The 57,671-nt window shown below is 72.1% G+C and carries 46 protein-coding genes, 1 tRNA gene, 1 pseudogene and 1 riboswitch (2 of these 49 only partly in view); of the genes and pseudogenes, 19 read left to right on the top strand and 29 right to left on the bottom strand.

Features of this window, described 5'->3' with window-relative positions; genetic code table 11:
• The 14 genes from N8I86_RS22875 to N8I86_RS22810 form a co-directional block, all read right to left on the bottom strand.
• On the bottom strand, positions 1 to 893 hold the 5' portion of the coding sequence (locus N8I86_RS22875; protein ID WP_123436979.1) for an NAD(P)/FAD-dependent oxidoreductase. Its footprint begins 490 nt before the window's first position; 893 of the gene's 1,383 nt are visible here — the first part of the coding sequence; the start codon lies at positions 891 to 893; its stop codon lies beyond the left edge, outside the window.
• A gap of 445 nt (positions 894 to 1,338) precedes the next feature.
• On the bottom strand, positions 1,339 to 2,280 hold the full coding sequence (locus N8I86_RS22870; RefSeq protein ID WP_073888621.1) for a Ppx/GppA phosphatase family protein: 942 nt from the start codon (positions 2,278 to 2,280) through the stop codon (positions 1,339 to 1,341).
• On the bottom strand, positions 2,277 to 2,876 hold the full coding sequence (locus N8I86_RS22865) for a DUF501 domain-containing protein (RefSeq protein ID WP_073888620.1): 600 nt from the start codon (positions 2,874 to 2,876) through the stop codon (positions 2,277 to 2,279). Before N8I86_RS22865 ends, N8I86_RS22870 begins: the two co-directional genes overlap by 4 nt.
• 45 nt (positions 2,877 to 2,921) lie before the next feature.
• On the bottom strand, positions 2,922 to 3,398 hold the full coding sequence (locus N8I86_RS22860) for an FtsB family cell division protein (RefSeq protein ID WP_073888619.1): 477 nt from the start codon (positions 3,396 to 3,398) through the stop codon (positions 2,922 to 2,924).
• A 103-nt stretch (positions 3,399 to 3,501) separates the two neighbouring features.
• Positions 3,502 to 4,809, bottom strand: coding sequence for a phosphopyruvate hydratase (gene eno / locus N8I86_RS22855; protein WP_073888618.1), 1,308 nt, complete (start codon positions 4,807 to 4,809; stop codon positions 3,502 to 3,504).
• Between the two features lie 364 nt (positions 4,810 to 5,173).
• The gene (locus tag N8I86_RS22850; RefSeq protein ID WP_263278589.1) at positions 5,174 to 5,863 is read right to left on the bottom strand and encodes a transglycosylase family protein; all 690 of its coding nucleotides are present in this window, start codon (positions 5,861 to 5,863) and stop codon (positions 5,174 to 5,176) included.
• Between the two features lie 4 nt (positions 5,864 to 5,867).
• Positions 5,868 to 6,040, bottom strand: a riboswitch (cyclic di-AMP (ydaO/yuaA leader).
• Positions 6,041 to 6,223: 183 nt separating this feature from the next.
• Positions 6,224 to 7,285, bottom strand: coding sequence for a LysM peptidoglycan-binding domain-containing protein (locus tag N8I86_RS22845; protein ID WP_263278588.1), 1,062 nt, complete (start codon positions 7,283 to 7,285; stop codon positions 6,224 to 6,226).
• Between the two features lie 113 nt (positions 7,286 to 7,398).
• The gene (locus N8I86_RS22840) at positions 7,399 to 8,772 is read right to left on the bottom strand and encodes a cytochrome P450 family protein (RefSeq protein WP_263278587.1); all 1,374 of its coding nucleotides are present in this window, start codon (positions 8,770 to 8,772) and stop codon (positions 7,399 to 7,401) included.
• A 217-nt stretch (positions 8,773 to 8,989) separates the two neighbouring features.
• The gene (locus N8I86_RS22835; RefSeq protein ID WP_263278586.1) at positions 8,990 to 10,024 is read right to left on the bottom strand and encodes a nucleoside triphosphate pyrophosphohydrolase; all 1,035 of its coding nucleotides are present in this window, start codon (positions 10,022 to 10,024) and stop codon (positions 8,990 to 8,992) included.
• Positions 10,025 to 10,124: 100 nt separating this feature from the next.
• Complete coding sequence (locus N8I86_RS22830) at positions 10,125 to 10,775, bottom strand: SurA N-terminal domain-containing protein (RefSeq protein WP_123436983.1); 651 nt, start codon at positions 10,773 to 10,775, stop codon at positions 10,125 to 10,127.
• 144 nt (positions 10,776 to 10,919) lie between these two features.
• Positions 10,920 to 11,747, bottom strand: a complete 828-nt coding sequence (locus N8I86_RS22825; RefSeq protein ID WP_263278585.1) for a glycoside hydrolase domain-containing protein — start codon at positions 11,745 to 11,747, stop codon at positions 10,920 to 10,922.
• Between the two features lie 142 nt (positions 11,748 to 11,889).
• Complete coding sequence (locus N8I86_RS22820) at positions 11,890 to 13,416, bottom strand: serine/threonine-protein kinase (RefSeq protein WP_263280141.1); 1,527 nt, start codon at positions 13,414 to 13,416, stop codon at positions 11,890 to 11,892.
• A gap of 5 nt (positions 13,417 to 13,421) precedes the next feature.
• Complete coding sequence (locus N8I86_RS22815) at positions 13,422 to 14,099, bottom strand: hypothetical protein (protein ID WP_263278584.1); 678 nt, start codon at positions 14,097 to 14,099, stop codon at positions 13,422 to 13,424.
• Positions 14,100 to 14,364: 265 nt separating this feature from the next.
• Entirely contained in the window at positions 14,365 to 16,845 is a 2,481-nt protein-coding gene (locus N8I86_RS22810) for an N-6 DNA methylase (protein ID WP_263278583.1), read from the bottom strand.
• 187 nt (positions 16,846 to 17,032) lie between these two features.
• Between N8I86_RS22810 and N8I86_RS22805 the strand changes: the two genes are divergently transcribed.
• On the top strand, positions 17,033 to 17,722 hold the full coding sequence (locus N8I86_RS22805) for a hypothetical protein (RefSeq protein WP_073888609.1): 690 nt from the start codon (positions 17,033 to 17,035) through the stop codon (positions 17,720 to 17,722).
• A 458-nt stretch (positions 17,723 to 18,180) separates the two neighbouring features.
• Positions 18,181 to 18,936 carry a hypothetical protein gene (locus tag N8I86_RS22800; RefSeq protein WP_263278582.1) on the top strand — a complete coding sequence of 252 codons (756 nt, stop codon included), beginning with the start codon at positions 18,181 to 18,183 and terminating at the stop codon, positions 18,934 to 18,936.
• A gap of 85 nt (positions 18,937 to 19,021) precedes the next feature.
• Here the strand turns inward: N8I86_RS22800 and N8I86_RS22795 are convergent, their stop codons facing one another.
• Together N8I86_RS22795 and N8I86_RS22790 are read right to left on the bottom strand one after the other, a co-directional pair.
• Positions 19,022 to 19,738: an HNH endonuclease family protein gene (locus N8I86_RS22795; RefSeq protein WP_073888607.1), complete on the bottom strand. Its 717-nt coding sequence runs from the start codon at positions 19,736 to 19,738 to the stop codon at positions 19,022 to 19,024.
• 184 nt (positions 19,739 to 19,922) lie between these two features.
• A complete protein-coding gene (locus N8I86_RS22790; RefSeq protein WP_263278581.1) occupies positions 19,923 to 20,867 on the bottom strand; it encodes an SCO6745 family protein in 945 nt (314 codons plus the stop codon).
• Positions 20,868 to 20,981: 114 nt separating this feature from the next.
• On the opposite strand from N8I86_RS22790, the gene N8I86_RS22785 reads away from it, so the two are divergent.
• Entirely contained in the window at positions 20,982 to 21,590 is a 609-nt protein-coding gene (locus N8I86_RS22785; protein WP_263278580.1) for a TetR/AcrR family transcriptional regulator, read from the top strand.
• A gap of 175 nt (positions 21,591 to 21,765) precedes the next feature.
• Here N8I86_RS22785 and mfd read toward each other — a convergent pair whose 3' ends face one another.
• The 3 genes from mfd to N8I86_RS22770 all read right to left on the bottom strand — a co-directional run bounded on the left by mfd (position 21,766) and on the right by N8I86_RS22770 (position 28,945).
• A complete protein-coding gene (gene mfd / locus N8I86_RS22780) occupies positions 21,766 to 25,308 on the bottom strand; it encodes a transcription-repair coupling factor (RefSeq protein ID WP_073888601.1) in 3,543 nt (1,180 codons plus the stop codon).
• 269 nt (positions 25,309 to 25,577) lie between these two features.
• A complete protein-coding gene (locus tag N8I86_RS22775; RefSeq protein WP_263278579.1) occupies positions 25,578 to 28,160 on the bottom strand; it encodes an ABC transporter permease in 2,583 nt (860 codons plus the stop codon).
• Complete coding sequence (locus N8I86_RS22770) at positions 28,157 to 28,945, bottom strand: ABC transporter ATP-binding protein (protein WP_263278578.1); 789 nt, start codon at positions 28,943 to 28,945, stop codon at positions 28,157 to 28,159. Before N8I86_RS22770 ends, N8I86_RS22775 begins: the two co-directional genes overlap by 4 nt.
• Positions 28,946 to 29,390: 445 nt before the next feature.
• Here N8I86_RS22770 and N8I86_RS22765 point away from each other — a divergent pair, with 445 nt between their 5' ends.
• From N8I86_RS22765 to N8I86_RS22755, 3 genes are all read left to right on the top strand, one after another.
• The gene (locus N8I86_RS22765) at positions 29,391 to 30,887 is read left to right on the top strand and encodes an MFS transporter (RefSeq protein WP_263278577.1); all 1,497 of its coding nucleotides are present in this window, start codon (positions 29,391 to 29,393) and stop codon (positions 30,885 to 30,887) included.
• A 270-nt stretch (positions 30,888 to 31,157) separates the two neighbouring features.
• Positions 31,158 to 31,559, top strand: coding sequence for a DUF485 domain-containing protein (locus tag N8I86_RS22760; RefSeq protein ID WP_073888593.1), 402 nt, complete (start codon positions 31,158 to 31,160; stop codon positions 31,557 to 31,559).
• A complete protein-coding gene (locus tag N8I86_RS22755; protein WP_073888592.1) occupies positions 31,556 to 33,196 on the top strand; it encodes a sodium/solute symporter in 1,641 nt (546 codons plus the stop codon). The genes N8I86_RS22760 and N8I86_RS22755 overlap by 4 nt, the downstream gene beginning before the upstream one ends.
• 24 nt (positions 33,197 to 33,220) lie before the next feature.
• Here the strand turns inward: N8I86_RS22755 and N8I86_RS22750 are convergent, their stop codons facing one another.
• The 5 genes and pseudogenes from N8I86_RS22750 to N8I86_RS22730 form a co-directional block, all read right to left on the bottom strand.
• A complete protein-coding gene (locus tag N8I86_RS22750) occupies positions 33,221 to 34,108 on the bottom strand; it encodes a cellulose-binding protein (RefSeq protein ID WP_263278576.1) in 888 nt (295 codons plus the stop codon).
• Between the two features lie 128 nt (positions 34,109 to 34,236).
• A complete protein-coding gene (locus N8I86_RS22745) occupies positions 34,237 to 34,794 on the bottom strand; it encodes a dihydrofolate reductase family protein (RefSeq protein ID WP_073888588.1) in 558 nt (185 codons plus the stop codon).
• A gap of 274 nt (positions 34,795 to 35,068) precedes the next feature.
• Positions 35,069 to 35,974, bottom strand: coding sequence for an RNA polymerase subunit sigma-70 (locus N8I86_RS22740; protein WP_263278575.1), 906 nt, complete (start codon positions 35,972 to 35,974; stop codon positions 35,069 to 35,071).
• Positions 35,975 to 36,040: 66 nt separating this feature from the next.
• A pseudogene (locus N8I86_RS22735) lies at positions 36,041 to 38,844 on the bottom strand (SUKH-4 family immunity protein).
• A 10-nt stretch (positions 38,845 to 38,854) separates the two neighbouring features.
• Positions 38,855 to 39,865, bottom strand: coding sequence for an SMI1/KNR4 family protein (locus tag N8I86_RS22730; RefSeq protein WP_123436997.1), 1,011 nt, complete (start codon positions 39,863 to 39,865; stop codon positions 38,855 to 38,857).
• A 262-nt stretch (positions 39,866 to 40,127) separates the two neighbouring features.
• On the opposite strand from N8I86_RS22730, the gene N8I86_RS22725 reads away from it, so the two are divergent.
• Positions 40,128 to 40,646: a YwqJ-related putative deaminase gene (locus N8I86_RS22725; RefSeq protein ID WP_073888580.1), complete on the top strand. Its 519-nt coding sequence runs from the start codon at positions 40,128 to 40,130 to the stop codon at positions 40,644 to 40,646.
• A gap of 61 nt (positions 40,647 to 40,707) precedes the next feature.
• Entirely contained in the window at positions 40,708 to 41,199 is a 492-nt protein-coding gene (locus N8I86_RS22720; protein ID WP_073888578.1) for an SUKH-3 domain-containing protein, read from the top strand.
• A 36-nt stretch (positions 41,200 to 41,235) separates the two neighbouring features.
• Here the strand turns inward: N8I86_RS22720 and N8I86_RS22715 are convergent, their stop codons facing one another.
• Positions 41,236 to 42,546, bottom strand: coding sequence for a sensor histidine kinase (locus N8I86_RS22715; protein ID WP_073888576.1), 1,311 nt, complete (start codon positions 42,544 to 42,546; stop codon positions 41,236 to 41,238).
• A gap of 166 nt (positions 42,547 to 42,712) precedes the next feature.
• On the opposite strand from N8I86_RS22715, the gene N8I86_RS22710 reads away from it, so the two are divergent.
• The 7 genes from N8I86_RS22710 (at position 42,713) to N8I86_RS22680 (ending at position 48,491) form a co-directional block, all read left to right on the top strand.
• Positions 42,713 to 43,585: a helix-turn-helix domain-containing protein gene (locus tag N8I86_RS22710; protein ID WP_263278574.1), complete on the top strand. Its 873-nt coding sequence runs from the start codon at positions 42,713 to 42,715 to the stop codon at positions 43,583 to 43,585.
• 11 nt (positions 43,586 to 43,596) lie between these two features.
• Positions 43,597 to 43,667 (top strand) — tRNA-Gln (locus N8I86_RS22705).
• 133 nt (positions 43,668 to 43,800) lie between these two features.
• Positions 43,801 to 45,249, top strand: a complete 1,449-nt coding sequence (gene glmU / locus N8I86_RS22700; RefSeq protein ID WP_263278573.1) for a bifunctional UDP-N-acetylglucosamine diphosphorylase/glucosamine-1-phosphate N-acetyltransferase GlmU — start codon at positions 43,801 to 43,803, stop codon at positions 45,247 to 45,249.
• A gap of 148 nt (positions 45,250 to 45,397) precedes the next feature.
• Positions 45,398 to 46,378 (top strand): ribose-phosphate diphosphokinase, encoded by a 981-nt coding sequence (locus N8I86_RS22695; protein WP_073888572.1) that lies wholly within the window; start codon positions 45,398 to 45,400, stop codon positions 46,376 to 46,378.
• 220 nt (positions 46,379 to 46,598) lie between these two features.
• Positions 46,599 to 47,198, top strand: a complete 600-nt coding sequence (locus N8I86_RS22690) for a 50S ribosomal protein L25/general stress protein Ctc (protein WP_073888570.1) — start codon at positions 46,599 to 46,601, stop codon at positions 47,196 to 47,198.
• An 84-nt stretch (positions 47,199 to 47,282) separates the two neighbouring features.
• On the top strand, positions 47,283 to 47,885 hold the full coding sequence (gene pth / locus N8I86_RS22685; RefSeq protein WP_263278572.1) for an aminoacyl-tRNA hydrolase: 603 nt from the start codon (positions 47,283 to 47,285) through the stop codon (positions 47,883 to 47,885).
• A 93-nt stretch (positions 47,886 to 47,978) separates the two neighbouring features.
• Positions 47,979 to 48,491, top strand: a complete 513-nt coding sequence (locus tag N8I86_RS22680) for a hypothetical protein (protein ID WP_107423585.1) — start codon at positions 47,979 to 47,981, stop codon at positions 48,489 to 48,491.
• A 65-nt stretch (positions 48,492 to 48,556) separates the two neighbouring features.
• Here N8I86_RS22680 and ppc read toward each other — a convergent pair whose 3' ends face one another.
• Positions 48,557 to 51,289 (bottom strand): phosphoenolpyruvate carboxylase, encoded by a 2,733-nt coding sequence (ppc, locus tag N8I86_RS22675; protein WP_073888566.1) that lies wholly within the window; start codon positions 51,287 to 51,289, stop codon positions 48,557 to 48,559.
• Positions 51,290 to 51,600: 311 nt separating this feature from the next.
• On the opposite strand from ppc, the gene N8I86_RS22670 reads away from it, so the two are divergent.
• Together N8I86_RS22670 and N8I86_RS22665 are read left to right on the top strand one after the other, a co-directional pair.
• Complete coding sequence (locus N8I86_RS22670; RefSeq protein WP_073888564.1) at positions 51,601 to 52,608, top strand: acyl-CoA desaturase; 1,008 nt, start codon at positions 51,601 to 51,603, stop codon at positions 52,606 to 52,608.
• Complete coding sequence (locus tag N8I86_RS22665) at positions 52,605 to 53,282, top strand: TetR/AcrR family transcriptional regulator (RefSeq protein WP_073888562.1); 678 nt, start codon at positions 52,605 to 52,607, stop codon at positions 53,280 to 53,282. The genes N8I86_RS22670 and N8I86_RS22665 overlap by 4 nt, the downstream gene beginning before the upstream one ends.
• Before the next feature lie 1,124 nt (positions 53,283 to 54,406).
• Here the strand turns inward: N8I86_RS22665 and N8I86_RS22660 are convergent.
• Positions 54,407 to 54,766 carry a VOC family protein gene (locus tag N8I86_RS22660; RefSeq protein WP_073888560.1) on the bottom strand — a complete coding sequence of 120 codons (360 nt, stop codon included), beginning with the start codon at positions 54,764 to 54,766 and terminating at the stop codon, positions 54,407 to 54,409.
• 2 nt (positions 54,767 to 54,768) lie between these two features.
• On the bottom strand, positions 54,769 to 55,599 hold the full coding sequence (locus N8I86_RS22655) for a trans-aconitate 2-methyltransferase (RefSeq protein ID WP_123439606.1): 831 nt from the start codon (positions 55,597 to 55,599) through the stop codon (positions 54,769 to 54,771).
• A 98-nt stretch (positions 55,600 to 55,697) separates the two neighbouring features.
• On the opposite strand from N8I86_RS22655, the gene tamR reads away from it, so the two are divergent.
• Positions 55,698 to 56,195: a MarR family transcriptional regulator TamR gene (gene tamR / locus N8I86_RS22650; RefSeq protein ID WP_073888558.1), complete on the top strand. Its 498-nt coding sequence runs from the start codon at positions 55,698 to 55,700 to the stop codon at positions 56,193 to 56,195.
• Here tamR and N8I86_RS22645 read toward each other — a convergent pair.
• Positions 56,154 to 56,921, bottom strand: a complete 768-nt coding sequence (locus tag N8I86_RS22645) for a LuxR C-terminal-related transcriptional regulator (RefSeq protein WP_123437002.1) — start codon at positions 56,919 to 56,921, stop codon at positions 56,154 to 56,156. The genes tamR and N8I86_RS22645 overlap by 42 nt on opposite strands.
• A 309-nt stretch (positions 56,922 to 57,230) precedes the next feature.
• Here N8I86_RS22645 and N8I86_RS22640 point away from each other — a divergent pair, with 309 nt between their 5' ends.
• A protein-coding gene (locus tag N8I86_RS22640; protein WP_198960297.1) for a GNAT family N-acetyltransferase crosses the window boundary here: on the top strand, positions 57,231 to 57,671 show its 5' portion. It continues 15 nt past the right edge of the window; the window shows 441 of its 456 coding nt (coding positions 1-441); its start codon is at positions 57,231 to 57,233; the stop codon falls past the right edge of the window.

Raw genomic sequence — 57,671 nt, 5'->3', positions numbered from 1 at the left:
CCCTTGACCTGGAGGGTCGGCTCGCAGTCCACGTGACCGCGGGGGCCGAGGGGCAGACCGAAGCGGGCGAGGGCCGGGTTCGGCTTGACGCCGGCCGTCCAGACGATCGTGTTGGAGTCGACCTCGAGGCCGTTCTTCAGCACGACGTGGCCGTCGACGCAGGAGTCCATGGAGGTGGAGAGGTAGATCTCCACGCCCCGGCTCTCCAGGTGCTCCTTGCCGTACTGGCCGAGCTTCGGGCCGACCTCGGGAAGGATCTTGTCCGCCGCGTCGACGAGGACGAAGCGCATGTCCTCGCGGGAGACGTTCTTGTAGTACTTGGCCGCGTCCCGGGCCATGTCCTCGACCTCGCCGATGGTCTCCGCACCCGCGAAACCACCGCCGATGAAGACGAAGGTGAGCGCCTTGCGGCGGATCTCCTCGTCGTTCGTGGAGTCGGCCTTGTCCAGCTGCTCCAGCACGTGGTTGCGCAGGCCGATGGACTCCTCGATGCCCTTCATGCCGATGCCCTGCTCGGCGAGGCCGGGGATCGGGAAGGTGCGGGAGACCGCGCCCATCGCGATGACGAGGTAGTCGAAGGGCAGCTCGTACGCCTCGCCCACGAGCGGGGCGATCGTGGCGACCTTGCGGTCCTGGTCGATGGTGGTGACCCGACCGGTGAGGACCTCCGCCTTCGGCAGCACGCGTCGCAGCGGGACGACGACGTGGCGAGGGGAGATGCTGCCGGCGGCGGCTTCGGGGAGGAAGGGCTGGTAGGTCATGTACGACCGGGGGTCGACGACCGTGACGGTCGCCTCGCCGTAGCGCATCTTCTTGAGAATGCGCCGAGCTGCGTACAGGCCTACGTACCCACCGCCTACTACGAGGATCCTGGGACGCTCCGTGGTGCTCATGCCATCGAGTATCCACCCGCCTCGACAGGGGTGCTCGTGCGCCCCTTCACAAGGTTCGACAGGTGCTGTGCTAAACTCCGCGGCCCGCGTGACGCAGGTCATGTCGTCCAGGGGGAACCACTGGGCGTTCTGACCCGTTGTCAAGGCCGCGTGAGCTGCCTCTCTTCGTCCGGCGGGGCGTCGTGAGCACTTCGCAACACCCCCGGAGCACCCCCCTTGCGGGGCCCCTCGTACCTATCTACTGAACATGTTCAAACGGGCCGGGAACCCCCGGAAGGGCCGATCGGCCCCCTTTCACGGCCCCGCAGGACAGAATCTCTTGTGAAGAACTTCACGAACTTTCCCGACCGGCCGTCACCGAGGGGCCCGCAAGGGGCCCCTCAGCCCCGCTCAGACGTTATCCGACCTGCTCAGCCGATGGCTACCGGTCAGTAACCAAAGAGAGCTACGCCACCGACCACGCGATGCCGTCGAGGATGTCGTGCTCGCTGACGACGACCTCCTCGGCGCCGATCCGTTCCATGATCGCCAGCAGCACCAGGGCCCCGGCCCCGATGACGTCGACCCGGCCGGGGTGCATCGACGGGATCGCGGCGCGTTCGGCGTGCGTGGAGCGCAGCAGCCGTCCGGTGATCTCGCGTACCCGGTCGTGGGAGATCCGGGAGTGGTGGATGCGCGCGGAGTCGTACTCCGGCAGGTCCTGGGCGATCGCGGACACGGTGGTGACCGAGCCCGCGAGGCCCACCAGGGTGTGCGCCTCGCGCAGCGGGACCGTCCGCTCGGCGAGGTCGAGAGCGGCCTCGATGTCGGCCCGCATGGCGGCGATCCGCTCCTCGGTGGGCGGGTCGCTCACCTTGCCGTCGTGCACCAGGTGACGTTCCGTCATCCGCACGCAGCCGACGTCCACGGAGCGCGCGGCCGCCACGTGGTCCCCGCCGACGACGAACTCGGTGGAGCCGCCGCCGATGTCCACGACGAGGAAGGGCCTGGTGAGGTCGTCACGCCCCGTCAGCTCCCTGGTGGCGCCGGTGAAGGAGAACTCGGCCTCCTGGTCCCCGGTGATGACCTCGGGCTCGACACCGAGGATGTCCACGACACCGCGGACGAACTCGTCCCGGTTCTCCGCGTCGCGGGAGGCCGAGGTGGCGACGAAGCGGAGCTTCTCGGCGCCGTGCTCCTTGATGATCTCCGCGTACTCCCGGCAGGCGGCGAAGGTCCGCTCCAGCGCCTCGGGGGCGAGCCGGCCGGTGCGGTCCACTCCCTGGCCGAGCCGGACGATCGTCATGCGCCGGTCCAGGTCGACGAGTTCGCCGGTGGCCGGGTCCGCGTCGGCGACCAGGAGGCGGATGGAGTTCGTACCGCAGTCGATGGCGGCGACCCGGGTCACTTGCCGTCCTCCTCGACGGGCCGGGCGGCGAAGAAGCCGTCCTCGGTGGCGTCCACCTGCCACTCCTCCCCGCACGGGGGCCCGGACGGCGTCACGCACGGCCCCTTGCTCCACCACTCCGGCAGCAGGGCGATCGCCTCGTCGCCGAGCGGGTTCACGCCCGGCCCCGCGGCCAGCGAGTGCGCCACGAGGACGTGCAGGCACTTCACCCGGTCCGGCATGCCGCCCGCACTGGGGAAGCCCGCGAGGACCTCGATCTCGTCGCGGCGCCGGATGTAGTCCTCGTGCGCGGCCCGGTAGGCGGCGGCCAGCTCGGGGTCGGTGCCCAGCCGCTCGGTCATCTCCTTCATGACGCCGTTCGCCTCCAGCGTGCCGATCGCCGAGGCGGCGCGCGGGCACGTCAGGTAGTACGTCGTCGGGAAGGGCGTGCCGTCGGGCAGGCGCGGCGCCGTCTCCACGACGTCCGGCTGGCCGCAGGGGCAGCGGTGCGCGATGGCCCGCAGGCCCCGCGGCGGTCGGCCGAGCTGCTGCTTGAAGGCCTCGACGTCCGCGTCGGTGGGCTCGGTGTGCGGAGTGGGCGGCGGAGGCGTTTCCATGACTGCTTTCAGGGTGGCTTTCTGTCGGTGACCGGACGGGGCCGGCTACTGGTCGGAGGCGTCGGACTTGTCGACGCCGTCCCAGACGTTCGCGTACCAGGGCCGGTGCGCGGCCCGGAGATCGGTGCGGGACTGCTGGGCGGATCCCGGGTCCACCACCACGTACCCGGTCTCGCCGGGCCTCACGTAGTGCAGCCGGTGCCGGATCTGCTGCTCGGCGTAGGCGTCGTCCTGCCAGCGCGCCTTGAGGTCCCGCAGCTGCTCGACGCGCCGGCGTGCCTGCTCCTGGCGGTGCTGGAGATCGGAGATCTCGGCGCGCTGGGAGACGTACTGCCGCATCGGGTAGGCGAGCGCGACGATCATCGTGCACAGCACCAGCGCGAGCAGGGCCGCGCGGCCGGTGAGCCGGGAGCGGCGCGCCTGGCGCTTGGTCTGGGAGCGGTAGACGCGGGCCGCCGTCTGCTCGCCGAGCAGCCGCAGCCTGGTCGCGGTGGAGAAACGGTCCCGGTCCTTCACGGCCATCTGGTCCTCCGCCTCCCCTTTCACGTGCGTACGTCCCCGGACACGGTACGGGACCGGGGACGGGGACGTACGTACGACTGGCTAAGACTTAGCCCGGTGGAGGTCAGCCCTTGGAGACCTCGTGCTGGCCGCGGAAGCGCGGGAAGGCGCTGCGGCCGGCGTACACCGCGGCGTCGTCGAGGATCTCCTCGATGCGCAGCAGCTGGTTGTACTTGGCGACGCGCTCGGAGCGGGCCGGGGCGCCGGTCTTGATCTGGCCGCAGTTGGTGGCGACGGCGAGGTCGGCGATGGTGACGTCCTCGGTCTCGCCGGAGCGGTGGGACATCATGCACTTGAAGCCGTTGCGCTGGGCCAGCTCGACGGCGTCCAGGGTCTCGGTGAGCGAGCCGATCTGGTTCACCTTGACCAGCAGGGCGTTGGCCGCGCCGTCCTCGATGCCGCGGGCGAGGCGCTCGGGGTTGGTGACGAACAGGTCGTCGCCGACCAGCTGGACCTTGTCGCCGAGACGGTCGGTGATGACCTTCCAGCCGGACCAGTCGTCCTCGAACAGCGGGTCCTCGATGGAGACGAGCGGGTAGGCCGCGACGAGCTCCTCGTAGTACTCCGTCATCTCGGCGGCGGAGCGCTCCTTGCCCTCGAAGAGGTACTTGCCGTCCTTGTAGAACTCGGAGGCGGCCACGTCGAGCGCGAGGGCGATCTGCTCGCCGGGGACGTAACCGGCTTCCTTGATCGCTTCGAGGATGAGGTCCAGGGCGGCGCGGTTGGAGTCCAGGTTCGGGGCGAAGCCGCCCTCGTCGCCGAGGCCGGTGGACAGGCCCTTGCTCTTCAGGACCTTCTTCAGCGTGTGGTAGACCTCGGTGCCCCAGCGCAGCGCCTCGGAGAAGGACTCCGCGCCGATCGGGGCGATCATGAACTCCTGGATGTCCACGTTGGAGTCGGCGTGCGAGCCGCCGTTCAGGATGTTCATCATCGGCACCGGCAGCAGGTGCGCGTTCGGGCCGCCCAGGTAGCGGAAGAGGGGGAGGTCCGAGGCCTCGGAGGCGGCGTGCGCGACGGCCAGGGAGACGCCGAGGATGGCGTTGGCGCCGAGCGAGCCCTTGTTGTCGGTGGCGTCCAGGTCGAACATGGCCTGGTCGATCAGGCGCTGCTCGGTGGCGTCGTAGCCGACGAGCTCCGGGCCGATCTGCTCGATGACGGCGAGGACGGCCTTCTCGACACCCTTGCCCTGGTAGCGGTTCGGGTCACCGTCGCGCAGCTCGATGGCCTCGAAGGCGCCCGTGGAGGCGCCGGACGGGACGGCGGCACGACCGGTGCTGCCGTCGTCGAGGCCGACCTCGACCTCGACCGTGGGGTTGCCTCGGGAGTCCAGGATTTCCCGGGCTACGACGACGTCGATGGACGGCACGAGCATCTCCTTCTTGGATGTGACGCTGGAAGTGCGGGGCTGGGTGCCTCACGGCTCCGGGCCTTGCGCCTAGAGCCTATCCGTCCACGGGCCGTCGGCCACCGACCGACCGTCCCGTGGACAGGGCGGGACACGCAGACGGTACCCATTGTTCACCGTCGGAACAAAGGGGGGCCGCGATGAAGAACAGGGAAAGGGCCGGAAGCGGGCCGGGAGACGAAAAACCCCGCCCCGGCGCGTACGGGGGAAAACGCGCCGGGGCGGGGAGCCCGTGGGGACGGGGGTGACCCTCACGAGGTCTGCGGGGTGGGCACCTCCAGGGTGCCCACCGGGAATGTGAGGGCGCTGTGGTCCGGCTGGCGGCCGGGTGTCACTTCAGGTGCAGCTGCTGACCGGGGAAGATCATGTCGGCGTCCTCGACGATGTCCTTGTTCAGCTCGAAGAGCTTCTTCCAGCCGCCCTGGACGTGGTGCTTCGTGGCGATGGTGCTGAGGGTGTCGCCCTTGACGACCTTGTACTCGCCGTCGCCCTTCTTCACCTTCTTGCCGGTCGGGGTGGTGACGGTCTTGCTCGCGGCCGGACGCTCGGCGGACCGGGAGGCGGCCTGCGTGTCGGTGGAGCGGGTGGTGGTGGCCGGCTTCGACGAGGAGCCACCCGTCGGGGTGGAGCCGGTCGAGCCGTTGTAGGGGGTGCTCGACAGACCCGTGCCGCAGACCGGCCAGGCGCCCTTGCCCTGAGCGGCGAGCACCTTCTCGGCGACGGCTATCTGCTGCGCCTTGCTGGCCTGGTTGGCCTGCGGGGCGTAGGCGGTGCCGCCGTACGCGGCCCAGGTGGAGGCGGAGAACTGCAGACCGCCGAAGTAGCCGTTGCCGGTGTTGATGGACCAGTTGCCGCCGGACTCGCACTGGGCGACCGCGTCCCACTGGGAGGCGGTGGCGGCGGAGGCGTTGCCGGCCGCCATCAGCGGAGCGGCGACGGCGGCACCGGTGACACCGGCGAGCGCGACGGCGCGGACGGCCTTGGACGGACGGCGGTGCTTGCCCTTGCTGGAAAACAGCATGGATCGATCCCCTCACCGACGCCTGCGAGGTGAGCTGTCGGGTTCGGGCCGGTTGAGTTGCCCGGCCGCACTCCCGCTTGCGCGGAGTGCGGCTTCACCCCAAGCCGGTGCCGGCTCAACTGCCGGCAACGGCACTTACCTTGGGTCCCCCGCTCCTGCCTACGGCGCATGACGCGACGACTGTTCCCGGGCAACCGCTGGCAGGATTCGGCGTTGCGACTGCCGGGGCTCGTGGTGACGAGCGGCCTTGACCGTAGACACGCGATCCGCGGAATTTCAAAGACGATCAGGGCTTCTGAGACTCATCCCACACTTTCACCAAACCGGACATTAGCGCCGCAAGTGGGGCGCCAACTCGCGCTATCCGGCGTCCGTTTCGCTACCGATTTCCAGGGTCTGACCGGCCGTGATGCGGTTCGGGTCGGACCCGATCTCCTTCTTGTTGTCGGCATAGAGGGCGCGCCACCCGCCCTCGACCGCAAGGGACTCGGCGATGGAGGCGAGCGAGTCGCCCTGGCGGACGGTGTAGTCGTCCGCCTCGCGGGAGGCGTGACGGCCGGTCGCGGCGGAGTCCTGACCGTTTGTCACGTTTTCGTCCGCGCTCTTGCCGCGGTGACGTCCGCCACTGCTGAGCGCGCCGGTGTCGACCAGGCTCCAGGATCCGGCGCTCTGCTGGGAATTGTCCGAGTTGCCGGTGTCCGGAACGGCCGTGGGCGAGCCGCCGTCCCCCTGTGCGCTTCCGGCGTCACCGGTCTCGGGAGAGGTGGACTTGTCCGGCTTGGGGGTGTTGGTGCCGGTCGATCCGTCCTCGTTGTCGTCCCCCTTGCCGCCACCCTCGCCCGGGTGGGAGGTGGACTTCCCGTGCGTGCCATCGGAGGAGTCCGCGTCGCCCTTGGAGCCGGTGGAACCGGAGGCGGAAGAGTCGCCGGACGACGACGAATCCGGCAGACCGGACGATGAGGAGTTGTCACCCGATCCGGACGAGTCGTCCGAACCCTGGGCGTTCCCGGACTCGTCGACGCCCGTGTCGACGTCCAGCGAGCCGGAGTTGTAGGTCAGCCCGGAGAGCAGGGCGCAGGTGGCCCAGGGGGTGGTGCCCCGGTCGGCGAGGATCTTCTCGGCGACGGAGATCTGCTGCGAGCGGCTGGCCTCGTCGGCGCTGTAGGCGTACTGCCCGCCGCCGTACTTGTCCCAGTCCTCCTGGGATATCTGGAGTCCGCCGTAGTAACCGTTGCCGGTGTCGGCGCTCCACGAACCGCCGCTCTCGCACTCGGCCACCTTGTCCCACGTGGTGCCGTCGGCCGCGTTGGCGCTCGCCGCGCCGAGCAGCGGGATGGCGATGGCGGAGCCGGTCACTCCGGCCGCGACGAGGAGAGCTGGAGCCTGACGGGGGCGACGATGGCGGCCGTTCCCGGAGAGCATGCGGAAGCCTTTCGTGCGACAGCAGGGCCGGCGCGGCGGATGGTGCTCGTCGCCACGCTGAGGGAGGAACGTATCGGCAGACGATCACTTGTCACAAGTTCATGCCGCGCAGATCACGTGAAGATCACAGAGTTGAACGCCTGTCGTGTTGAAGGTTCTACGAACTCTGGGCCGGCCCCTCGCCGGTCCCCCGGCCGCCGGGGCGGCCGGGGGACCGGGGTGAACTCCACGGGCAGGGTGCGCAGCCCGCGCATGATGAGTCCGCCCCGCCAGCGCAGTTCGGCCGGGTCGGCGGCGAGCCGCAGATCGGGCAGGCGGGTGAGGAGGGTGGCGAGCGCGGTCTGGCCCTCCAGACGGGCGAGCGGCGCGCCGAGGCAGTAGTGGATGCCGTGGCCGTAGCCGAGGTGCTGGTTGTCGCGGCGGGCGAGGTCCAGCACGTCCGGGTCGGTGAACCGCGCGGGGTCCCGGTCGGCCGCCGCGAGCACGACCAGCACCGGGTCGCCCGGCGCGATGTCCTGCCCGCCGACGGTGAGCGGCTCGGTGGCGAACCGCCAGGTGGCCAGCTCCACCGGCCCGTCGAAACGCAGCAGTTCCTCCACCCCGGTCTCCAGGAGGTCCCGCTCCCCCCTCGCCAGGGACTCCTGCAGCCGCCGGCGCTGCGCGGGATGGGTGAGCAGGGCGTAGGTGCCGTTGCCGATGAGGTTGACGGTGGTCTCGAAGCCGGCGAACAGAAGGATGAAGGCCATGGCGGCGGCCTCGTTCTCGGTGAGGTGCTCACCGTGGTCGGAGGCGCGGATGAGACCCGAGATGAGGTCCTCGCCGGGCCCCGGCTCGGCGGGCAGGGCCGCACGCTTCCGGTGGATCAGCTCGGCCAGGTAGCCACGCATCTTCTTCACCGACCGCGCGACCCCGCCCCGCGGTCCACCGCCGTGCCGGATCATCATCCCGGCCCAGTCCCGGAAGTCGTCCTGGTCCTCGCGCGGGACGCCCAGGAGGTCGCAGATGGCGTAGATGGGCAGCGGGAAGGCGAACTCGTGGATGAGGTCGGCGGAGCCCCGCTCGGCGAACCCGTCGATGAGGTGGTCGGTGAGCTCCTGCACGCGGTGCGCGAACTCGGCGACCCGGCGCGGGGTGAACGCCTTGCTCACGAGCCGGCGCAGCCGGGTGTGGTCCGGCGGGTCGATGTTCAGCAGGTGCGTCATCAGCTCGGCCTTGCGCTCACCGGGGATGCCGGTCTTCCCCTTGGCGTGCGCGGGCTCGTCGTGGTGCGCCGGGTTCTTGCTCAGCCGCTGGTCGGCCAGGGCCTGCTTGGCGTCGGCGTAGCGGGTGACCAGCCAGGCCTCGACACCGCTGGGCAACCGGGTGCGGTGCACCGGCGCGTGCTCGCGCAGCCAGGCGTAGGCGGGGTACGGGTCGGTGGCGAACTCCCAGGTGAAGAGCTCGGGCACGGAACCGGGGGCGGTCGAGGGGCGGGGCTGGTCGGTCACCCCTCGACGGTATCCGGACGGGCCCGCCGCCCCTTGCGCGGTGTCGTGCCCTGTGCCGCCGGGGTTCTTGCCTCCCGTGCCGCCGGGTTCCGTGCCTGCCCGCGCCGCCGGGTTCCGTACCTCCTCGCGCCGCCGGATTCCGTACCTCCCCGCGCCGTCGGATTCCGTGCCTGCCCGCGCCGCCGGGTTCCGTACCTCCTCGCGCCGCCCGGGCCCGCTACCCCTCCTGCGGGGCCGGGCCGTCCGTCCGGTCCGTGCCCTCCGCCGCGCGTATCGCGTCCCGGTAGACCCGTGCCGCCGCGCGCAGCGCCGCCTCCGGGTCGACGCCGGACGCCTCGGCGCGGACCGCCATGGCGAGCAGTTCGTAACCGACGCCCTCCCCCTGCGGCAGCGGGACGTCCAGGTCCGCCGTGCGGGCGCGGGAGGCGAGCTTGGCGGCGAGGGCGAGGCCGGGCTGGCCGAGGGGGACGCCCTCGGTGACCGAGGTGCGCTGCTTCTCCTCGGCCTTGGTGCGCAGCCAGTGCTCCTTGACGTCCTCCGGCGTCTCGGCCTTCTCCTCGCCGAAGACGTGCGGGTGACGGTGGATGAGCTTGGCGACGATGCCGGCGGCCACGTCGTCGACGGAGAAGGGCGCCTCCGGGTCCTCCTCGGCGATGCGGGAGTGGAAGACCACCTGGAGCAGCACGTCCCCCAGCTCCTCGCGCAGCTCCTCCCGGTCACCGGCCTCGATCGCCTCGACCAGTTCGTACGCCTCCTCGATGCCGTACTTGGCCAGGCCCAGGTGGGTCTGCCGGGAGGACCAGGGGCACTCGACGCGGATGCGGTCCATGACCTGCACCAGGTCCAAGAGGCGGGCGCCGGGCAGGTCGTAGGAGGCGGGGAGCAGCTCCAGCTCCGGCATGGAGACGCGCCCGGAACCGGCCAGCCGGGCCAGACCGTCGGTGAGCGCGGGCTCGCCCTCGCCGGTGGCCACGACGACCACCGTCCGCCCGCCGGCGCAGGCGTCGACCAGCTCCTCCGCGGTGGGGGACGCCTCCCGCACCGCCGTCCCGGCCTCCCGCAGATACGGCAGCTGCGGGTGCGTGCCGTCCGCGCACAGCACGAGGTCGGCGGTGCGCAGGGCCTGCCAGGCGGGCCAGGACAGCAGGCCGGGGGCGACGCGGTGGCTCGTGGTGAGCAGGACGATGCGGCCGCGGGCGGGCTCGTGGTCCGTGGGGCCGGGGACGGAGGGTTCGGGGCGGGATGCGTTCACGATCCGAACGTAACCCACCGCGGCCCGGGACGGATTCCGTTGCCCACAGGGCCGAGGGGATCATGTGATCGTACGACCGACGGCCCGCCGACACGGCGCGTCACGCGGTCAGCGGCTGCCCACCCGCCGTGGAGACCTCCCGCACCCACGGCGTCTTGGCGTCCACGCGGCTGCTCTTCTGCACGTCCCAGGAGCCGTAGCGCGGGTTGAGGTCCACGTGCAGTTCCCCGGACGCCTTGGACAGGGCCTTCCAGAAGGCCGGCTGCGTGGTGTCGGTGCCGAGCCGGGACGCGAGCTTCTGCGCCTCCAGCTGGAGCCGCAGGTTGTCGTCGAGGCGCGCGGGGGCGATGCCGTACTTCTGCAGCCACGCCGACTCCAGCCCCTTGGCTCCGCCCGCCTGCTGCTCCAGGCCGGCGCGCATCCGCTGGATCTCCTTGCGGGTGACCGAGATGCCCTCGTCCTGCGCGGCGCGGTGCAGCACCCGGTCGAGCACCATGTTGTGCAGGGTGTCCCGGGTGAGGCTGCTGGTGGAGGCGACCACCTGCTCGTACTGGGCCTGGTCCGGAACGGCGGCGCGCTGTGCGCTGCGGACCTCGTTGACCCGGTTCTCCAGCTGGGAGACGGTGATCCGCTGCCCTCCGACGACGGCCGCCGCGCCCGGGTGCGCGTCGTTGCCGCACGCCGTGAGCAGGGGGGCCGCGGCGGCGATCGCGGCGGTGAGGACGAGCGCGGTGCGACGGCGGCGGTGCAAGGAAACCTCCCGAGGAGATTGTGCGACGGTGCACAAAGTCTTGCGGTGATCGATGGTAGGCAGTGGGCGGGCTGCGGCCAACCCATTCGACCAACGATTCGCGCGCGCTTCGGGCACCGCCGCGCCCCGCGGAAGGCGTCCGGGTCAGCCGGTGACGGCCACCGGCGCGTCCCAGGCGTCACGGTCGACGGTGAGCGTGACCCCGCCGTGCGTCTCCTTGCTGTTGACCATGTACTGGTGGCCGCGGCTGTGACCGGTGAACAGGGTGGCGCCCCACGGCCAGTCGGTGGTGGTCGTGTTCTTCTTGTCCCACAGCGCGTACCAGAGGTTGCCCGGCAGGTCCGTCCTGTCCTTGGCGGTGGCGATCGCCTTGGCGCTGGAGCTGCTGAAGCCGTAGTAGCCGAACCGGTACGTCTTGGCACGCAGGCCCTTGCCGAAGGCGCGCACGTACGTCAGCACGGCGTCGTTGCACGACGTGTTCGTGCTGTCGTACGCCTCCATGTCGAGGTAGATCGCGCTGCCCGCCTTCATGCCGAGCGCGGCGGCCTTGGCCACGGCGTCGGCGGCGTCCTTCGCGCCCAGGGAGGCCGCGGTGGAGGCGGTCAGCTTCTCCGGATTGGCGCCGGACTGGCACGGCGGCTGGGCGCCGACGTAGAGGGGGATGAGCTTCCAGCCCTGTCCGCTGACCGACTTCACCCAGGAGGCGGTGAGGTTGGGCTGGTTGCAGCCGCGGTTCCGGCCGCCCACGTAGACGGCGGCGGCGCCGTAGAAGCCGGTGTGCCACGCCTTCATCGCCGACACCGAGGGCGCCGTGCAGGTGTCGAACGCCCGGCCCGTGAAGGTCTTCTGCGCGGGCCAGGCCGTGGCGGCCATGGAGGTCTGCGCCGCGATGCCCGCCCCGGCGACGACGGCCGCACCGGCCACCGCCCACGTGAGGTACCTGCGCTTCTTCGACTGCCGATGGCCGGCCATACGTCCCACCCCTGTCCTTTCACGGCGCCGCACGCGCGCGTGTGCATGTCGAAAACGAAGCGCAAAGTATCGAGCACAGCCCCGGACTTCGGAAAAACCGAGCCCTTGCAGGACACAAGAATCGCCCAGGGAACAGCAAAATCTAGCCGCGCACCTGTCCCAGCCACTGCAGGGTGCGCCGGATCTCCACGGCCATCGGGTGGCCGGGTCCGTGCAGCCGCTCCACGTCCATCAGCAGCCGCGCGAGCATGTCGTGCGCGGCCGGCCGGTCGCCCAGGGCGAGCAGCAGATGGCCGATGCGCCGGCGCACCTCGTGCGCGAGCTGCGGGTCGCCGGAGACGTACTGGTTCTCGTAGTACGGCAGCAGCGCGCGGTACTCGGCGAGCGCCGCGGCCGGTTCACCCAGCTGCTCCAGGCACTGCGCGGCCTCGTAGCGGAAGCGCAGGGACTGGGGGTCGGCCTGGCCGGCCTCGGCGGCGCGTTCGTCGGCCAGCCGGCGCAGTTCGGGCAGGGCGCGCCGGTACTGGCCGTCGTCCATGAGGGTGGCCGCGTACTGCTTGCGCAGCGTGCGCACGACCGGGGAGTGCTCACCGTGCTGTTCGGCGGCGGCGGGCAGGATCGTGCCGAGGATGTCGACGGCCTGGGTGATGCGCCCCTCCCCCAGCAGCCGCTTGACCTCGTCCACGGCCGCGGCCACGTCGGGCTTCCCGGCCACCGGCGGCGCCGGCACGACGGGGGCGGGCTGCGGCGCGGGCGTCCGCGCACGGTCCGGCCAAGGGGCGTGCGGGCGCAGGAAGGGGCGCGTCGGGTCCAGCGGCGCCCCGGTGGGTATCCCGCGCGCGGGCAGGAGCAGCGCCAGGTCCTCGTAGACCTCCTGCGCGGACGCCGGCCGGTGCTGCGGGTCCTTCGCGAGCAGCCGCAGCACCAGGGTCTCCAGCGCCTCGGGGACCTCGGGGCGGATCCGGCGCACCGGCAGCGGCGGCTCGTACAGGTGCCGGTGCAGCACGCCGAGCGCCGTCGAGCCCGCGAACGGCACGTCTCCGCTGAGCAGTTCGTGCAGCAGCACGCCGAGCGCGTACAGGTCGGTGTACGGGCCGACCGCGCCGCCCATCGCCTGCTCGGGCGCCATGTAGGCGGGCGAGCCGATCGGCGAGCCGGTGTGGGTGAGGCGGGTGGTGTCGGTGTCCATGACCGAGGCCACGCCCAGGTCGAGGACGGTGACCGTGCCGTCCTGCTTCACCATCACGTTGCGCGGCTTGAGGTCGCGGTGGACGATCGGCACGGCGTGCACGGCGCTCAGCACCGCGCACAGTTGCGCGGCCACCGCGACCGCCCACTGCCACGGGTACGGGTCGTGCTCGGCCAGATGGTCGGAGAGGTCGGCGCCGTCCACGTACTGCATGACGAGGAACAGCTCCTCGCCCTCGCTGCCCGCGTCGTGCACGGTGACCAGGCCGGGGTGGTCGACCTGCGCGGTCACCCGGCACTCGCGCGCGAACCGGCGGCGCAGTTCGTCGGCCTCCTGCCCGGCCACCTTGTCGGGGCGCAGCAGCTTCACCGCCACACGGCGGTCGAGCCGTTTGTCGTAGGCCGTCCAGACCTGGCCCATGCCGCCCTGGCCGATGAGGGTGGAGAGTTCGTACCGGCCCGCGACGACACGTCCCGCCACCACGCTCACCTGCCGTCCTCGTGGTTGCCGTCCTGCCGGCGCAGGTAGTCGCTGAGCTCGTCGAGTTCGGCGCGGACCTGGTCGATGCGGGCGGGCGCGGGGCGCTGCGGCGGCTGCTGCGGATTCTGCTGCGGCGGTACGGGGTTCTGCGGCACCGGCGTCTGATGGAGGGGCGTCTGGTGCGTGGGGGTGTGGTGCGTGGGCGTCTGGTGCGTGGGCGTGTGGTGGGCCGGCGGCTGGGGCACGAAGGGCTGCGGCGCGGGCTGGGTGACCGCGTACGGGGACGGCGCCTGCGGGTAGCCGTACGAGCCGCCCGGCACGGTCGCCGCTCCGGGGGGCGCGTAACCGGCGTAGGGCCCGGCCTGGTTGCCCAGCCGTATGTCCATGATCAGGAAGTAGGCGCTGGAGACGGCGCCCAGCAGCAGGACCACGGCGAGGGCGGCGTCGCCCCGGTGGTCGGACTCCTTCACCGAGCCGACCACCGCGAAGCACACGATGGCCAGCGGCAGGCTCGCCCAGGCCGCCGTCCAGTTGAACCACTTGCCGCGCAGGAACGCCACCCGGAACAGCGGCACGCACGCGAGCAGGCCGCACGAGAGGAAACCGGCGGCGGCGAAGAGCACGCGCAGGGTGATGACGGTACTCGCGCTGCGGGTGGGTGGCGGCGCGCCGTGGCCGTACATGACTGCTCCTGGACCGGTGATGCCGATGGGACGGACGAGCGAGCGACGGTTGATGTCGGAGTTCGAGCGTATAGGCCGACACGTGAGAGCGGTCCCGGGTTGCACCGAACCGTTGTCGTACTGATCACTTCGCCGGACCACGACCGGACCGCGCGGGGGCGGGCGGGTGCGGGGGCGCACGTGGAGGTGCGCCTTCCGGACGGCGGCCGTCCCCGCGCCGGTCCTGGTGAGGATCCCGGCGGGGATCCCGGTGGGGCGGCCGGTGTCAGTCCGGTGCCACCGTCCCGTCCGTCAGGCCGTCGTACATGCCGCGCACGAGCTGTTCCCCGAGCCGGCTCGCGTGGCGCAATGCCCGCTCGAACTCGTCGAGCGCGCGGAACCGCGCGCCGTAGCGCCGCTGTTCGTCCAGCGGCAGCCGGGGCAGTTGCAGTCGGCGCACGTCCAGCCGCGTGGCGGTGGAGGCGTAACTGCTGGCCTGCCGGTTGTTGGCGGTGCCGCGCAGGAAGCCGGCCAGGAACCATGGGTCGAGCGCCGTGCCGTCGGGCCGCAGGAGCACGAGGTTGCGCCCGAGAGCCGCGCCCGCCGTGGCGTCGTCGATCACACGCGCCACCGAACCGCCGCCGAGCACCGGCACGACGACGTCGCCCGGCTCGGTCATCACGGCCTCCTCCTCGCTCTCCGGAAGCGTGCCCGAGGGCGCCGAGCCGGCGAGGACGTCATGGTCGGTGAGGACGGGCACGCGCGCGTGGCCGCCGTTCCCGCCGGTGCGCATCACCAGGGCGCCCCCGCGCGCGAGTTCGCCGACCGTGGTGAGGGGCCAGCGCGCGGCCGGCGCCGGGTCGGCGGGGGGCGGAGTGAGGTCCGCGGTCAGCCGCAGGGTCGCGCCGAGGCGCTCGCGCACCGCGGTCAGCTGTTCCGCGCCGTCGGCGACGGCCGGCGGCGGCAGATGCCGGGCGGGGGCCAGGTCCACGTCGTCGTCGAGGAGTTCGATGACGGGCACGGAACGGGCCAGCCCCGGCCGCTCGTCCAGCCGGCCCGCGCGCGCGAAGGCACGCCAGGCGTCCAGGACCGCGTCCCGCACCGCCGCCCAGTCCGGGCCGCCCCGGCCCTCCCCGGCGAACCTCCCGCTGTCGACGAGCAGCACCTCGGGCGTCGCCGGCGTCCGGTCGGGCCGGCGCAGCACCCACACGTGCAGCGGGATGTTGTACGGCGGTGCCGCGCCGACCGGCAGCGCGACCACGGCCCGGAGCGCGCCCCGGCGCAGCAGGTCGGCGCGGATACGGCGCCCGGAACGCCGGGAGGCGGCGGCCGGCGGCATGAGCAGGACCGCGGTGCCGCCGTCGGTCAGCCTGGCCAGCGCGTGCTGCACCCAGGCCAGCTCGGACTCGGTGCGTGCGGGGAAGCCGTACTCCCAGCGGGCGTCGTAGGCGAGTTCGTCGTGGCCCCAGTTGCGCTCGTTGAACGGCGGATGGCACAGGACCGCTTCGGCGCGCAGGCCCGGCCGGGCGTCGGCACGCAGGGAGTCGCCGACGGCCGCGCGCACGTCGGCCCGCGAGTGCAGCGCCAGCCGCAGAGCGGTGAGCGCGGCGAGGTCGGGGGCGCCGTCCTGCGCGTACAGCTCCTGTCCGGGGCGGGGGTCGACCGCGCGCAGCAGGGCGCCGGTGCCGCACGCCGGGTCCAGGACGCTGCGGGCCGGCCCGGCGAGGTCGGCCATGAGCCCGGCGAGATCGGCCGGGGTGAGCGTGTACTGGCGGGGGTTGGCGTCCAGGTGCCGGCCCAGCAGGAACTCGAACGCCTGCCGCGCGCCCAGATCCGCGGCCAGCTCGGCGGCACCGCGCAGGAGGGGGACGGAGGGGAGGAGCTGGGGGCCGGTGGGGACGCGCAGAGCGTTCACAGACGGGGTGGCCGCGAGGGTGGCCGTGGGCGCGTTCACAGCGGGTGCGGCCGTGGGGGCGTTCACAGCCGGCGATGGTGCAGGTGCGTTAGCGGTGGCGGCGTTCACGGCCGACGAGGGTGCGTGAGCGTTCACGGCTGGCGAGGGTGCGTGAGCGTTCACGGCTGGCGAGGCTGCCGGAGCGTTCACGGACGACGTGGACGCGAGGGTGTTCACAGCGGGCGCGGGCGTGAACGGGCCCGCCGCTCGGCCTGCCAGTGAGGAGTTCACGTCCGGGGTCGCGGGTGCCGTGTTCACAGCGGGGGCGGTGGACGGTGCGTTCACAGTCGGCGCCGAGGGTGGAGCATTCACAGCACCCGCGTCCGGCGCGCTGTCCACAGCCTGTGGGGCGTCGACGGCGTTGACAGCCGAGGAGGCGCTCGCGGGACGGCCGCTGTGAACCGGGCGGCCCACCGCGTCACCGAACCGCGGCGTCAGCACCTGGTCCAGCGCGCCGGGCAGGAGCGCGGCCAGCCGTTCGTCGGAGCCGGCGACGGCGTCGAGCCAGACGGTGGGCCGCTCATGGATCAGCAGCAGTACGCAGCCGGCGTGCACCAGGGCCGTCAACGGGCCCTCCGGATGGCCGACGAGCTGCTGCCAGACGCGTTCCCGCAGCGGGACCTCGGCGAGTTTCCCCTGCTTGCGCAGCCAGGCCTCGACCTCGGTCAGCGCGAAGGAGGGGCTGGTCTCCGTGCCGCCGACCGGCTTGGGGAAGTCGGCGTGCCGGCGGCGCCAGTTGCTGACGGCGGCTCGGCCCACTCCGGCGAGCCGCGCGATCCCGGCCGCGGTCACCTCTGTCGCGTTGTCCTGCACCGGCGCCGCTCCCCTCGTCCCTGTGTGCGCCGAGCATACCGGCGCAGTTGTGATCCATGCATTCACGACCGTGTACACACCTGATTGCGTGAACCGTGTTGACTCGGTTCACAGGCTCTGGTCTTATTGACCCAGCGAACGAGCGGCCACCGGAGGGGGAGGCCGCCGCTTTGGGGAGGGATTCGCCATGGGGATGAAGGCCAAGGTCGCGCTGGGCGCCGTCGTGGGGTTCGTCGTCATCGGTGCCGTGTCCGCGAACGCCGGCAACGACGGCAAGAACGGCGGTTCCGACGGCAGCGGCTCCGGCTCTTCGGCCTCCGCCGGGCAGCACACCGACGGCCAGAAGGACACGGGGAGCGCGAAGGCGGCCAAGACGAAGAAGGCCGCCCTCGACGGCGACGGGGAGTACCGGGTCGGCTCCGACGTGAAGCCGGGCACGTACCGCACGACCGGCAACACCGACGACATGTGCTACTGGGAGCGCGCCAAGGACGCCAAGGGCGAGATGGACTCGCTGCTGGCCAACGACAACGTCAGCGGTACGAGTTACGTGACCGTCAAGCCCACCGACAAGCTGTTCAAGTCCAGCGGCTGCGCGGACTGGGAGGCCGTCGACCCGAAGGCGAAGGGCAGGCCCGCCTCCTCGATGGACGGCGACGGGGGGATGTTCAAGGTCGGCACGGACATCGCGCCGGGCACCTACCGGTCCACCGGCAACGCCGACGACTCCTGCTACTGGGAGCGCACGAAGGACGCCGAGCACGGGCTGAACTCGATCATCGCGAACAACAACGTGACCGGCAGCGCCGTCGTGACCATCAGCGCGACGGACGCCTACTTCAAGTCGGCCGGCTGCGGCGACTGGAAGAAGGCCTGACCGCACAGGCCGCCGTCGGGACACGGTGAGGCGTCCGGCCCCCGCGCCGGGCACCCCCGGCCCGGCGCCGCTCACCGGGCGCATCGCGCCTCGTACGCCCCGCCTCGCGCATCCCGCCGGCCCCAGTCCCAGTCCCGTCGGCCCCAGTCCCACTGCACCGTCGCGGCGCTCGCTCCACCGACCGAGGCATCGCCGCCACACCACCGCCGCATCACCCGCCGCACCGCCGTTCGCACCACCCACTGCCCGGCTCACCGCACCACCCGATCCACCACCCGCTCCATCGGCCGGGCCGCCGCCGGCTCCATCGGCCGGCCACCGCTCAAGCACCGCTCACCGCACCGCTCACGCCGACACGCCGTTGGGCTCGCACTCCCCGGCCACCGGGCCGTTCGCCATCGCACGCACGGTGGCGGCACCGCCCGACCGCTCATCACTTCTCTCAGCAAGGAATTGCCATGCGCCGTACCGCACTTGCCGCCCTCTGTCTCGCCGCCGCGGCCACCGCGGGACTCACCGGCTGTCTGCCGGGGCAGGACTCGGCGGACAGCAAGCCGCAGGGCCCGTTCGCCGGGCTGAGCGGCGGCCAGATCGCCGACCGGGCCGTCAAGGCCACCAAGGGAGCCTCCTCGCTGCGGATGAAGGGCGAGGTCACCGACGACGAGAGCAAGGGCACCATCAAGATCGACCTGGCGCTCGACAAGAAGGGCGAGTGCGCCGGCACGATGAGCATGGGCGGCCAGGGCAAGGCCGATCTGATCAAGACGGCCGACACCGTCTACATGAAGTACGACGAGGCGTTCCTGCGCGCCCAGAGCAAGGGCGAGTCCAAGGCCGATACGGACGCCGCGGTGGCCATGCTGGCGGGCAAGTGGTCCAAGATGTCCCTGAAGGGGCAGGACGCCAAGGACATGGCGAGCCTGTGCGACCTGGACTCGGTGCTCAGTGGGATGGACGACACCGGCAACGGCACCACCGCCCGCGGCAGGACCACCGAGTCCGAGGGGACGCCGGTGATCACGCTGCACGAGAAGGACGGCAAGGACCGGTACACCGCGTACGTGGCGACCGAGGGCAAGCCGTACCTGGTGCGTATCGACAAGACGTCCGGTTCCGACGGGCCGCAGCACCTGTCCTTCACCGACTACGGCAAGCCGGTCCCGGCGCAGAAGCCCGCCGGTGACGTCATCGACCTGGACGCGCTGGGCGGCTGACGCCCGGCCTGTTCCGGCGCGGGGTCACTCCGGGTGGCCCTGCGTCGGTTTCGGCGTGGGCGGCATGCCCACGCGCCGAGCGTTCTCAGTGCGCCCGGAAGCGCTTCGGTGCCTCGGTTGGGTTGCCGCCCGAGGGGAGCTTCTGGTGCGGGCAGGTGACGAGGACCTTCTTCATGGCGGTCTTCTCGGCTGCGGTGACCCACAGGCCGTACTTCTTCTTGACCGCCACCTGGGCGGCGACATACGTGCAGCGGTAGGACTTGTTCGGCGGGAGCCAGGTGGCCGTGTCGCCGTCTCCCTTGCCGCGGTTGGTGCTCGCGTCGACGGCGATGAGGTTGAGGGGGTCGTTGGCGAGGGCTATGCGCTTGCTGGGGGCCCAGTACTTGGCGCCCTTCTGCCAGGCGTCCGAGAGGGCGACGACGTGGTCGATGTCGACCTGGCTGCGGCCGCGCCGGTAGGTGATCTCCTTGCCGGAGTACGGGTCCGGGTCGAGCAGGCCGTAGGTGACCTTGCAGGTGCCGCCGGTGTACCTCAGCTCCTTCAGGTCGCGCTTGAGGATGTCGTCGCGGGTGTCGCAGGAGTTGGAGTCGGTGTCCGCCCAGGCGGTGCCGAACCGTTCGCGGTCGTACCCGGTCTTCGGCGCCCGCCCCTTGACGGCGAGTGAGTCGGCCGCTTTCAGGGCCGCGCCTCCGCCGCCCGTCTCCTCGGGGCCGGACGCCCCGCTGGTCTGCTCGACCTTGCAGCCGGTCACGGCGACCAGCACGGCCACGGCTGTGACCGCCCCGCCCCTCAGACGCGTCACGGTGCGCCCTCCTCGCTCGCCCTGTCCGCCGCTCGGCCGGCGGCGGATCGTTCCGTCCCACGGTAACCGCCCTTCCGTTGCCGCAGGATGGGGCGCAATGGGGCGATTGGCGGGCAAGGCGGGCCTGTGTGGGGTTACTTGACGTGGCGACGAGGGAGCGCGGCTGCCGACCGCGTGCGCCCGCTCACACCTTGCCTATGCCCAGGGTGGATTCCGAGGGGAGCAGTCCGGTGGACAGGACGGCGACCCAGTAGTCGCCGAGGAGTTCGGTGAGGCGGTCGACGCCGGTCCCGCCGAGGCTCTGCCAGGGGGCGGCGGCGAGACGGTCGGTGTCCTCCTCCACGCGTCGGCGCAGGGCGAGGCCCGCCTCCGTGGCCGTACCGTCCGGGGCGAGGAGGCCGCGGCCGGCCAGGCGGGTGGCGGCGGCAGACCACTGCTCGGGACGCCAGCCGCGGCTCTCGAACCGCTCGACGGAGGCGGCGCCCATCGCCGCGAAGGAGACCAGGGACTCGACGGGGTCGAGGTCCGCGAGGAGCAGGGCGGCGAGATGGCCGTCGCCCCGGTGTTCGCGCAGGATCGTGGCGGCGTGCCACAGCTGCAGGTGCGGGGCCTCGGGCCAGGGCAGTGCGGCGTTGGCCGCGGCGAGGGGGCGGCCCGCCGTACCGGCCGCCTCGGCCGCGCGCCGGGCGAGGGCGGCGGCCTCGGCCAGTTCGGGGCGGTCGACCCGGTCGCCCAGGATCGCGCGGTAGGCCCGGTCGATGCCGCGCAGGCGGGCGTCCAGCACCTGCTGCGGAGTCGCGACCTGCCAGGCGGATTCGATGTGCTCGGTGACCATGTGCGGCGCGAAGCTGTAGAAGGCGGAGGTCACCCGCTCCGGTCCGGTCGCACCCAACGGGGCCGCGCGCAGCGGGAAGTAGCTCGGCCAGCGGTCGCTCGGGTCGTATCCCAGTGCGGCCGACTCCTCGAAGACCTCGGGCGCGTAGTACAGCAGTGCGTGCAGCGGCTCCAGCAGGTGCCACAACTGGCGGGCCCGCGCCGCCGGCACCGCCTCGACATCCACAGCCGCACCTACAGCCGCACCCGCGGCCGCCGCCCCTGTCGCCGTCCCCTTGTCGGTGTGCTCGGACATGACGCGTCTCCTCCCCCGTGCACGGCCCGCTCGACCGCGCCTGAACTTGACACTGACTAGATTGCCGTGCCGCATCAAACTTGTCAATGCCTAGATCCGGCGTACGCTGCTCCCATGAGTCCTGCGAAGTCCCCGGCCGCGTCCCAGCGGTCGTACCACCACGGTGATCTGCGCCGTGCCGTACTGACGGCCGCGCTGGAGGTCATCGCGGCCGACGGCCCCTCGGCCCTGAGCCTGCGCGATCTGGCGCGCCGGGCGGGGGTCTCGCACGCGGCGCCCGCGCACCACTTCAAGGACCGCGCCGGGCTCCTCACCGCGATCGCCGCCGAGGGCTACGGCCTTCTGGCGCAGGCGCTCGCGGATGCCCGCGACCTGCGGGAGGCGGGCGTGCGCTACGTGCGCTTCGCCCGCGAGCACCCGGCGCACTTCGAGGTGATGTTCACCCCCGGGCTGCTGCGCGGCGACGACCTCGAACTCGCCACCGCCCGGGCGCTGGCCGCGGACGCCCTGCGCACGGCGGTTTCCGCGGTCGATCCCGGCGACCGCGGCCAGGACGCCGGCCTGGCCGGGGTGGCCGCCTGGTCCCTGGCCCACGGCTTCGCCACGCTGCTGCTCGGCCGCAATCTCGACACGGCCGTCGGCGACCGGGACCCGGAGGAGGTGTTCCACACGCTGGCGGGCATGCTGTTCCACTCGGCCGGCCCGCACGGGCGCCAGGACTGACCGGACGGCACCACTGCCACCTCGCCGCCGGTCTACGGCCGACCGACTGCGTCACCGCCATCGGCGACCGCCCCGGCCACGTCACCGCCGAGGCGGGCCGCCCCCGGCCACGTCACCGCCACCGGCGCCTGCCCCCGGCCGGAGGACGGTACAGCCCCGCCCTCCGGTCGCCTCCCTACGACCCCAGCACCGAGGCCAGGAACTCTCCGACCCAGCCGAGCAGTTCGCGTCCGACCAGCGGCTTGCCGCCGACCTTCGCGGTCTTCGGGCGCGGCACCAGCACCTGGTGCGCGGTCGGCTTGATGACCGTGCCCGGGTAGAGCCGCTTGAGCCGCAGTTCCTGCGATTCGCGCAACTCCACCGGTGCGAAGCGGATGTTCGTGCCCTGGAGGACGATCTCGCCGACGCCGCACGCGCGCGCGAGCATCCGCAGCCCGGCCACCAGCAGCAGGTTCTCCACCGGTTCGGGCAGCTTGCCGTAGCGGTCGGTGAGTTCCTCGCGGACGGCCTTGATGTCCTCCTCGGAGTTCGCGGAGGCGATGGCCCGGTAGGCCTGCAGTCGCAGCCGCTCGCCGGGGGCGTAGTCGTGCGGGACGTGCGCGTCGACGGGCAGCTCGATCTTGACCTCGAGCGGTGCCTCCTCCTCGGCCTCGCCGGTCTCCAGCTGGCGCCGGTAGTCGGCGACGGCCTCGCCGACCATGCGGACGTACAGGTCGAAGCCGACGCCCGCGATGTGCCCGGACTGCTCGCCGCCGAGCAGGTTTCCGGCGCCGCGGATCTCCAGGTCCTTCATCGCGACGTACATGCCCGCACCCATCTCCGTGTGCTGGGCGATGGTCGCGAGGCGTTCGTGCGCGGTCTCGGTGAGCGGCTTCTCCGGCGGGTAGAGGAAGTAGGCGTAACCGCGCTCCCTGCCCCGGCCGACGCGACCGCGCAGCTGGTGCAGCTGGGACAGGCCGAAGTTGTCGCCGCGCTCCACGATCAGGGTGTTGGCGTTGGAGATGTCGATGCCGGACTCGACGATCGTGGTGGACACCAGGACGTCGAACTTCTTCTCCCAGAAGTCGACGACCACCTGCTCCAGCGCGGACTCCGACATCTGGCCGTGGGCGGTCGCGATGCGCGCCTCGGGGACGATCTCGCGCAGGCGCGCCGCCGCGCGGTCGATGGACTCGACCCGGTTGTGAATGTAGAAGACCTGGCCCTCGCGCAGCAGTTCGCGGCGGATGGCGGCGCCGATCTGCCTCTCCTCGTACGGCCCGACGAAGGTCAGCACCGGGTGCCGCTCCTCGGGGGGCGTGGTGATCGTGGACATCTCGCGGATACCGGTGACCGCCATCTCCAGGGTGCGCGGGATGGGCGTGGCCGACATGGTCAGCACGTCGACGTTGGCGCGGAGCTTCTTCAGCTGCTCCTTGTGCTCGACGCCGAAGCGCTGTTCCTCGTCGACGATGACCAGGCCCAGGTCCTTGAACTTGGTCTCGGAGGAGAACAGCCGGTGGGTGCCGATGACGACGTCGACCGCGCCGTCCTTCAGGCCCTCCAGGACGGCCTTGGCCTCGGTGTCGGTCTGGAAGCGGGAGAGGGCCTTCACGTTCACCGGGAACTGCCCGTAGCGCTCGGAGAAGGTGCCGAAGTGCTGCTGCACGAGCAGGGTGGTGGGCACGAGGACGGCGACCTGCTTGCCGTCCTGCACGGCCTTGAAGGCGGCCCGTACGGCGATCTCGGTCTTGCCGTAACCGACGTCGCCGCAGATCAGGCGGTCCATGGGGACGGACTTCTCCATGTCCTCCTTGACCTCGGCGATGGTGGTGAGCTGGTCGGGGGTCTCCGCGTAGGGGAAGGCGTCCTCCAGCTCGCGCTGCCACGGTGTGTCGCCGCCGAAGGCGTGGCCGGGGGCGGCCATCCGCGCGCTGTACAGCTTGATCAGGTCGGCGGCGATCTCCTTGACGGCCTTCTTCGCGCGGGCCTTGGTCTTGGTCCAGTCCGCGCCGCCCAGGCGGTGCAGGGTGGGGGCCTCGCCGCCGACGTACTTGGTGATCTGCTCCAGCTGGTCGGTGGGGATGTACAGGCGGTCGCCGGGCTGGCCGCGCTTGGCGGGCGCGTACTCGACGACCAGGTACTCGCGGGTGGCGCCCTGCACGGTGCGCTGCACCATCTCGATGTAGCGGCCGACTCCGTGCTGTTCGTGGACGATGTAGTCGCCCTGCTCCAGGGTGAGCGGGTCGATGGTCTTGCGGCGGCGGGCCGGCATGCGGGCGCCGTCCTTGCTCGCGGTGCGCTGGCCGGACAGGTCGGTCTCGGTGAGCACGGCGAGCTTGAGCGCCGGGTCGACGAAGCCGTACTCGACGCAGCCGCAGGAGACGTGCACCACGGAGGGGCTCAGGGCGCCGAGGTCGGCGTCCAGGCGGGCGGCGATGCCCTCGCCGCCGAGGACCTCCACGGTGCGGGCGGCGGGGCCGTGGCCCTCGGTGACGAAGACCGTGCGCCAGCCGTCGGCGAGCCAGCCCTTGGTGTCGGCGAGGGCCCGCGCGGTGTCGCCGCGGTAGGTCTCGGGGGCGTGCATGCCGAGTCTGAGGGTGTCCCCGTCGAGGGCGTCCGGTTCGATGTCCGCGGCGAACGGCGACACCGACCACCACATCATGTCCAGGTCGCGCGCGCGGTCGCGGACGTCGGCGATGGACCACAGGGAGGCGGCACCGACGTCGATGGGTGCCTCGCCGCCGCCCGCGGTGGCCGCCCAGGAGGCCTGCAGGAACTCCTGGGAGGTGGCGACCAGGTCGGAGGCGCGCGTACGGACCCGCTCCGGGTCGCAGACGACGGCCATGGCGCCCTTGGGCAGGACGTCGAGCAGCAGCTCCATGTCGTCGACGAGGACGGGGGCCAGGGACTCCATGCCCTCGACGGCGATGCCCTCGGCGATCTTGTTGAGCAGTTCGCCGAGTTCGGGGTGCTCCTCGGCGAGGGCACGCGCGCGTGCCCGGACGTCCTCGGTCAGCAGCAGTTCGCGGCAGGGCGGGGCCCACAGGCCGTGCTCGGCGACTTCGAGGGAGCGCTGGTCGGCGACCTTGAAGTAGCGGATCTCCTCGACGTCGTCGCCCCAGAACTCGATGCGCAGGGGGTGTTCCTCGGTGGGCGGGAACACGTCGAGGATGCCGCCGCGCACGGCGAACTCGCCGCGCTTCTCGACGAGCTCCACGCGCGCGTAGGCGGCGGCCGCGAGGGCCTCGACGACGTCGTTCAGGTCGGCGTTCTGCCCGGTGCGCAGGGACACCGGTTCCAGGTCGCCGAGGCCCTTGACCTGCGGCTGGAGGACGGAGCGCACGGGCGCCACGACCACGGAGACCGGGCCGGTCTCGGGGTCGTCGGGGCGGGGGTGGGCGAGGCGGCGCAGCACGGCGAGGCGGCGGCCCACGGTGTCGCTGCGGGGGCTGAGCCGCTCGTGCGGGAGGGTCTCCCAGGAGGGGTACTCCACGACGCCCTCGGGGGGCAGCAGCGAGCGCAGGGCCGCGGTCAGGTCCTCGGCCTCCCGGCCCGTCGCCGTGACGGCGAGCACCGGGCGGCCGGCCTCGCGGGCCAGTGCGGCGATCGCGAAGGGGCGGGCCGCCGGGGGGCCGACGAGGTCGACGTGCATGCGGTTGCCGTCCGCGGCGGCCTTGATCGCTTCCGCGAGAGCGGTGTCCTTGACGACGGCGTCGAGCAGACCGTGCAGACTCATGGAGGGTTTTTTCCGTCCCGATGGGTGGGCAACACGAACGACCCGACACGTGTGACGGCCGGGGTTGTCCAGCGTACGACTCCGTCGGCGTTGCCGTCGGAGCCTGTGGACAACTCCGCGGTCGGTGGCGGTCGGGTGGCGGGTGCCCGGCCGGGTGGGCGGAGGGCGGACGACGGCCGAAAACCCGGGGCCGGGACGTCCTGTCAGGACGTCCCGGCCCCGGGCACTCCCCCGCAACCCCCGTGTGCGGTGGTCGTCGGGCCGGGCGGCTACTCCGTCGCGATCGCGTTCAGGACGTTCATCCGGCCGGCGCGGAAGGCCGGGATCAGCGCGGCGAACAGTCCCACGAAGGCCGAGCCGACGAAGACGGCGATGATCGTCGGCCACGGGATCTCCAGGACCTTCAGGCCCTGGAGGGCCAGGAGCTTCTGCGCGGTCGCGCCCCAGCCCATGCCCAGGCCGAGGCCGAGCAGGGCGCCGAAGACGGCGATCACCACGGACTCCAGGCGGATCATGCGGCGCAGCTGGCGGCGGGAGAGGCCGATGGCCCGCATGAGGCCGATCTCCCGGGTCCGCTCGACGACCGAGAGGGCCAGGGTGTTCACGACACCGAGGACCGCGACGATGATCGCCAGCGCCAGCAGGCCGTAGATCATGTTGAGCAGCTGGCCGATCTGGTCCTTCAGCGCCTTCTTGTAGTCGGTCTGGTCGCGGACGGTCAGCTCGGGGTAGTCGTGCAGCGCGGTCTTGAGCGCCTTGTAGGCGGCGGCCTGCCGCCCGTCCTCGGCGGAGGCGAAGAGCAGCTGGTTGAGCGGCATCTGGTCGGCGGGGACGTACTTGGCCATGGTGGCGACGGAGGTGTACATCGCGCCCTTGTCGATGACGGTGTCGTCGCTGGTGATCGCGCGCACCGTCAGGTGGGCGGCCTTCGTGCCGTTCTGGAAGGCGACGGTGATCCGGGAGCCGAGGTGGATGCCGTGGTCCTCGGCGAAGGCCTCGTGGACGGACATCGAGTCGGGCAGGTAGGCGTCCTTGAGGTCGCCGGCGACCGTCTTGGTCCGCAGGTCGGTCGCGTAGGACGGGTCCGCGCCCGTGATGTCGGTCTTCTCCAGGGTCTTGCCGTCCGGGGTGGTGAAGGCGGCCACGGTCGGCCGGTACTCGGTGACGCGCGCGAGGCCCGGGACGGACTTGACGGCCGCGACCTCCTTCGCCTTGATCAGCTGCTCGTTGTCGGGCGTGATGATGAAGTCCGTGCCGACCGTCTTGTCGAGCTGGTCGGTGGCGGAGGCCACCATGGAGGAGCCGACGACGGACAAGCAGGCCACCAGGGCCAGGCCGATCATGAGGGCGGCGCCGGTCGCGCCGGTGCGGCGCGGGTTGCGCAGGGCGTTGCGCTCGGCCATCCGTCCGACGGGGCCGAAGATCCGCAGGATGACCACGCCGAGGACGCGTACCAGGCCGCCGGCGAGGACCGGTCCGACGACGACGAAGCCGATCAGGGTCAGCACCACGCCGAGGCCCAGCCAGCCCGAGCCGGTCGTGGCCTTGTCGGCGGTGGCGGCGACGTACAGACTCCAGGCGCCCGCGCCGGTGAGGACCAGTCCGACGACCGCGCGGACGATGCCGGCCTTGGCGTCGGCGGGGGTGCCGGCGTCGCGCAGGGCGGCCATCGGGGAGATCTTGCCGGCGCGGCGGGCGGGCAGGTAGGCGGCGAGGACGGTGACGACCACGCCGAGCAGCAGGCCGAGGGCCGGCGTCGTCCAGGCGACCGTCAGGTCGTCGGTGGACAGGTGCATGCCCATCTGGCCCATGAGCTTCATGAGGCCGACCGCGATGCCGACGCCCGCGCCGACGCCGAGGGCGGAGCCGATCACACCGAGCAGCAGGGCCTCGAGCAGCACGGAGCGGTTGACCTGCTTGCGGGAGGAGCCGATGGCGCGCATCAGGCCGATCTCCCGGGTGCGCTGGGCGACCAGCATGGAGAAGGTGTTGATGATGAGGAAGATGCCGACCAGGAAGGCGATCCCGGCGAAACCGAGCATCGCGTACTTCATGACGTTCAGGAAGCTCTGGACGCTCTTCTGGTTGGCGTCGGCGACCTCCTTGGCGGTCTGCACCTTGTAGGCGTGCCCGAGGGCGGCGGCCACGTCCTTCTTCAGCCGCGCGTCGCTCACGCCCTCGGCGGCGGTGACGTTGACGTTGGTGTAGACGCCGCTCTCGCCGACGAGGGCCCGCTGGGCGGTCTTGGTGTCCAGGTAGAAGATGGCCGCGCCGGGGTTGGTGACCTTGAAGGCGGCGATGCCGGACACGCGCGCGTGGCGGGTGCCGACGGCGGAGATCAGACCGATCTCGTCGCCGAGCTTCAGGTCGTGCTTGTCGGCGGTGTCGGCGTCGACCATCACGTCGTCCGGGCCCTTGGGCGCCGTACCGGTGGTGATCTTCATGGTGCGGGCGTCGTTGCCGTTCCAGCTGCCGACGATGGTCGGCGCGCCGCTGCTGGGCGACAGCTTGTCCTTGTCGCCGTCGACGACGGTGACGGAGGTGGAGAACACGGTGCCCTCGGCCGACTTCACCCCGTGGGCGCCGCGGATCCTCTCGATAACGGAGGCCGGGATCACGGGCGGCTTGCCGGTGCGGGAGGTGGTCTGGCCGGTGTCGGAGGAGCCCTTGGCGCTGACCGTCACGTCCGAGGCGGTGGCCTGGAACAGCTTGTCGAAGGTGGTGTTCATCGTGTCCGTGAACACGAGGGTGCCGCAGACGAAGGCCACCGAGAGCAGCACGGCGACCGCCGACAGCGCCATGCGGCCCTTGTGCGCGAAGAAGTTGCGCATCGAGGTCTTCAGGACGGTCATGACGTACGCCCCCGGGCGTCGAAGTCCTTCATGCGGTCGAGGACCTGCTCGGCCGTCGGCTGGTACATCTCGTCGACGATGCGGCCGTCGGCGAGGTAGAGCACGCGGTCGGCGTAGGAGGCGGCCACGGGGTCGTGGGTGACCATCACGATGGTCTGGCCGAGTTCGTCCACGGAGCGGCGCAGGAAGCCCAGCACCTCGGCGCCGGCGCGCGAGTCGAGGTTTCCGGTCGGCTCGTCACCGAAGATGATCTCCGGCCGGGCGGCGAGGGCGCGGGCCACGGCGACGCGCTGCTGCTGGCCGCCGGAGAGCTGGGTGGGCCGGTGCTTGAGCCGTCCGGCGAGCCCGACGGTCTCCACGACCCGGTCCAGCCAGGCCTTGTCCGGCTTGCGGCCGGCGATGTCCATGGGCAGCGTGATGTTCTCCAGCGCGTTCAGCGTCGGCAGCAGGTTGAACGCCTGGAAGATGAACCCGATCCGGTCCCGGCGCAGTTGGGTGAGCTTCTTGTCCTTCAGGCCGGTGATCTCGGTCTCGTCCAGGTGGATCTGACCGCTCGTCACGGTGTCGAGGCCGGCGAGGCAGTGCATCAGGGTGGACTTGCCGGACCCCGAGGGGCCCATGATCGCGGTGAACTGGCCGCGGGCGATGTCCACGTCCACGTGGTCCAGGGCGACGACACGGGTCTCGCCGGACCCGTACGCCTTCACGACCTGCCGCGCCCGCGCGGCAACGGCCGATCGCCCTCCAGTGCCCCCGTGCCTGGGAATGGTCACAGCCGATGTCACGGTAAGTCTCCTATGTCGGTTGGCAGGTGCGTGGCTCGGTGCTCCGGTGTGCCGAAGCGTCGTCCTGGGTACGCCGTTGAGTCTCTCGGCCGGCGGGGGTGCCGCGCGCTGGTGCGGAGCCCCCTCTTTCCGGGGGGAAAACCCCACCCCCACCGGTACGGCCGACCGCCCCCCTGCGGCGTAAAGCCAGGTTAAGGACCGCACCGGCACCGGCTCGTCCTCCGCCGGGACGAACCCTCCCCGAGCCGTAGTAAGGAGGTGCCCCTAGGGGTCCTCCACCACCGGGTGGAGGGCGACTCGGGGTCGCCTCCACCCTTCGGCGCGGCAAGCCTCCACCCTTCCGTCGCGTCAGGGTCAAGTCGCGGGCCGCGTGGGAAGCTGTCGTACCGGAGACGGATGCAAGGGGCACGGGACTCGGTCCCGCGGGCGGGCAGGGGGGTACACGGTGGGGGGCACGACACCCGCGATACGCGGCGGCGCGGCCCGGCGGCCGGACACCCGGCGGCGGGGAGCGGTCGTCGCCGCGCTGATGCTGGCGATGGCGCTGGCGGCGCTCGACTCGACCGTCGTCTCCACGGCCGTGCCGCAGATCGTCGGCGACCTCGGCGGCTTCTCCGTCTTCTCCTGGCTGTTCTCCGGCTACCTGCTGGCCGTCACCGTCTCGCTCCCGGTGTACGGCAAGCTGTCCGACACCTTCGGCCGCAAGCCGGTGCTGGTGGTGGGCGCGGCGGTGTTCCTGCTGGGTTCGCTGCTGTGCGCGGCGGCCTGGAACATGGGGGCGCTGATCGCGTTCCGGATCGTGCAGGGCCTGGGCGGCGGGGCACTGCAGGGCACCGTGCAGACGCTCGCCGCGGACCTGTACCCGCTGGCGGAGCGCCCGAAGATCCAGTCCAGGCTGTCCACGGTGTGGGCGGTGTCCGCGGTCGCCGGCCCCGGGCTCGGCGGGGTGCTCGCCGCGTACGCCGACTGGCGCTGGATCTTCCTGGTCAACCTGCCGATCGGCGCGGCCGCCCTGTGGCTGGTCGTGCGTCATCTGCACGAGCCGGAACGGCGGAGGGCGCCCCGCGCGCGCGTGGACTGGGCGGGCGCGCTGGCCGTGTTCGCGTGCGGCGGGGTGCTGCTGACCGCGCTGGTGCAGGGCGGGGTCGCGTGGCCGTGGCTGTCCGCACCGTCGCTGGCGCTGTTCGGGACGGGCCTGGCGCTGGCCGGCGTCGTGGTGGCGGTGGAGCGGCGGGCCGCCGAGCCGATCATCCCGGGGTGGGTGTGGCGGCGGCGGACGATCGCCGCCGTCAACCTGGCGCTCGGCGCGCTGGGGCTGCTGATGGTGGCGCCGGCGGTGTTCCTGCCGACGTACGCGCAGTCGGTGCTCGGACTAGCGCCGGTGGCGGCCGGGTTCGTGCTGTCGGTGTGGACGCTCAGCTGGCCGCTGTCGGCGGCGCTCAGTCAGCACGTCTACCGGCGCATCGGCTTCAGGGACACCGCGCTGACCGGTATCGGACTCGCGGCGCTGATCCTGTGCGCGTTCCTGTTCCTGCCGTATCCCGGGTCGTGGTGGCAGCCGACGCTGCTGATGCTGCTGCTGGGCGGCGCGCTGGGACTGTTCCAGCTGCCGCTGATCGTCGGAGTGCAGTCGACGGTCGGCTGGTCGGAGCGGGGCACCACGACCGCGTCGGTGCTGTTCTGCCGGCAGACCGGGCAGACCGTGGGCGCGTCCCTGTTCGGCGCCGTCGCCAACGGGGTGCTGGCCGCGCGGCTCGGCGGCGCGGGGGACCTGGACTCCGTCACGCGCGCGTGGGACGCGGGTACGGCACCGGAGGCGACCCGGCGTGCCATCGCCGAGGCGGTGCACGCGGTGTACCTCGGCGCCGCCTGCGCGGCGGCACTGGCGTTCCTGGTGCTGCTGCTGGTGGCCCCGCGCAGATTCCCGGTCCTCGACGACTGAGACCGGGGCGGCCCGGCGGGCGGGACTCGCGGGCGGGACTCGCGGGCGGCCCGGCGGGGGGGGCTCGCGGGCGGGCGGGCGGCCGTTCCCGCAGGTTAACGGCGGTAACACCCCTTCTCGGCACCGGTATTCGTGCAGTAAGCGCATACCGACTGGCCAGTTTGGCGAAAACGCCGCGCGATGCGCGCCTCGCGAGTAGCGTGCGTGGCTCCGCTCCCCACCTCCCTGCGGTCCGCCGCCACGGACCCGAGCCATGCAAGGAGCCCCGGGATGTCCTACGACCCGCCGCGCCCGTCGTACACCTACCCCTGGCAGCCCGCACCGCCCGAACCGCCCCGCCCCGCCCGCCGGCCGGCCCGCGAACCCCTCGGCCACCACAGCGATCTGCGCCTGCTGCGCAGCGCCTACCGCTGGCAGCGGCGCACCGCCACACTCACCGCGCTCGGCTACTTCACGCTGTTCCTGGTCCTGTCCGCCTGCGCGCCCGGCGTCATGACGAGCACGGTCGCCGACGGCATCCCCGCCGGCCTCCTGCTCGCCCTCCTCCAACTCCCCGTCACCTGGTTGGCGATCGCCCTGTACGAGCACACGGCGCGCCGGCAGGTCGACCCGCTCGCGGACCGCATCCGCAAGCAGGCCGAACTGGACGCACGGCGAGGAGCGACGCGATGACCATCGCCGCAGGCTCCCCCGCAGGCCAAGGCTTCACCGGTTTCAGCGGCTCCGCCCAGGCCATGTCCCTGGTGGCCTTCTCCACCGTCGCCACGGTGACCCTGCTGCTGTGCGTGATGACCGGCCCGGACCGCGACGACCTCGACGAGTTCTACACCGGCTACGGCTCCCTGTCCCCGCTGCGCAACGGCCTCGCCATCGCCGGCGACTACATCTCCGCCGCCACCGTCCTCGGCACCGGCGGGGTGATCGCCCTGTGCGGGTACGACGGGGTCGTCCTCGCCCTCAGCACCGCCCTGTCGCTGATGCTGCTGATGTTCCTGCTGGCCGAACCGCTGCGCAACGCGGGCCGGTTCACCATGGGCGACGCGCTGGCCCGCCGGCTGCCGGGCCGCAGTGTGCGCATCACGGTGTGCGCCGTGACGATCGCCGCTCTGCTGCCGCTGATGCTGGTGCAACTGGCCGGCACCGGGCAGCTGATGGCGTTCATCCTGGGCTTCTCCAACGAGTCCCTGAAGACCGGCTGCGTGGTGGGCGTCGGCGCCCTGATGATCGCCTACGCCGCGATCGGCGGCATGAAGGGCACCGCGCTCATCCAGATCCTCAAGATCGTGATGCTGGTCGGATCCGGCGCCGTGGTCGCCCTGCTGATCCTGCGCCGCTTCGACTGGGACCCCGGCGCCCTGTTCACCGCGGCCTCACGGCAGAGCGGGGCCGGACCGGCCTTCCTGCACTCCGGGCTCCAGTTCGGATCCGGCGGCCGCGCCCGCCTCGACATGATCGCCTCGGAACTGACCGTGGTGCTCGGCGGTGCCTGCCTGCCGCACATCACCATGCGCATGTACACCGCTTCCAGTGCCCGCCAGGTACGCCGCTCGATGTCCTGGGCGGTGTCCATCGTCGCCCTGTTCGTGCTGGTCATGACGGTGGTGGGGTTCGGCGCCACAGCACTGGTGGGACGCACGGTGATCTCCGCGGCCGACCCCCGCGGCAACACGGCGTACCTGCTGGGCTCGCGCGCGGTGTTCGGCACGGACGTGACGACGGCGGAGACCTTCCTGTTCACCCTGGTCACCACCGCGCTCTTCCTGACCCTGCTCGCCTCGGTGGCCGGGATGATCCTCGCCTGCGCCAACTCCCTCGCCCACGACGTCTTCGCCGCCCTGGTGCGGGAGATGCCGGCCACCCGCGAGATGGGCCTGGCCCGCCTGTCGGCGCTCGCCATCGGCATTCCGACCATCCTGCTGGCCACCCTCGTGCAGCACTACAGCCTGCAGCCCCTGGTGACGCTCTCCTTCTGCCTGGGCGCGTCCGCCCTGGCACCGGCCATGGTCTACGGCCTGTTCTGGCGGCGCTACACCCGCACCGGGCTGCTGTGCACGCTGATCGGGGGCTCGCTGACGGTGCTGCTGCTCATGCCGGGCACCAACCTCGTCTCCGGGTCACCGGTCTCCGCCTTCCCGCACGCCGACTTCAACTGGTTCCCGTTCACCACGACCGGCATCGTCTCCATCCCGGCCGGCTTCCTCTTCGGCTGGCTCGGCACGGTGGTCTCCGGGCGCGCCGAGGCGGAGCAGCAGCGCCGCCAGTACGAGGCCGTGGAGGGCTGGATCCTGGCCGGCGCGGTCCGCAGATGACCCGCCCGACGGGCCGGGCCGCCGCTACTCCGCGGCGGCCGGGCCCGTCAGCGAGGTCAGGTCGCTGCGCGCCTCGTCCATGTGCGCCCGTACGGCGTCCCAGGCCTCGCCGTGCTCGCGCAGCATCTGCTCGGTACGGCGGGTGATGCCCTCCTCGCGCGCGCGTGCGTCGGCGACGATCGCGGCGGCACGCGCGTGTGCCTCCTCGTCGACGCGCCGCGCGGACGCCTCGGCCTCGGCGAGGGCCCGCCCGGCCTCGGCCAGGTCGGCCTCGGCACGACTGGTCCGCTCGGCGTACCGCGTCTCCAGGTCGGCGGTCCGCTCGTGCTCCTCGCGCTCGGCCCCGGCCCAGTGCCCGGTGTGCTCCCGGGACTGCCCGTCGAGCAGGCCGGCGGTGCGCCGGCGCACCTCACGCACCGCCTCCAGCGCTTCCCCGCGCCCCTTGCGCACCTCGCGCCGGGTGCCGACGCGCAGCGCGTCGGCCTCGGCGCGCGCGGCGAGGAGACGCCGACGGGCGTGCTCGTCGGCCTCGGCGCGGAGCGCGTCGGCCGCCTTCCGGGCCGCGCGGAGCGCTTTCTCCCCGTCGGCCTCGGCCCGTGCGACGCACTCGTGGGCCGCGCGCCGGGCGCGCTCCCGGATGTCGCGTTCCTCCTCCAGCGCGAGCCGGAACAACCGCCGCGCACTCGCGCCGAGCGTCTCGTAGTCCTGCGGCGCGAGCCCCGCCACGGTCTCCCGCAGCCGCGCGGCCTTGGCCTCCATGTCCCTGGCGAGCACGGTCAGCCGCGCGGCGCGGTCCCACGCGGCGTCCCGCTCCCGCCACAGCGCCGCCAGGCGGGCGTCGACCTGCTCGGGGCGGTAGCCGCGGCCACGGGCCGTCGCGAAACCCTGCGGCGGCATCGATGCGCTGCTCATCCGGGAAACCCCTCTCCACCGGACATGCACGACGGGATGATTTCGCGCATATCTTGATGGATCGGACGTAAGTGTTCATAACGCGACACTCCGTGGTCACCGGACGGTCGCGATACCGCACCGCGGCGTCAACCCGCCGCTCGCCCGTAGCGGGTGAGGACGGCGGCGCCCACCCGTTCGGCGGACAGGCACTGCAGACCGGCCGGCGGACTCCCGGCCGGGAACAGCGGCCGGCCCTGCCCGAGCACCACCGGGAACGTCAGCAGCCGGTACTCGTCCACGAGGTCCCGGGCCATCAGCTCGTGCACGACGCCCAGGCTCCCGGTCACGACCACGTCGCGCCGCTCGGCCCGCACGGCGGCCGGCAGATCGCCCTCCAGCAACCGCGAGCCGGCCCACCGGGACACGTCCGGAGCACCGCGCGAGACCACCAGCTTCGGCACGGCGTTCATCCGCGCCGCGAACGGATCGTCCCGTCCCGGCCAGAGCCGCGCGAACAGCTCCCAGGTGGTACGGCCCAGCAGCAGAACCCCCTCGTCCAGGACGGCGCCGAGACGGAACTTGTCCCCGGCGACCGCCTCGGGCCCGTACCGGAACGCCCAGCCCCCGTACGCGGTACCCGCCGACCCGTCCGGATCCGACACGATCCCGTCCAGGGTGATGAACTCGATGACGACGACACTCATGGCGACGGTCCCTCCACTCGACGACTCACCGGTACATACCGGCGGCACCGGCCGGACTCATCGCTCCCCGCCACGAAAAGACGAACTCGTCCTGAACCGCCGGGAGGCCGGGGACCGGGGGTCGGGGAAACCGGAGGACCGGGGGCCGGGGAAACCGGCGGACCGGAGGACCGGAGGACCGAAGGACGGCACGAGGGCGCGGCGAACAGGCCGACCGCACCCTCGTCACCCACGCGCGCGTGCGGGCCCCCGGAAGTCGGCGGGCACCGGGCGCCTACGGGGACGGCGCGAACGCGGCCAGCACGCGCGGGTCCGCGAACACCACGTTGTGCGCGACCCGGCCGCCCGCGACCGTCAGGACCTGCACGCTGTGCAGACGATGCCCGGCCCCGCGCTCCGGCGCGTACGCCGCCAGCGCCGGCTGCCCGTTGGCCGCCACCCGCTCCACCCGCCAGTCCGTCCCACGCAGCGCGAACACCCGCTCCATGAAACGGCCGTACTCCCGCCGCCCCCGGTACCACAGCGGCACCGGCGGCATCTCCAGCACCGCGTCCTCGGTCAGCAGCCGCACGAGCCCCGCCACGTCGGCCGCCTCGAAGGCCCGCACATATCGCCCCACCACCGCCCGCGTCCCGGCGTCGACCGGCTCGCCCACCGCATCGATGCCGTCCCCGCGCGCGAGCGCGGCACGCGCCCGCTGCAACGCGCTGTTGACGGCCGCCACGGACGTGCCCAACTGCCCCGCCACCTCCGCGGCGGAGAACTCCAGCACCTCCCGCAGCACCAGCACCGCACGCTGCCGCGCCGGCAGCAGCTGCAGCGCCGCCACCAGCGCCAGCCGCAGATCCGTGCGCGCCTCCACGTCGCACCGCGCGTCGGGGAACGGCTCCAGCCAGGGCACGTCGACCGCCGGCGTCAACGGCGCCCCGGGATCCTCCGAGGGCGCCCCCAGCCCCGACGGCAGCGGGCGCCGGGCACGGCCCTCCAGAGCGCTCAGGCAGACACGGGTCGCGATGCGGTACAGCCAGGTCCGCACGGACGCACGCGCGGGGTCGTACCGCTCCCGCGCCTTCCACGCCCGCAGCATCGTCTCCTGCGTCAGATCCTCGGCCTCGTGGAACGAGCCCAGCATCCGGTAGCAGTACGCCACCAGCTCGCCCCGGTACGGCTCGAAGTCCACCGGCCCATCCTGCCCTTCACGCACGCGTGAAGGGCAGGAACGGACTCACACCCGGGCCGGCCCCCGCTACAGCAGGCCGTCCCACATCTGCTCCAGCAGCACCGACCACCAGCTCTCCGGCGAACCCAGCGCCGCCGGATCCAGGGAGGCCAGCTGCGCCTGGAAGTCGACCGTCCAGCGGCCCGCCTGCTCCTGGTTCAGCCCGAACCTCAGACGCCACATACGGCCCAGCAGCGCCAGGCAGCGCGCGAACTCCGGCAGCCCGCTGTTCACGAACTGCGGCGGCACCGGAGCACCGCCCGGCCCCGCCTCCACCGGCACGGCCACGATGTTCGCCGTGCCGTACTGCACACAGATCGCCTTGCCGAAGTCCGTGCCCATCACGAGGTACGACCCCGCGTCCGCTGCCGGCTGCACCCCCCGCTCGGCCGCCAGCTCCGCCAGCGTCGGCACGGGACGGCCCGGCTGCGCCTGCGCCCAGAAGAACGGACCCATGTCCACCGGCAGCCCGGCCACGACCAGCGTGTGCGCCACGACCGGCGGCACACCCTGCCGCGACACCGCCTGCTGCTCGAACCGGAACACCCCCGGCCCGAACGCCGCCGCCAGCTCCTGCCCGACACCCTCCGGCGGAATCGGCGGCACCGCCTGCACCGGCGGCAACGGCGCCCGCACCGGCGCGGGACGCGCCGGACCGTCGGCCACCTGATGCAACTCGCCCTGGTGCGCCAGCAACTGCTGCATGCCCTGCTGCCGGCTCGCGTGATCCGTGCCGTACGGCGCGATGCTCGCGATCCGCGCCTGCGGCCACTGCTCCCGGATCATCCGCGCGCAGTAGGCACCCGGCAGCGCACACGACTCCAGCTCCGTGTGCAGCTCCAGCACCTGGTCCGGCGGCACGTTCATCGCGCGCAGCTCGTGGAAGATCTGCCACTCCGGATGCGGCGTACCCGGCGCCGAACGCCGGATCAGCTGCTGCTCCGAACCGTCGTGCGCGCGATACCGCAGCACGGCCTGGTAGCCGGGACCCACCGTCGGCTGACCCACCTGCGGATACCCGTACGCCGGAGGCTGCCCCGGCACCGGCGCGCCCGGCGGCGGCATCGCGCCCGGCGGCATCGGCTGCGGCATCCCCGGAGCACCGGGCGGCGGCACCGCACCCGGCGCCGGCGGCGGCATGGAACCCGCGGCGGGCGGCGGCGGAGGCATGCCCGGGCCGGCCACGGGAGGCGCGGCCAGCACGGTCTCCGCGTGGTGCACGGCACCGCGCGCACCACCGGGAACACCCGGAGCGCCGGGCGCACCCGGGACACCCGGAGCCGCCGGAGGCTGCGGCGCCCCCGGGCCGGGCGGCATACCCGCGGCGGCAGGCGCACCCGGCGGGTTCGGCACGCCCGGAGCCCCCGGAGCACCCGGCATGCCCGGAGCAGCCGGCGGCTGGGGTGCGCCCGGGCCCATCCGCCCGGGATCGGCCAGCATCGTGGCCGCGTGGTGCACCTGGCCCGGAGGAGTACCGCCGCCCGGCACTCCCGGAGGCGCGGGCGGGTGGGACGCACCCGGCGCCTGCCCTCCCTGCGAGCCCCCGGACCGGCCGGCACGCCCCCGCCCTCGGGCCCGTCGGGACCCAGCGACGACACGAGCTGCGTCGGCACGTACCCGCCCGCGGGCGCACCCGGAGCGGGCGGAACCGCCGCACCACCCGGACGCGCGCCCGGCGCACCCGGAACACCCGGCGGAGGAGGCGGCGCACCCGCGCCGCCCCGCGGCTTCCTCGGCGGCGGCGCCGCCTTGCTCGTCGCGGCGTCCGCGATGTCACCCGCGTTCGGCGCGAGGCGCCGCCCGGGCCCGCCCGGACCCGCCGGCGGCTGCGGAGAGCCGTACCCCTCCGCGTCCTGCGCGGCACCCGGACCCTGCGGGTACCCGTACGGCTGCCCGCCCGGGGGCGGAGGCGCAGGCGTACCGCCCTGCGCGACACCCGGAGCCGCCGGAGGAGGAGTGCCGTGCACCGGCGGATAGCCGTACGGCTGCCCACCCGGCGGCGGCGGCGTACCACCCTGCGGCACACCCCCGGGGGCCGGCGAACCACCCTGCGCGCCCGGCACGTTCGACGGATCCAGCGCCGGCGCCACCGCCGTCGGCGGCAGCTGACTGCCACCCGCCATCAACGCCGTCTTCGCCTCGGGCTCGGCCGCCGGCGGCCGCGGACCGTCCGCCTCCGCGTCACTCACCTGCGGCGCGAACACCGTCGCCGGCAACGGAACCGACCGGTCCTCCTCACCGCCGTCCGCATTCGTGTCCGTACCCGCCCACGGCGTCGCACCCGACGGCACGTCCACCGCAGCGCCGGCACCGGGCGCGGGCACCGCCGGACCGGCAGGCGCCCCCGGGAACGCCCCCGGCGCGTCCACCGGCACCCCGGCCTGCGTCCGAGCGAGCCCGGCGCCACCGGCACCCGCCCCGTCGGCGGGCCCGTCCTGCGAACGCCCCTCCCCGAGACCCAGCCGGTCCGCCGCCTCCTGCAACCACTCCGGAGGAGTCAGCAGGAACGACGTCTGATTCAGATCGACCCGCGCCGCCGCAGCCGCGGGAACCGCGTCCCGCGGCTCGTCCGCACGGCCGTACTCCTCCTCGTACCGGCGGATCACCTCACCCACCGGCAACGCCGGCCACAGCGTCGCCTCCCCGCTGTCCCGGGCGATGACCAGCCGCTGACCACCCGCGTCCGAACGCGGGCCCTCCGCACGGTCCTCGCCCCACACCACGAAACCGAGCTCGAACTCCCGCACCCGCACCTCACGATGCTGGTACGCGGGAACGTCCCCGTTGATCCACTCCTCGGCGCGCTCCTGCGCCTGCGCGTAGGTCACCATCGCCCGCAGCTCACTCCCCCACCGCACCGGAAGACGCCGCACCGGAGGACACCGGAACGACACGGGCGAACCCGCCGTCCACCATCAGATCGGCCACCGTCTCCAACTCCGGCGGATTCCCCGCCAGCCGCGACAGGAAGGCGTCGAAGTCGTCACCGCACGGCAGCAGCAGACGCTCCACCCGCTCCGCCGGCGACCACGACGGATCCACGTCCCGCACATCGTCGTACGCGCAGAACCACACCGAACCCGCCCGCTCACCGCGCACCTTCACCGCGAGCAGGCCACCCTGCACGAACGTGACCCCCAGATAATCCTTCGTCAGATGGTCACGCAGACACTTGTTGACATACACCAGGTCATTGACCGCGGCCTCGTCCCGCACCGTGAAGAACGGTTGGTCCAGCAGCAACCCCAGCTCGGCGTCGAGCGCCGCACCCACCGGCGCACACCCACCCGCCGCCTTCAAGAACGAACGGTACGCACCCGGAAGCCGGTACCCGAGATCCTCCTCGACCCCCTGCACCTGCGCCTCCGTCACCGCCACACCCGACTTCGGCAGCCCGAAATGCGCCGGACGCGTCTCCTGCAACGGCCGCGTCCCCCGCTTGGCATGGTCCACCCCCGACGTCGCCACCCCACCGTGGTGCCGCAGCAACGCCTTCACCTCCACCGGAACCAGCTCCAGCCGCCGCGACGCCGCCACGTGATGCCACGTCCAGCCGTGCGGCGTCGCCACATCCGGCACCGTGTCCCACAACTCGTGCCCCGACGCCGCCAGAGCCGCGTTCGCCGACACGTAGTCCGTCAGCCGCAACTCGTCGACCCCGAAACCCTCCGGAGGCTCGGCGATCTCCGCCGCCACACGCGCGTACGGCGAAAGATCCGGGTAACCCCGCTCATCGACCCGTACCCCTCTCGGGTGACGTGCCGCCCGAACCGGATCCGGGAAGTGCACGACCTGCCCGGCATAGGCCGCGTTCGGCGGCGCGGCTCGCTGCCCGAGCCGACCTGTCGTCATGGCGGTTGCCCCCTGCGGCGTTCTCTCTGGCCTGAACGGCGGTGTCGATCGCGGATGGCGACAGCCTATGCGGTACACGAACGCCGGTCACCGGCCCACCTCATCCCGGCGGACACCACCCCTCCGCTTCCGTGACCAGCCATCACCGCACCGTCACCACCAGAACAGCCCCGGGCGTGTCGCACCGCCCCAGCTTCCGCACCAGCCACGGCATTTGGCACCCTGTGTCCTTCGGGGGACACCCGGGGAGGGGAGAACGAGCATGAGCACCTTGCAGACCGGAGGCACCGACGTACGGGCCGGCGGCGACCCCCGCATCGACTGGAGCGGCACCGAAACACCCCCCGCACCCACACTCCGCCACCGCCGCGACGGCATCCTGCCCACCGTCGCAGCGGCCCTCTCCGTCCGCGGCGCCACCCTCACCGGCACCGCCGCCCGCGGCGAGGAACCCCCCGCCCTGCACCCCCTCGTCCAGGACTTCCTCGACACCCTCACCAGCGCCCAACGCGACCGCTTCACCGGCCGCTGCGCCGAAACCATCCTCATCTCCCGGCACATCACCGCCGCCGACGCCACCCGCAGCAGACGCGCCGCCCGCAAACCCATGACCAACGGCGAAGCCCGCAAAGCACTCAAACACGCCAAACTCACCACCCGCCGCATACGCGAGGACGGCGACCCCCTCCACGGCAGCTTCGCCACCCCCTGCCGCGCCTGCACCGCCCTCAGCGCCCACTTCGGCGTCCGCGTCGTCGACCCCACGGCAACCGACGGCTGACCACCCCCGTCCCCACAGGCAACAGCCGCACCACCCCGCCGGCACGACGAACGAAGGGCAGATGCACCCCGACCGCACCACCACCCGCTTCCCCGTACCCGTCGACGCCGCCCTGCGCGCCGCCGGCTGGCAACCCGGACGCTGGGACATAAAACAAGCCGAGATCTGGGCCGACACCCTGCGCGAACACACCTCACCCGCAGGACACCGGCACACCGTCTTCCCCGCGGCCGTCGAAGCCTGGGCCGAATTCGGCGGCCTCACCATCACCCCCGGCGGACCCGGCCGCCAGATCGCCCCCGCCACCCTCCACCTCGACCCCCTCCACGGCCTCCACCACGCCCGCACCCTCGGCGACCTCGGCCGCGCCCTCGGCACCGAACTCAGCCCCCTCGGCGAAGAGACCGACACCGCCGCCGTCCTCGCCATCGACGCCGAAGGCCGCGTCTACACCCTCGACCACACCGGCGACTGGTACGTCGGCCCCGACATCGACCACGCCCTGTCCATGCTCCTCACCGGCATCGGACCCGCCCGCCTCACCGCCGGCTGACCCCACAGGGAAGGCCCCGGACAGCACCCGACGGACCTACACCGCCGGAATCACCGCCGACACCCGGAAACCCCCCGCCTCCGTCGGCCCCGACACGAACACACCACCCAGCCCGACGACCCGCTCCCGCATCCCCACCAGACCGTTCCCACCCGACGGCAACCCCGCCGCCGACGCCGAAGCGGCCTCCGGCGGCGGCTCGTTCTCCACCTGCATCGCCAGCTCCGCCACCCGATGCGCCAGCCGCACACGCGTCTTCGCACCCGCCGCATGCTTGTGGACGTTCGTCAACGCCTCCTGCACCACCCGGTACGCCGTCTGCTCCAGCTCCGCCGCATACGACCGCACCTCCCCCTCCACCGACAGCTCCACGACCATCCCCGCGGCCGCCGACTGCCCGATCAACTCCTCCAGCTCCGACAGACACGGCCCCTCCGCCGCACCCTCCACCTGAACCAGCCGCGAAACCACCACGGCCGCCTCCCCCACCGCCACCGACGGCACCGCCGCCGCACGCCGACCCGCGTCCCCACCGGCCCGCAGCACCCCGAGCATCTCCCGCAACTCGGTCAACGCCTGCCGGCCCATGTCCCCCACCAGCGACGCGTTGCGCACCGCCTTCTCCGGATCCTTCCGCGCCACCGCCTGCAACGCCGCCGCGTGCACCACCATCAGACTCACCCGGTGCGCGACGACGTCATGCATCTCCCGCGCGATCCGTGTCCGCTCCTCGCTGCGCGCCCACTCGGCCCGCTCCTCCGCCCGCTCCGCGAGCAGCTGCAGCTCCCGCTCCAGCGAATCCGCACGCTCCCGCAGACTCTCCATCAGCCGGCGCCGCGCCCCCACGTACAGCCCCAGCAGCACCGGCGGAGCCGTCAGCCCCAACGACGTCGTGACCGCCGCGAACGGCACGAACCAGTCACCGAGCGTCAGATCGCCCCGCGCCATGTCCTGCCGCACCCGCACGAACGTCACGATCATCGTGCCCAGCAACGACATCCCCGCCAGCGCACCGATGATCCGCCGCGGCAGCTCGCACGCCGCCAGCGTGTACAGACCCACGATGCCCATCAGGAAACCCATCTGGGCCGGCGTGATCGCGATCGCCACCAGCACGACGGCGATCGGCCACTTCCGCCGCACGAGCAGCACCGAACCGGCGATCAGCCCGAACACGATCCCCACGGACAACGGGACACCCGCGTCCCGGGCGAACGGGATCCCCTCCGCACCGCACTCCACGGCGGACACCAGCGCGAGACTCCCGTCGAGCACCGCACTGCGCCACCTCGCCCACCACCAGGGGCCGGACCGGCCCCTGGCGTGCTCTTCCCCCGTCGTGGTCATGCGTCCAGCCTACGGGCGACGGGTGCGGCTTTTCCGGTGAGTTTCCCCGACCTCCACACACCACACTCCGTAGTCGGACGACCTCGAAATCCACCGGAATCCCTCGAACTGCTGAACCCTTCGCGTTCGGCACCGGAACAGCACATTCCGGCCGGACGGTATGCCCATGGCACATTCACCCGGCACATACGCCGACCTCGACGCCCTCCGCGAGCGGGCCGTCGCCCTCCGCCGCGCCGGCCACAGCCTCCGGCAGATCCGGGACGAACTGAAGATCTTCAACAACGACGTCCTCAACCGGCTCGTCAAGGGCGAACCCCCACCGGAGTGGACCAAGCGCCCGAGGGCCAAGGACGACCTACGAGCCCGCGCCCGGGAACTCCGCCTCCAGGGCTGGACCTACGACCGCATCGAAACCGAGCTGGGCTGCTCCCGAAGCTCGGTCTCCCTCTGGGTACGCGACCTGCCTAGGCCCGAGCGCAAGCGCACCCGGGAAGAAGCGTCGGCCATCGCAAAGAAGGGCTGGGAGGAGAAGCTGCGCCTCAGGGACGAGGATCGCCGCCGCACCAAGGAGGTCGCCCGGCAGGCGATCGGCGGGCTGTCGGCCCGCGAACTGTTCCTCGTGGGGGTGGGCCTCTACTGGGCCGAGGGCGGTAAGGACAAGCCGTACGACCGCCGCGAGAACGTCACCTTCGTCAACAGCGACCCCGGGATGATCGAGGTGTTCCTGGCCTGGCTGGACCTGCTCGAAGTCGATCGCGACCGCCTCCGGTTCACGGTGATGATCCACGAAACGGCGTACGTCGGAGCCGCCGAGCGCTACTGGGCGGACCTGGTCGGCGCCCCCTCCTCCTCCTTCAACAAGACCACCATCAAGAAGCACAACCCCAAGACGGTCCGCAAGAACACGGGCGACGGCTACCGGGGCTGCCTCGTGATCAAAGTCCTGAAGGGTGCCGACTTGTACCGTCGCATCGAGGGGTCCTGGTACGGCATAGTGGAGGCCGCACGCGAAGCCGATCAATCAAATCGGACGTAGTGCGCAAACCATCCCGGATCGTCTAAGGGCAGGACAAACGGTTTTGGTCCGTTGAATGAGGGTTCGAATCCTTCTCCGGGAGCCCACAGCACACAAATCCTAGGTTCGGGTCCTAACCGGCAACGTCGGTCAGGGCCCGCACTCGTACCCCCCAAACCCCGCCCCGGTATCCTGCGGCTGTCACCCCCACCCATCCAGAGCCGAAGGGCAACCCCGTGAGCGCCATCCGCCCGGCAGCCGTCGTCGTTCTCGCAGCGGGTGAGGGCACCCGTATGAAGTCGGCCACACCCAAGGTCCTCCATCAGATCTGCGGCCGGTCCCTGGTCGGCCATGTCCTCGCCGCCTCCCGCGAGTTGGACCCGCAGGCCCTGGTCGTCGTGGTGGGCCACGCCCGCGAGCAGGTCACCGAGCACCTGACCGGTATCGACCCGGACGTGCGCACGGCCGTGCAGGCGAAGCAGAACGGCACCGGGCACGCGGTACGGATGGGTCTGGAGGAGCTGGGCGGCGCGGTCGACGGGACCGTGGTCGTCGTCTGCGGTGACACCCCGCTGCTCACCGCGGAGACGCTCAAGGCGCTCGCCGGCACCCATCACGCGGACGGCAACGCCGTGACCGTGCTGACGGCCGAGGTGCCGGACGCGACCGGTTACGGCCGGATCGTGCGGGACGAGGCGACGGGTGCCGTGACGGCGATCGTGGAGCACAAGGACGCGACCGAGGCGCAGCGGGCGATCCGGGAGATCAACAGCGGTGTGTTCGCGTTCGACGGGCAGCTGCTGGCGGACGCGCTGAAGAAGGTGCGGACGAACAACAGTCAGGGCGAGGAGTACCTGACGGACGTGCTGGGGATTCTGCGGGAGGCCGGGCATCGGGTCGGGGCGTCGGTGGCAGGTGATCACCGGGAGATCGCGGGGATCAACAACCGGGTGCAGCTCGCCGAGGCGCGGCGGATCCTGAACGACCGGCTGCTGACGCGGGCGATGCTGGACGGTGTGACGGTGGTGGATCCGGCGTCGACGTGGCTGGATGTGACGGTCACGTTCGGGCAGGACTCCGTGGTGCATCCGAACACGCTGCTGACCGGGTCGACGCATGTGGCCGAGGGTGCGGAGGTCGGTCCGAACAGCCGGCTGAGGGACACGAAGGTGGGCGCGGGGGCGCGGGTGGACAACACGGTGTCCGAGGGTGCCGTGGTGGGTGCGGGGGCGAGTGTGGGGCCGTACGCCTATCTGCGTCCGGGGACGCGTCTGGGCGCGAAGGGCAAGATCGGTACGTACGTCGAGACGAAGAACGCGCGGATCGGCGAGGGGACGAAGGTGCCGCATCTGTCGTACGTGGGGGACGCGACGATCGGTGAGCACTCGAACATCGGTGCGGCGAGTGTGTTCGTGAACTATGACGGTCAGGACAAGCACCACACCACGATCGGGTCGCACTGCCGGACGGGTTCGGACAACATGTTTGTGGCTCCTGTCACGGTCGGGGACGGCGCGTACACCGCTGCCGGTTCGGTGATCACGAAGGATGTGCCGCCGGGTTCGCTGGCCGTGGCCCGTGGTCAGCAGCGGAATATCGAGGGCTGGGTGGCTCGGAAGCGTCCGGGGAGCGCGGCGGCGAAGGCGGCCGAGGCGGTGTCCCGGCAGGGCGGTGACGAGGGCTGACCGGAAACGGGTGCGCCAAACACGGCGTACCGTGATAAGTGCACATCCGCATGAGTGCACCCCCGCACTACCAGCTGTTTCGGCCTCTCACGCGCAGCCGAGGGGCCGGCGGCCGGCTGGTTGAGACAACCTCTGAGGAGACAGTGCTGTGACCGGGATCAAGACGACCGGCGAGAAGAAGATGATGTTCTTCTCCGGCCGCGCCCACCCCGAGCTTGCCGAGGAGGTCGCCCAGCAGCTGGGTGTCGGGGTCGTCCCGACCAAGGCCTTCGACTTCGCGAACGGTGAGATCTACGTCCGGTATCAGGAGTCGGCGCGTGGTGCGGACTGTTTCCTGATCCAGAGCCACACGGCTCCGATCAACAAGTGGATCATGGAGCAGTTGATCATGATCGACGCGTTGAAGCGTGCGTCGGCCCGTTCCATCACGGTGATCGTGCCGTTCTACGGTTACGCGCGGCAGGACAAGAAGCACCGTGGTCGTGAACCGATCTCGGCGCGCCTGATCGCGGATCTGATGAAGACCGCGGGTGCGGACCGGATTCTCACGGTGGATCTGCACACGGATCAGATCCAGGGCTTCTTCGACGGTCCGGTGGACCACCTGTTCGCGCTGCCGCTGCTGGCGGACTACGTGGGCCGGAAGGTGGACCGGGAGAAGCTGACGGTCGTGTCGCCGGACGCGGGGCGTGTGCGGGTGGCGGACCGGTGGTGCGACCGGCTCGGTGCGCCGCTGGCGATCGTGCACAAGCGGCGTGACAAGGATGTGGCGAACCAGGTGACCGTCCACGAGGTCGTGGGTGAGGTCAAGGGCCGGGTGTGTGTCCTCGTCGACGACATGATCGACACGGGTGGGACGATCTGTGCGGCCGCGGACGCGCTGTTCGCGCACGGTGCGGAGGATGTCATCGTGACGGCGACGCACGGTGTGCTGTCGGGTCCGGCGGCGGACCGGCTGAAGAACTCGCGGGTGAGTGAGTTCGTGTTCACGAACACGCTGCCGACGCCGGCGGAGCTGGGCCGGGATCTGGACAAGATCAGCGTGCTGTCGATCGCTCCGACGATCGCGAGTGCGGTGCGTGAGGTGTTCGAGGACGGCTCGGTGACCAGCCTCTTCGACGAGCAGTGAGGTTTCTGCAGACCTTCTGCGCGTCGGCCGGCCCGACCGGCTGAAGATCCTTTTGGTGCGGCCTCCCCCGCCGGGTAAACTGTGCGAGTTGCTCGGCGAGGGAGGCCGTTCTCCGTTTTCTGACGGGGTACGGCGATCCGTTATCGACGCGCTCTTCGTAGCAGGCCGTTCGTGGCCGGGTGACCACGTCCGCATCCGAGTTCTACGAGGAGTGATCCACATGTCCGAGGTCAAGCTCGCCGCCGAGACCCGCACCGAGTTCGGCAAGGGTGCCGCGCGCCGCATCCGCCGTGAGAACAAGGTCCCGGGTGTCCTGTACGGCCACGGTTCCGACCCGCTGCACCTGACCCTCCCGGGCCACGAGCTGCTGCTCGCGCTGCGTACGCCGAACGTCCTGATCTCCCTGGACATCGACGGCAAGAGCAACGAGCTGGCGATCCCGAAGTCCGTGCAGCGCGACCCGCTGAAGGGCTTCCTGGAGCACGTCGACCTGCTGCTGGTCAAGCGCGGCGAGAAGGTCACGGTCGAGATCCCGGTGCACGCCGAGGGTGAGCTGGCCCCCGGTGGCAACCTGCTCGAGCACGTCCTGGTCGCCCTGCCGGTCGAGGCCGAGGCCACGCACATCCCCGAGGCCGTCACGGTCTCCGTCGAGGGCCTGGAGGCCGGTGCCTCCGTCCACGCCAAGGACATCAAGCTGCCCAGCGGCGTGACCCTGGCCGTGGACGAGGACGCGGTCGTCCTCCAGGTGCTGCAGGCCCAGGTCGAGGAGACCGAGGGCGAGGAGGCGGCCGCCGAGGGCGAAGAGGTCGCCGAGGCCTGATCGCCGGCTCACGGTCGACGGTAGTTTGCTGTTCAGCCGCCGCTTCCCTCGCGGGGAGCGGCGGCTGGCGCGTATCAAGGAGGCATGGACGTGACCACCCCCGCCAGTGGCCCCTGGCTCATCGTCGGGCTCGGTAACCCCGGGCCGGAGTACGCCATGAACCGGCACAACGTCGGTTTCATGGTGGCCGACCTGCTCGCGGAGCGGATCGGCGGGAAGTTCAAGCGTGCGGGCAAGGCGCAGGCGCAGGTGCTGGAGGGGCGGATCGGTCCGGCGGGGGCGGCGAGCCGCCGGGTGGTGCTGGCCAAGCCGATGTCGTACATGAACCTGTCCGGTGGTCCGGTGAACGCGCTGCGGGACTTCTACAAGGTGCCGCAGGCGAACGTGGTGGCGGTCCATGACGAGCTGGACATCGACTACGGCACGCTGCGGCTGAAGCTGGGCGGCGGGGACAACGGGCACAACGGTCTGAAGTCGATGACGAAGGCGATGGGTCCGGACTACCACCGGGTGCGGTGCGGGATCGGGCGGCCGCCGGGGCGGATGCAGGTGGCGGACTTCGTGCTGAAGGACTTCTCGTCGGCGGAGCGCAAGGATCTCGACTGGTTCGTGGACCGCGCGGCGGACGCGGTGGAGTGTCTGCTGGCGGAGGGGCTGGAGCGGGCGCAGGGCGCGTACAACTCCTGAGTGTGCGCGGGGTGCCGGCCGGTGTGCCGTACAACTGCGGACTTGTCCGTCCTTGCCTCCCGGCGGAGTTGACCGGCCGTGCGGGTATGGCCAATGATCCCGGCCATGCCTGCCTCAGCCAGTAACGCTCGCGCCCGCCGGGCGTCCGTGTCCGCGGTGCGGTTCGGGCGGGTCGCGGCGACGGGTGTGGTCGCCGTGCTGATCCTGTTCGCGGGGGTGTGGGGTTCCTGGGGGACCGCGCAGCACGTGATGCTGACCAAGGGGCGTGAGCGCGGCACGGTCGAGGTGACGTCCTGTGCGGGTGACCGCTGTTCCGGGCCGTTCCGGCCGGTGTCGGCGGGTGCGCGGGCGCGTGCGCGGGTGGAGATCGCGCAGTCGGTGGCGGTGCGCAAGGGGCGGACGTACGACGTGGTGCTGAAGCCGGGTACGGCGGACGCGCTGCGTTCGGGTCCGGCGGGGGTTCTTTACGCGTGGGTGCCGCTCGGCGGGGCGTTGCTGCTGGCCTCGGTGGTGGTCGCGGGGGGTCTGCGGCTGACGCGGGTGGCGTGGGGGCTGGCGTTGTCGGGTGCGGGTCTGCTGACGGTGGCCTTCGTGGCCGTGCGGTGACGTGGACGTGAGGGTGCCCCCGGGGTCGTGGACCTCGGGGGCACCGTCGTGTGCGGGGGCGGGTGTCAGCCGGTGTTGCGCAGGCCGGCGGCTACGCCGTTGACGGTGAGGAGCAGGGCCCGGGAGAGCAGCGGGTCGGGGTCGGTGCCCGCCGCGGCCTCGTCGCGCTGGCGCTTGAGCAGGGCGACCTGGAGGTAGGAGATCGGGTCGAGGTAGGCGTCGCGGATGGTGAAGGTCTGCCTGAGGTCGGGCTGGGCGTCGAGGAGGCGGGCCTCGCCGGTGATGCGCAGGACCTCGCGGACGGTCAGCTCGTGTTCGGCGCGGATGGTGTCGAAGACGTGCTTGAGCTCGTCGGGGACGAGGGTGTCGACGTAGTGCTGGGCGATGCGCAGGTCGGTCTTCGCGAGGGTCATCTCGACGTTGGAGATGAAGTTGCGGAAGAAGTGCCACTGTTCGTGCATCTCGCCGAGCACGGTGTCCAGACCGGTTTCCCGCAGCGCCTTGAGGCCGGAGCCGACGCCGAACCAGCCGGGCACGATCTGCCGGGACTGGGTCCAGCCGAACACCCAGGGGATCGCGCGCAGACCGTCGAGGGAGACGCCCGAGCCGGGGCGGCGGGAGGGCCGCGAGCCCAGGTGCAGCTCGGCGAGCTGGTCGACGGGCGTGGAGGCGAGGAAGTACGTCGGCAGGTCGGGGTCCTCGACGAGCCGGCGGTAGGCGGCGTGGGCGGCGTCGGAGACGACGTCCATGGCGGCGTCCCAGCGGGCGAGGGCCTCGTCGGACTGGCGGGGCGCGGTGTGCAGGGCGGAGGCCTGCAGGGTGGCGGCGACGGTCAGTTCCAGGTTCTCCCGGGCGAGGGAGGGGATGAGGTACTTGTCGGAGATGACCTCGCCCTGTTCGGTGACCTTGATCTCGCCCTCCAGGGTGCCCCAGGGCTGGGCGAGGATGGCGTCGTGGGAGGGGCCGCCGCCGCGGCCGACGGTGCCGCCGCGGCCGTGGAAGAGGCGCAGGCGTACGCCGTAGCGGTGGGCGACGTCGCGCAGCCGGCGCTGGGCGCGGTGGATCTCCCACTGGCTGGTGGTGATGCCGCCGAACTTGGAGGAGTCGGAGTAGCCGAGCATGACCTCCTGGACGTCGCCGCGCAGCGCGACCAGGCGCCGGTAGGACGGGTCGGAGAGCATGTCCTCGAGGATGGTGTCGGCGGCCTTGAGCTCGTCGGTGGTCTCGAGGAGCGGGACGATGCCGATCTTCGCCCAGCCGGCGTGGAGGTCGAGGAGGCCGGCCTCGCGGGCGAGGACGGCGGCGGCGAAGACGTCGTCGGCGCCCTGGCACATGGAGATGATGTAGGACTCGATGACTTCGGGGCCGAAGACGCTGAGGGCCTTCTTGACGGTCTCGAAGACGCCGAGGGTCTTGGCGCCGGCGGCGTCGACGGGTGCCGGGGTGGGGCCGAGGGGGCGCCGGGAGCGCAGTTCCTTGGCGAGGAGCCGGGCCCGGTAGTCGCGGGGCATGTCGGCGTAGCGCCAGGACTCCTCGCCGAGGCGGTCGAAGAGCTGGCCGAGGGCGTGGTGGTGGGCGTCGGCGTGCTCGCGGACGTCCATGGTGGCGAGCTGGAGGCCGAAGGCGGCGAGGGTGCGGATGGTGCGGCCGAGGCGGCCGTCGGCGAAGAGGCCGCCGCGGTGCTCGCGCAGGGAAGTCTGGATGATCCGCAGGTCGCTCAGGAGTTCGCCGGTGCCGAGGTAGTCGCGGCCGTCGACGTGGGGGGTGCCGTTGGCGAGGCGCTGCTTGGTGTTCTCGAGCTTCTGCCGGATGCAGGTGGCCTTGAGCCGGTAGGGCTCCTCGGCGTTGAGTCGCTTGTAGCGGGGGCTGATCTCGGGCAGCTGTTCGAGGTCGGTGTGCAGGGAGGTGAGGAGTTCCTCGGTGGCGCCGGCGTAGCGGATGGAGTTGGAGAGCAGTCCGCGCAGTTCGTCGACCATCTCCAGGGCGTCGTTGATGCCGTGTTCGTGCTGGAGGATGAGGACGTCCCAGGTGACCTGGGGGGTGACGTTGGGGTTGCCGTCGCGGTCGCCGCCGATCCAGGTGCCGAAGGTGAGCGGCCGGGTGTCGTCGGGGAGCCTGACGCCGACGCGTTCGAGTTCGGCGGTGAGGTCCTCGAGGACGTCGCCGACGGCGTCGGCGTGGAGTTCGTCGAGGTAGTAGATGGCGTTGCGGGCCTCGTCGGCGGGTTCCGGGCGTACGACGCGCAGCTCGTCGGTCTGCCAGACGAGGTCGATGTTCTCGGCGAGGCGGACGTCGTGGCGGCGGCGGTCGGACTCGAGGACGGGGGTGTCCAGGAGCGCGGCGATGCGCCGGAGCTTGTTGAGGACCGACCGGCGCGCGGCCTCGGTGGGGTGCGCGGTGAACACGGGGCGGACGTTCAGGTGCTGGACGGTCTGCTTGAGGTGTTCGGGGTCGGCGTCCTTGAGCCGGTCGGCGGTACGGGCGAGGAGGCCGCCCTCGGCGGCGCGCCGGGCGCGCAGCTCGCGGCCCCGGTGCACCTGCTCGGTGATGTTGGCGAGGTGGAAGTAGGTGGAGAAGGCGCGGACCAGCTTGGCCGCGGTCTCCAGTTCGGTGCCGCGCAGCAGCTCGGCGGCGGCCTCGCCGTCCTCGCGGGTGAGGCGGCGGACCTTCTCGACCAGTTCGAGGAGCTCGGGGCCTTCCTGCCGGACGAGGGTCTCGCCCAGGAGGTCGCCCAGGCGGCGGATGTCGGCGCGCAGCTCGCTGCCGTTCGTGGTGGTCTGGTCGTCGGCACTGCTCACAGGTGCGGCTCCTTGCAGTGTTGAAGCTCGTCTGGGAGGGAACCCGAGCGTCAGCCACGCGGCGGCGGGCGCCGCTTACGGGCCGGAGCGTCCGGGAAGAAACTTCAGCGGACCGCGCTGTCCGACCGAGACCAAGGATAGGTGGCCGTGCGGAGGCGCAGGCCGTGGGGCTCTTGCCGCCGCACGACACGCTGCCATACTTACGACGCCGTAGGTTACGGAGCCGTAGGGAAGTACCGTCGAGACCCGCCCGGTCCCGGCGGCCCGGCATCCGCCTCATCTCTCGACCCTCGACCCCACAGGGGACGCGCATGACCTCAAGTTCCGATGTGATCGACGAAGCCCGTCAGGCCAACGACACCTCCACCTCCCCCGCCACCCTGGGCGGCGAGCAGAAGCGTTCGATCGAGCAGATCACGCTGCTCCTGTTCATCGTCGTGCCGTTCGTGGCACTCGTGGCGGCCGTGCCGCTGGCCTGGGGCTGGGGGGTGAGCTGGCTCGACCTGGGCCTGCTGGTCTTCTTCTACTTCCTGGGGTGCCACGGCATCACGATCGGTTTCCACCGGTACTTCACGCACGGCTCGTTCAAGGCGAAGCGTCCGCTCAGGATCGCGTTGGCGATCATGGGGTCGATGGCCGTCGAGGGCCCCCTGGTGCGCTGGGTGGCCGACCATCGCAGGCACCACAAGTTCTCCGACGCCGAGGGCGACCCGCATTCGCCGTGGCGGTTCGGTGAGACGCTGCCGGCGTTGATGAAGGGCCTGTGGTGGGCGCACATCGGCTGGATGTTCGACGAGGAGCAGACGCCGCAGGAGAAGTACGCCCCGGATCTGATCAAGGACGGGGCGATCCGGGCGATCTCCCGCCAGTTCGTGCTGTGGACGGCCGTGTCGCTGGCGCTGCCGCCGCTGATCGGTGGTCTGGTGACGATGTCGTGGTGGGGCGCGTTCACCGGGTTCTTCTGGGGTTCACTCGTGCGGGTGGCGCTGCTGCACCACGTGACGTGGTCGATCAACTCGATCTGTCACGCGGTGGGCAAGCGGCCGTTCAAGTCGCGTGACCGTTCGGGCAACGTGTGGTGGCTGGCGGTGCTGTCGTGCGGGGAGTCCTGGCACAACCTGCACCACGCGGACCCGACGTCGGCCCGGCACGGGGTGATGCGCGGCCAGATCGATTCGTCGGCGCGGTTCATCCGGATCTTCGAGCGGCTGGGCTGGGCGTACGACGTGCGCTGGCCGTCACGCTCGCGTATCGATTCGCGCCGCAACAGCGGGGAAGAGGGCTCCGGGCGCCGGAAGGAGGCGGCCGAGGCGGCATGATGGAAGCCGTGGCGACCGATTCCAGCAGCAATTCCGGCAATGACAAGCAGCGGCGGACGCGCCGGACCCGTATGACCGGTGCGGAGCGCCGCCAGCAGCTGCTGGAGATCGGTCGCACGCTCTTCGCGGCGAAGGGTTTCGAGGGCACCTCGGTGGAGGAGATCGCGGCGAAGGCCGGGGTGTCCAAGCCGGTGGTGTACGAGCACTTCGGCGGCAAGGAGGGCCTGTACGCGGTGGTGGTCGACCGTGAGATGCGGCGGCTGCTGGACATGGTGACCGGCTCGCTGACGGCGGGTCATCCGCGTGAGCTGTGCGAGCAGGCCGCGTTCGCGTTGCTGGACTACATCGAGGAGTACACGGACGGGTTCCGGATCCTGGTCCGTGACTCCCCCATCCCGCAGTCGACGGGGACCTTCGCGTCGCTGATCTCCGACATCGCCACGCAGGTGGAGGACATTCTCGGCCGCGAGTTCAAGTCCCGCGGCTTCGATTCGAAGCTGGCCCCGCTGTACGCCCAGGCGCTGGTCGGCATGGTCGCGCTGACCGGCCAGTGGTGGCTGGACGTGCGCCGCCCGAAGAAGGCGGAGGTGGCGGCGCACCTGGTGAACCTGGCGTGGCACGGGCTCGACGGGCTGGAGCCGAAGCCGCGACTGATAGGACACCGCAAGGCGTGAACCGCCGGGTCCGGCGGTACCTGGGCCGGCCGTCGCCGGGGGCTGCGCGCCTGCAGGGCAGTGCAGGCCGGGCTGGTGTGCCGCGGGGCTGATTGTCAGTGGGGCCGGTGCGCCGGTGGGGTTGAGATCGTCAGCGGGGCTGCGCGTCGGCCGGGGCTGTGAGTCGGCGGGGCTCCGCGCCGTCGGGGCCGCGAGTTTGCGGGGCTGTGCGCTGGCGGGGCTGCGCACCGGCCGGCCCATGAGCCAGTCGGGCCGCGAGCCGGACGGGCAGCGCGCCGACGAGGCCACACGTCAGCTGACCCACGAGCCGACCGGACCACAAGCCAACCGGGCTGCTACCGGCGGGGCCGCGCACCGGCCAGCCCACGAGTCAGCCGGGCCGCGAGCCGGACGGGCAGCGCGCCGACGAGGCCACACGTCAGCTGACCCACGAGCCGACCGGACCACAAGCCAACCGGGCTGCTACCGGCGGGGCCGCGCAACGACCGGCCCACGAGTCAGCCGGGCCGCGAGCCGGACGGGCAGCGCGCCGACGAGGCCACACGTCAGCTGACCCACGAGCCGACCGGACCACAAGCCAACCGGGCTGCTACCGGCGGGGCCGCGCAACGACCGGCCCACGAGTCAGTCGGGCCGCGAGCCGGACGGGCAGCGCGCCGACGAGGCCACACGTCAGCTGACCCACGAGCCGACCGGACCACAAGCCAACCGGGCTGCTACCGGCGGGGCCGCGCAACGACCGGCCCACGAGCCAGTCGGGCAGTGCGCCGGACGGGCAGTGCGCCGACGAGGCCGCGCGTGCCACAAGCCGACCGGACCGTGAGCCCGCGCGGTGCGCGCCGTCCGGCCACGAGTCAGCCGGGCCGCAAGCCGGACGGGAGGTGCGCCGGACGCGCGCCACACGTCAACGGGCCCACGAGGCAACCGGGCTACAGATCAGCCGGGCCGTGAGCCGGCCGCGCCACAGGTCAGCCGTGCCGCGAGCCGACCGCGCCACAGGTCAGCCGTACCGCGAGCCGACCGCGCCACAGGTCAGCCGTGCCGCGAGCCGACCGCGCCACAGATCAGCCGTGCCGCGAGCCGACCGCGCCACAGGTCAGCCGGGCCGTGAGCCGGACGGGAAGTCAGCAGGGCTGGAGGAATTCCAGTCGGTTGCCCACGGGGTCCCGGGAGTAGAAGCGGCGGTGTCCGGGGAGGTTGTCGTCCCAGGTCACCGGGGCGCCGCGGGCGGTGAGCCGGTCCGCGTAGGCCTCGATGTCCGTGACCCGCAGCCCGGGGTGGGCCTTCGTGGCGGGCCGGAAGCCGTCCTCGACGCCCAGGTGCAGCTGTACGGCGCCGGCCCGGAACCAGCAGCCGCCGCGCGCCGCGAGTGCCGGTGGTTTGGGGATCTCCGTCATGCCGAGGACGTCCCCGTAGTACGCCCGCAGCAGGTCCTCCGATCCGGGCGGGGCCGCGAGCTGCACGTGGTCGACGGCGGCGAGCACGCTCACGCTCCCTTGACGGCCACGGCGAACAGTCGGCGGAACGGCAGGACGGTGCCGTAGGGGGCGCTCGGGTACGCCTCGCGGAGCCGGTCCCGGTACTCGGTGACGAAGGCGTCGCGCGCCTCGGGGTCGTCGGCCAGGGCGGTCAGGGCGGGCCGCAGTCCGGTGCCCTTGACCCAGTCCAGGACGGGGTCCTCGCCGGCCAGAACGTGGAAGTAGGTCGTCTGCCACACGTCGGTCGCGCAGCCCAGGCGGGCCAGGCGGTCGAGGTAGGTGCCGGGGGTGTGGACGGAGTCGGTGTGGCGCAGGACCTCGGCGAGGCGGCCCTTCCAGCGGGGGGTGGCGGCGAGCTCGCGCATCAGGGCGTGCAGCGGGGCGTCGATGTTGTCGGGAACCTGGAAGGCGAAGGTGCCGCCGGGGCGCAGGGCGGCGACCCAGTCGGCGAACCGGTCGGCGTGGCCGGGCACCCACTGGAACACCGCGTTGGAGACGATCAGGTCGTACGGCTCCCGCGGCGCCCAGGTGCGGGCGTCGGCGTGGGCGAAGTCGAGGCGGCCGCCGCCGGCCGTGGGGCCCTCGTGCTCGGTGTGGGCGCGGTCGAGCATGTCGGGCGAGTTGTCGTAGCCGGTGACGTGGGCGGTGGGCCAGCGTTCGGTGAGCCGGACGGTGACGTTGCCGGGGCCGCAGCCGAGGTCGGCGATCCGGGGTGGGCCCGCGGACGGTTCCCGTTCCGCCGGGAGGGCGGGGACGGCGGCGAGGAGGTCGGCGAAGGGACGGGCCCGGTGCCCGGCGTGCCGGAGGTACTGGGCGGGGTCCCATGTGGGGTGCGTCATGTTCGTCATGTCTTCCACTGTCTCCGGCGTTTTATCTCGATGTCAAGAGACTCGACTTCAAGAGACTTCATGTCGACACAACCACTACACTGATCTCCATGGAGGACGAGGTCGATCGGCTGGTCGCAGCGTGGCGCCGGGAGCGTCCGGACCTCGACGTGGAGCCGCTGGAAGTGCTCAGCCGGGTGAGCCGACTCGCCCGGCATCTGGACCGCGCGCGCCGGCTCGCCTTCGCCGAGCACCAGCTGGAGCCCTGGGAGTTCGACGTGCTGACCGCGCTGCGGCGCGCGGGCACGCCGTACCAGCTCTCCCCCGGGCAGCTGCTGACGCAGACCCTGGTCACGTCGGGCACGATGACCAACCGGATCGACCGGCTGGCGAAGAAGGGCCTCGTGGAGCGGCTGCCGGACCCGAGCGACCGCCGCGGTGTGCTCGTCCGGCTGACCGAGACCGGCCGGGACCGCGCGGACCAGGCGCTGGCGGGCCTGCTGGACCAGGAACGGGCGATCCTGGCCGAGCTGTCCCGCGCCCAGCGCGGTGAACTGGCGGGGCTGCTACGCCAGTTGACCGCCCCGTTCGACAACATCCCCGGCTAGGTCCGCCGGGCCGACCCCGGCCCGCCGGGCGAGCGCCACGGCGGCGAGGGTGGAGTGGACGCCCAGTTTGCCGAGGACGTTCTGCATATGGGTGCGCACGGTGTGCGGGGAGAGGAACAGCCGCTCGGCGACCGCCTTGCGGCCGAGCCCGGCGACCATGCAGCGCAGCACCTCCCGCTCGCGCGGGGTCAGGGACTGCACCAGGCGTTCGCTCTCGGTGCGGTGCTTGCGCGCGGCCGTCAGTTCCCGGAGCACACCGGTGAGCAGGGCGGGCGGCAGATGGGTCTCGTCGCGCAGCACGCCGCGGATCACCGTCAGCAGCCGGGACAGCGAGCAGTCCTTGGCGACCCAGCCGGAGGCGCCCGCCTGCAGGGCGAGGGCGGCGCGGCGCGGGTCGTCCTTCTCGGCGAGGACGACGAGCCGTACGGCGGGCTGGGCGGAGCGGACTCCGGCTACCAGCGAGATGCCGTCGACCAGGCCTTCCTCGTCGCCGTCCTGCACGGGCACGGCCGGGCGGGCGCCGGGCAGGCTGCCGCCGAGGTCGGCGTCGACCAGGAGCACGTCGAAGCGGCGGCCCTCGCCGGCCGCGCGTTCCAGGCAGCGCAGCGCGGCCGGGCCGCTGCCGGCGGCGGAGACGTCGACGTCGGGCTCGGCGGCCAGCGCGGCGGCGAGCGACTCGGCGAAGATGCGGTGGTCGTCCACGACCAGGACTCGGATACGAACCACGAAACCCCCTTCCCCAGGCTCCGCGTGGAGCAGGGGATACCCAAGGTCCGGACAGGGCCCGGCGATCGGCCGGTCCGAAAGGCCCGGCAAAGGCTCGGGAAACGACGACTCGCACGGGTACGACACCCAGCGGAAGGACGCCCACCGCACGGCCGCCGCCGTCGCGGAAACTGCTACCCCCACCGCGGGCGTCGTACCCGCCTGTCTCGCCCCCTGATCAGCACCGGCCCCCACCGGTGCTGTTCCTCAGAGTACGGATGCGGGCGGACAGCGGAAGCGGATTTGCAGAACTGGCCGTCCGACGCGTTTATGGTGTGCCGCATGTTTCGTATTGAGGCGGAAGTCGACAAAGGACGACGTGATCTGCTCCGCTCACGGCTGTGGGACACCAACACGGCGGCGTCCCCGGTGCTGGCGGCGCTGCGCGGCACGCCCGGCGAACGCGAGGTCCCGCTCCATGTGTGGGCGCTGGACGGCTCCGGGGAACTGGCGGGCGGGCTGGTCGGCCACACCTGGACGACCTGGCTGCACGTCACCTACCTGTGGGTGGACGACCGCCACCGGGGCACGGGCCTCGGCTCCCGGCTCCTCGCCGAGGCCGAACGCATCGCCCGCACCGACCGGGGCTGTGCGTCGGCCCGCCTGGAGACCTGGGACTTCCAGGCACCGGACTTCTACAGGAAGCAGGGCTACGCGGTGGTGGGCACGATCCCCGACTACCCGCCGGGCATCACCGAGTACATCCTCACG

Origin of the sequence: Streptomyces albidicamelliae (genome assembly GCF_025642175.1) — a bacterium.
Taxonomy (GTDB): domain Bacteria; phylum Actinomycetota; class Actinomycetes; order Streptomycetales; family Streptomycetaceae; genus Streptomyces; species Streptomyces albidocamelliae.
Note: the sequence above shows the minus strand (reverse complement) of the source record. Positions and strands in the feature narration are given on the sequence as shown.

What these genes read in the sequence shown, in the direction of transcription:
- N8I86_RS22725 (WP_073888580.1), top strand. Translation starts at nt 40,128, where the DNA reads ATGAGCACCTTGCAGACCGGAGGCACCGACGTACGGGCCGGCGGCGAC.
- N8I86_RS22845 (WP_263278588.1), bottom strand. Translation starts at nt 7,285, where the DNA reads ATGCTCTCCGGGAACGGCCGCCATCGTCGCCCCCGTCAGGCTCCAGCT.
- N8I86_RS22815 (WP_263278584.1), bottom strand. Translation starts at nt 14,099, where the DNA reads ATGTACGGCCACGGCGCGCCGCCACCCACCCGCAGCGCGAGTACCGTC.
- N8I86_RS22745 (WP_073888588.1), bottom strand. Translation starts at nt 34,794, where the DNA reads ATGAGTGTCGTCGTCATCGAGTTCATCACCCTGGACGGGATCGTGTCG.
- N8I86_RS22750 (WP_263278576.1), bottom strand. Translation starts at nt 34,108, where the DNA reads ATGAGCAGCGCATCGATGCCGCCGCAGGGTTTCGCGACGGCCCGTGGC.
- N8I86_RS22655 (WP_123439606.1), bottom strand. Translation starts at nt 55,599, where the DNA reads ATGACGCACCCCACATGGGACCCCGCCCAGTACCTCCGGCACGCCGGG.
- N8I86_RS22690 (WP_073888570.1), top strand. Translation starts at nt 46,599, where the DNA reads ATGTCCGAGGTCAAGCTCGCCGCCGAGACCCGCACCGAGTTCGGCAAG.
- N8I86_RS22805 (WP_073888609.1), top strand. Translation starts at nt 17,033, where the DNA reads ATGGGGATGAAGGCCAAGGTCGCGCTGGGCGCCGTCGTGGGGTTCGTC.
- N8I86_RS22785 (WP_263278580.1), top strand. Translation starts at nt 20,982, where the DNA reads ATGAGTCCTGCGAAGTCCCCGGCCGCGTCCCAGCGGTCGTACCACCAC.
- N8I86_RS22670 (WP_073888564.1), top strand. Translation starts at nt 51,601, where the DNA reads ATGACCTCAAGTTCCGATGTGATCGACGAAGCCCGTCAGGCCAACGAC.
- N8I86_RS22850 (WP_263278589.1), bottom strand. Translation starts at nt 5,863, where the DNA reads ATGCTGTTTTCCAGCAAGGGCAAGCACCGCCGTCCGTCCAAGGCCGTC.
- tamR (WP_073888558.1), top strand. Translation starts at nt 55,698, where the DNA reads ATGGAGGACGAGGTCGATCGGCTGGTCGCAGCGTGGCGCCGGGAGCGT.
- N8I86_RS22720 (WP_073888578.1), top strand. Translation starts at nt 40,708, where the DNA reads ATGCACCCCGACCGCACCACCACCCGCTTCCCCGTACCCGTCGACGCC.
- N8I86_RS22800 (WP_263278582.1), top strand. Translation starts at nt 18,181, where the DNA reads ATGCGCCGTACCGCACTTGCCGCCCTCTGTCTCGCCGCCGCGGCCACC.
- N8I86_RS22730 (WP_123436997.1), bottom strand. Translation starts at nt 39,865, where the DNA reads ATGACGACAGGTCGGCTCGGGCAGCGAGCCGCGCCGCCGAACGCGGCC.
- N8I86_RS22775 (WP_263278579.1), bottom strand. Translation starts at nt 28,160, where the DNA reads ATGACCGTCCTGAAGACCTCGATGCGCAACTTCTTCGCGCACAAGGGC.
- N8I86_RS22760 (WP_073888593.1), top strand. Translation starts at nt 31,158, where the DNA reads ATGTCCTACGACCCGCCGCGCCCGTCGTACACCTACCCCTGGCAGCCC.
- N8I86_RS22755 (WP_073888592.1), top strand. Translation starts at nt 31,556, where the DNA reads ATGACCATCGCCGCAGGCTCCCCCGCAGGCCAAGGCTTCACCGGTTTC.
- N8I86_RS22665 (WP_073888562.1), top strand. Translation starts at nt 52,605, where the DNA reads ATGATGGAAGCCGTGGCGACCGATTCCAGCAGCAATTCCGGCAATGAC.
- mfd (WP_073888601.1), bottom strand. Translation starts at nt 25,308, where the DNA reads ATGAGTCTGCACGGTCTGCTCGACGCCGTCGTCAAGGACACCGCTCTC.
- pth (WP_263278572.1), top strand. Translation starts at nt 47,283, where the DNA reads ATGGACGTGACCACCCCCGCCAGTGGCCCCTGGCTCATCGTCGGGCTC.
- N8I86_RS22825 (WP_263278585.1), bottom strand. Translation starts at nt 11,747, where the DNA reads ATGGCCGGCCATCGGCAGTCGAAGAAGCGCAGGTACCTCACGTGGGCG.
- N8I86_RS22790 (WP_263278581.1), bottom strand. Translation starts at nt 20,867, where the DNA reads ATGTCCGAGCACACCGACAAGGGGACGGCGACAGGGGCGGCGGCCGCG.
- N8I86_RS22860 (WP_073888619.1), bottom strand. Translation starts at nt 3,398, where the DNA reads ATGGCCGTGAAGGACCGGGACCGTTTCTCCACCGCGACCAGGCTGCGG.
- N8I86_RS22680 (WP_107423585.1), top strand. Translation starts at nt 47,979, where the DNA reads ATGATCCCGGCCATGCCTGCCTCAGCCAGTAACGCTCGCGCCCGCCGG.
- N8I86_RS22715 (WP_073888576.1), bottom strand. Translation starts at nt 42,546, where the DNA reads ATGACCACGACGGGGGAAGAGCACGCCAGGGGCCGGTCCGGCCCCTGG.
- eno (WP_073888618.1), bottom strand. Translation starts at nt 4,809, where the DNA reads ATGCTCGTGCCGTCCATCGACGTCGTCGTAGCCCGGGAAATCCTGGAC.
- N8I86_RS22710 (WP_263278574.1), top strand. Translation starts at nt 42,713, where the DNA reads ATGGCACATTCACCCGGCACATACGCCGACCTCGACGCCCTCCGCGAG.
- N8I86_RS22865 (WP_073888620.1), bottom strand. Translation starts at nt 2,876, where the DNA reads ATGGAAACGCCTCCGCCGCCCACTCCGCACACCGAGCCCACCGACGCG.